Genomic DNA, 55,794 nt, shown 5'->3' with positions numbered 1-55,794 from the left:
TGGACATGACGCAGTTCTTCAAGCAGTACCACTCGATCAAGCCGTACCTGCAGAACGACAGCTTCGCGTCTCCCACCAAGGAACGCCTGCAGTCGCCTGAAGAGCGCGAAGAGCTCAACGGCCTGTACGAGTGCATTCTGTGCGCCAGCTGCTCCACCAGCTGCCCCAGCTTCTGGTGGAACCCCGACAAGTTCGTGGGCCCGGCCGGCCTGCTGCAGGCCTACCGCTTCATCGCGGACAGCCGCGACGAGGCCACGGGTGACCGCCTTGACAACCTGGAAGATCCGTACCGCCTCTTCCGTTGCCACACCATCATGAACTGCGTGGACGTGTGCCCCAAGCACCTGAACCCCACGCAGGCCATTGGCAAGATCAAGGAACTGATGGTCCGCCGGGCCATCTGATGACCATGACGAATACTCTGCTCGACGAACGCGAGCGAGACCTGCTGCGCTGGCGCTGCCGGCGTGGCCTGGTCGAGAACGACCTGTTCATCGCGCAGTTCTTCGCCACCTACGGAGACCAGCTCACGCGGAGACACGCGAGCGGTCTGTCTGCCTTGATGGACCTGGCAGACAACGACCTGATGGACCTCTTCTTGCGCCGCAAGGAGCCTGAAGGTGAACTCGATACCCAAGAAATCAGGGAAGTTCTGGAACTGGTGCGCAAGCGCAAGCCCGGTTCTCTCCCGCTAGTAGGCTAGGCAATCTAGAGAAGGAAGTTTGGAAATGAAACTCGCAGACAACAAAGCAACGCTGTCTTTCAGCAACGGCGCCCCCAGCGTCGAGCTGCCCGTCTACCAGGGCAACGTCGGTCCCGACGTGGTGGACATCCGCAAGCTGTACGCGCAGACCGGCATGTTCACCTATGACCCGGGCTTCCTCTCTACCGCCTCGTGCCAGTCCGCCATCACCTACATCGATGGCGACAAGGGCGAGCTGCTGTACCGCGGCTACCCCATCGAGCAGCTGGCCAAGAACTGCGACTACCTCGAGACCTGTTACCTGCTGCTGTACGGCGAGCTGCCCAACGAGTCCGAGAAGGCCGACTTCGTCGAGCGCGTGACCAAGCACACCATGGTCAACGAGCAGATGCAGTTCTTCCTGCGTGGTTTCCGCCGTGACGCCCACCCCATGGCCGTCCTGACGGGTCTGGTCGGCGGCATGTCGGCCTTCTACCACGACAACATGGACATCAACAACGCCGAGCACCGCGACATCGCCGCGATCCGCCTGATCGCCAAGATGCCCACGCTGGTCTCCATGGCCTACAAGTACGGCATCGGTGCTCCGTACATGTACCCCAAGAACGACCTGAGCTACGCCGGCAACTTCATGCGCATGATGTTCGGCAACCCCTGCGAGGAGTTCAAGGTGAACCCCGTGGTCGAGCGCGCGCTGGACCGCATCTTCATCCTGCACGCAGACCACGAGCAAAACGCCTCCACCTCCACCGTGCGCCTGTGCGGCTCGTCGGGCACCAACCCCTTCGCAGCCATCTCGGCAGGCGTGGCCTGCCTGTGGGGCCCTGCCCACGGCGGCGCCAACGAAGCCTGCCTGAACATGCTGGAATACCTGCAGGCCAACGGCGGCGTTGCCAAGGTCGGCGAGTTCATGGAACAGGTCAAGGACAAGAACAGCGGCGTCAAGCTGATGGGCTTCGGCCACCGCGTCTACAAGAACTACGACCCCCGCGCCAAGCTCATGCAGGAAACCTGCAATGAAGTGCTGGCCGAACTGGGCCTGGAAAAGGACCCCCTGTTCGCCCTGGCCAAGGAAGTCGAGAAGATCGCCCTGGAAGACGACTACTTCGTGCAGCGCAAGCTCTACCCGAACGTGGACTTCTACTCCGGCATCGTGCAGCGCGCCATCGGCGTGCCCGTGAACCTGTTCACCGGCATCTTCGCCCTGGCCCGCACCGTGGGCTGGATCGCCCAGCTCAACGAGCAGATGGCCGACCCCGAGTACAAGATCGGCCGTCCCCGCCAGCTGTTCACGGGCTCCGTGTCCCGCGACGTCAAGCCGATCGGCCAGCGCTGATCGCAGGTCCGGGCCTCAGCGGCCCGGCACCCAAAAGCCCCATGCCTTTGCATGGGGCTTTTTTCATGGGCGAGCCCACCGCTCCAGAAGGCCGCGCCAGTCCTAGGAACACCATTTCCCCTATCGTGGCATGCCCATTGATTGAGCCTATCCACCTTAAGGTGGCCGTTGACCCTCCCTCAAACGGGATGGAGCCGCAGCGCAATGCCCGCTGCCATTCAACGCAACCCCGGGACTCACATGCTTGTCGAAATCAACAAGGACGGAATGCTCATCCATGCGCGCGTCAGGAACGCGCGCAGCCCCGCCATCGAGAGAGGAAAGCGGACCGCCGCCATCACCGGCATCGTCGTGCACCAGACCGATGCCAACACGGCCCAGTCTTCGCTCAACAGCTACAGGAACCCGAAGGCCAATGGGGCGCACTTCCTGATCGACAAGGACGGCACCATCTATCAGACTGCAGCCATCTATCAGCGTGCCAACCATGTGGGCCCGCTGAAGGCGAGGTGCCTGCTTGTGGGGAAATGCAAGGCCAGGGACTATGAAGGACTGAAGGCAAAGGGGGTACACCGCATCGAGATGCTGAAGGCTCCTGGTGAACGCTATCCGAGCAATATGGAGGCCATAGGTATCGAGATGGTCGGCCGAGCAGAGCTGCCGAAGGGATTCACACCGCCACCCAGACCAAGGGGCTGGACTCCCGAAGAGTTACGCGGATGGTTTGGTATCTATCCCACGCCGACTGAGGCACAGAACCGAGCTCTGACATGGCTTGTTGGAGCGCTTCAAGATTCCATGCAGCTGTCGCCCAGCGAGATCTTCAAGCATCCGGACGTGAGCCGAAAAAACCTGACCGAAGCGGAAGGTGCGAACTGGAAAATGACACCATGAATCCCATTCGCATGCGTTCTCGGATTGCCATCTCCGCGATGGCCATGACCATGGTTTCCTCGCTGTATGCGGGCGATGCCAGATACCCCGTCAAGGCCATCCAGAAAATCGACATCATCTCGCCATCTGAAAGTTCCTCCTGGGCGAGCAAGAACTGGCTCGATTGCGACGATGTGGTCCTGACCGAGGAAGACGTGCGATATGCATTGCAGCACATACGCAGGATCTCGAGGAAGGCATTCTTCAGCGAGGACAGGGAAAGAACAGGCTGCGCAGGGAGTGCGTCGGTCAGGTTCCACAACGGCAAGCTCATCGTCATCGGAGTTGAACCGACCGGATTCATCAACATCTTCGAAGCCACCGAAACGCTCAAGCCCAAGAGCATTTCTGAGAGCTTCTACGACTGCCCACCCTGCAACAAACGCAAGATGGACCTGCTGCAGGACGCCCTGGACCGCGCAACCGAACGACGGCTCAAGGAACTGAAGAGGCAGGGACGACTTCCTCCATGAGCCACTTCCAATCGATCTTCTGGGCACTCATTTCGGCGGTGCCCGATCCCTGGACAGGCACGCGCTACCGACCCGGCTGCAACGGCAAGTGGCCTGGTGAATGGCCCGCTGGCCGGCTGCGCCGCCTGGCCTGAGCGCCGGGGCCAAGCCCCCTGCTTCACGCAGCGGCGCGGTTTCGCCGACAATGCCCCCCCGGCCCTCGTGGCCGGCCCTTTCTTGCGCCGGGGTTCCGGCCCCAGCCACTCCTGCACACCATGAACTTTGCCTCCCTCGGCCTGAGCCCGGCGCTGGTCTCCAGCCTCCAAGACCTGGGCCTGGTCGATCCCACGCCCATACAGACCCAGTCCATCGCCCCCGTGCTTGCGGGCCGCGACCTCTGGGCCTGTGCGCCCACGGGCTCGGGCAAGACGGCCGCCTACCTGCTGCCGCTGCTGCAGCGCTGGATGGATGGCGGCAAGGCCCAGGGTGCCCAGGGCGGCTTTGTGCGAACCCTGACCACGCTGATCGTGGTGCCCACGCGCGAGCTGGCCCAGCAGGTGGGCGAGACGCTGTCCGACCTGGGCCGCGCGCTCAAGCAGCCGCCACGCATCGGCGTGGTCTATGGCGGCGTGTCCATCAATCCGCAGATGATGATGCTGCGCGGCAGTGCCGACTTCCTGGTGGCCACGCCGGGCCGCCTGCTGGACCTGGTGGAGCACAACGCCGTGCGCCTGTCCGCCGTGCGCCACCTGGTGCTGGACGAGGCCGACCGCCTGCTGGACCTGGGCTTTCAGGAAGAGCTGCAGCGCGTGCTGGCCCTGCTGCCGAAGCAACGCCAGACCCTGCTGTTCTCAGCCACCTACCCCGACGCCGTGCAATCGCTGGCCACGGGCCTGCTGCACGATCCCGTTCAGGCCCGCGTCGATGCCGCCGAAGGCCACGATGCCGCCAGCCCGCAAAGCATCACCCAACGCGCCATTGCCGTGGACCGCGCGCGCCGCACGCAATTGCTGCGCCAGCTGGTGCAGGGCGACACCGCTGCGGGTACCGACCCTGTCACGCTCGAACGTGCCCTGGTCTTCGTGGCCACGCGGCACACGGCCGAACTGGTGGCTGAAAAGCTCTACAAGGCCGGCATCTTCGCCACGGCCTTCCATGGCGACCTGAGCCAGGGCGCACGCAAGGAAGCGCTGGCCGACTTCAAGGCCAAGCGCTGGCAGGTGATGATCACCACCGACCTGGCGGCGCGCGGCATCGACATCACCCAGCTGCCCCTGGTCGTCAACTACGACCTGCCGCGCTCGGCCACCGACTATGTGCACCGCATCGGCCGCACGGGCCGCGCGGGCGAGGACGGCACGGCCATCAGCTTCGTGACGCCGGCCGACCAGGCGCACTGGGCGCTGATCTGCAAGCGCAACCAGCTGGACCTTGAACTGGAGCAGCTGCCGGGCTTCGAGCCCACCGAGCCCGTGCCACCGCCCCCGGTGGCGCAGGACGGCAACGGCGGCATCAAGGGCCGCCGCCCCAGCAAGAAGGACAAGCTGCGCGCCGCGGCCGCCGAAGCAGCCGAGACCGCAAAAAAGAACTGAGCGTTTCCGGTTCAGCCCGCGCCGCCTCGCCCGCCAAAGCGATCCCGGTACGCCACCGGGGTAATGCCCAGGTGGCGCACGAACAGGTGGCGCAGCGCCTGCTCCGAGCCCAGGCCCACGCGCGCGGCCACGGTCTTGAGTGGCAGATGGGCCTGGCTTTCCAGCAGCTGCTTGGCCGCCTCCAGCCGCGCGCTCTCCACAAAGGCCGTGGGGCTTTGCCCGGTTTCCTGCTGGAACACGCGGCGCAGGTGCCGCTCGCTCATATGGGCCTGCTCGGCCATCTGCGCAAGGGTCAGGGGCTCGGCCAGATGGGCCATCACCCACTGCTGCACGGCCTGCACGCCGCCGTGCTGCGCGGCCTGGGCCGCCAGCGGCACGCTGAACTGCGACTGCCCGCCGGGGCGCTTGAGGTACATGACCAGGTCGCGCGCCACCTCCAGCGCCAGCGCGTGGCCGAAATCCTCCTCCACCACGGCCAGCGCCAGGTCGATGCCGGCCGTCACGCCGGCCGAGGTCCACAGCTGGCGGCTGCCTGCGCCATCGCGGATTTCCTCGCGCAGGTAGATGGCATCGGCATCGACCTGCACGCGCGGATGGCGCTGGGCCAGTTGCGCCGTCACGCTCCAGTGCGTGGCCGCGCGCCGGCCGTCCAGCAAGCCCGCCTCGGCCAGGAAGAAGCTGCCCGAGCACAGCGCAATCAGCCGCTGCACACGCGGCGCCACGCGGCCCAGCCAGGCGACCAGCTCGGCCGAGCCGCCCAGCACCTGCTCGATATGGCGCGAGCCCACGACGACCACGGTGCAGCCCATGCCTGCAGCCTCCAGCCCGGCCAGCGTATGCGTGGCCTCCAGCGACATCAGCGTGTCCGAGCGCACGGCCCCTTGCCGCTGCGAGACCACGCGCACCTCGTAGCCGTCGCTCTGGCCGCGCGCGCGCAGGTGCACGTTGGCATAGTCGAACACCGACATGGGTCCTATGGCCTCCAGCGCCTTGAAGCCGGGGTAGACGACAAGATCGATGCGGTGGGCGCTGGCGTGGCGGTGGTCCATGGGAAACGGCGGGCTCGGAGGCGGTCCGGGTGGAAAGAATGGGGCGGACTATACGAAAAGACGCAAGCACCCACGGCCAGCAGGCCCGGCCGACGCCGGCCACACCCCTCAGATTCGGACATATCACCTGGGGCTGCGGCCATGATGCGGCCGGGCCGCCCGGCCATGGCCTACATTCAAGGCTTCGCGGAGCGCGCGCACTGCCGTTCCTGAGCCACCCCGACAGAAAGACACGCCCATGAAATCCAAAGCCGCCGTCGCCTTCAAGGCTGGAGAACCCCTGCAGATCGTCGAGATCGACGTGGCCCCCCCGAAGAAGGGCGAGGTCCTGATCAAGATCACCCACACCGGCGTCTGCCACACCGACGCGTTCACGCTGTCGGGCGACGACCCGGAAGGCATCTTCCCCGCCGTGCTCGGCCATGAAGGCGCGGGCATCGTCGTCGAGGTCGGCGAAGGCGTGACCAGCGTCAAGCCCGGCGACCACGTCATCCCGCTGTACACCGCCGAATGCGGCGAATGCCTGTTCTGCAAGAGCGGCAAGACCAACCTGTGCGTTTCCGTGCGCGCCACCCAGGGCAAGGGCGTGATGCCCGACGGCACCACGCGCTTTTCGTACAACGGCGAGCCCATCTACCACTACATGGGCTGCTCCACCTTCAGCGAATACACCGTGGTCGCCGAAGTCTCGCTGGCCAAGATCCACCCCGATGCCAACCCCGAGCAGGTCTGCCTGCTGGGCTGCGGCGTGACCACGGGCCTGGGTGCCGTCAAGAACACCGCCAAGGTCCAGGAAGGCGACACCGTGGCCGTGTTCGGCCTGGGCGGCATCGGCTTGGCCGTGATCCAGGGCGCCAAGCTGGCCAAGGCCGGCCGCATCATCGCCGTGGACACCAACCCCTCCAAGTTCGACCTGGCCCGCACCTTTGGCGCCACCGACTGCGTGAATCCCAAGGATTTCGACAAGCCCATCCAGCAGGTCATCGTCGAGATGACGGGCTGGGGCGTGGACCACAGCTTCGAGTGCATCGGCAACGTCAACGTGATGCGTGCTGCCCTGGAATGCGCGCACCGCGGCTGGGGCCAGTCGGTCATCATCGGCGTGGCCGGCGCGGGCCAGGAAATCTCCACACGCCCCTTCCAGCTGGTGACGGGCCGCAAGTGGCTGGGCACGGCCTTCGGCGGCGTCAAGGGCCGCAGCGAACTGCCCGGCATGGTCGAGCAGGCCATGAGCGGCGAGATCCAGCTGGCCCCCTTCGTCACGCACACCATGGGCTTGCCGGAGATCAACGAAGCATTCGATCTGATGCACGAAGGCAAGTCCATCCGCTCCGTCGTCGTGTACTGAAGCTCCCCCTGAGGCGCTGCGCGCCTTCCCCCTCTCTACTCGCTTCGCGAGGCAGGGGGACGACGCCCTCGCCTGGGCAGCGCCAGTTTCATGGGCCGTTGACCGTGTATAGCGTATCAACTCCCATCTTTGAATGCTGCACGCACCGCTTGCCAAGGTGCCCGTAGCATTTTTCTTTTTGAGGAACACCATGTCCGCACTGCCGCCCCTGGAACTCAAGAACGCCCATGCCTGCTTCGGCGGCGCACAGCGTTTCTACGAGCATTTCTCCGCCGAGATCGGCCTGAACATGAAGTTCTCGGTCTTCCTGCCGCCCAAGGCCGTGGCCGGCGAGAAGGTGCCCGCCGTGCTCTACCTGGCTGGGCTGACCTGCACCGAAGAGACCTTCATGACCAAGGCCGGCGCCCAGCGCCTGGCCGCCGAGCTGGGCATTGCGCTGATCGCGCCCGACACCAGCCCGCGCGGCGCAGGCCTGCCCGGCGAGGCCGATGCCTGGGACTTCGGCGTGGGCGCGGGCTTCTACCTGGACGCCACCACCAAGCCCTGGGCACTGCACTGGCGCATGGAAAGCTATCTGCTGGGCGAGCTGCTGCCGCTGATCGCCGCACGCCTGCCCATTGACGCGCAGCGGCTGGGCATCTTCGGCCACTCCATGGGCGGCCACGGCGCGCTCACGCTGGCGCTGCGCCATCCGGGCCGCTTCAAGAGCCTGTCGGCGTTCGCGCCCATCGCCAACCCCGTCAACTGCCCCTGGGGCCAGAAGGCCTTCTCAGGCTATCTGGGCGATGACCGCAAGGCCTGGGAAGCGCATGACGCCAGCTGCCTGATGGCCGCCCAGACCCAGGTGCCCTACCCGGCCGGCATCCTCGTGGACCAGGGCCTGGCCGACAAGTTCCTGATCGAAAAGCAGCTGCTGCCCGAAGCCTTCGAGGCCGCCTGCGCCCAGGCCGGCCAGCCGCTGACGCTGCGCCGCCACGGCGGCTACGACCACGGCTACTACTTCATCCAGAGCTTCATTGATGACCATCTGCGCCATCATGCAGAGGTGTTGAACACCCCCTGAGGCGCTTCGCGCCTTCCCCCTCTCTCGCTTCGCGGGAGGGGGACGACACCCTCGGTGCGGGGCGGCCCTTCCTCGGTGCCCCTGAGTTGGGCCGCGCCAGTTTCAAAGGGTGATGAGCCCAACAGGTGCAGGGCAGATTGCCTCAACCTGGCCTATGGCCAGCGCGCATGTCCTGCGCAATACGCTCCAGCACCTGGGGCAGGTCCTTGACGCTGGCGATCACGTGGTGGGCGCCGGCTGCGCGCAGCTTGGCCTCGGCGCGGGCCACGCGCTCGCGCACTTCTTCGGTGGGGGCGGTGGCCAGTTCGGCGGGGGAGTAGCCGACTTCGTTGCCGGACAGGGTCAGGCCCACGGTCCACATGCCGGCGTTGCGGCCTTCCTCGATGCCGGGCACGGTGTCGTCCACCTTCACGCAGGCGCGCACGTCGCCGATGCCCAGCGCCAGCACATTGGCCAGCGCCATGAAGGGGCCGGGGCGGCCGCCTGCGGCCATTTCATCGCCGGCCACCACATGGTCGGGAGCCAGGCCGTTGGCCGCTGCCTGGGGCAGCAGCTGGTTCAGGACTTCACGCGGATAGCCCGAGCACGAGCCCACCTTCAGGCCCTGCGCGCGCAGCCAGCCCAGCAGCTCGGGCGCGCCTTCGATGGGTGCCGAGAACTCGCCGACCTTGGCGATCTGCATGGGCATGAAGCGGGCGTAGATGGCATCCACGTCGGCGTCGCCAGGCGGCTGGCCGAAGGCCTTGTGCCATTGCGCGCGGATGCCTTCGTCCTGCAGCAACTCGTGGATGTGCTGCCACTTGGACAGTCCCATGGGGCCGCGAGCCTGGGCCAGGGTGATGGTGATACCGAAGCTGGCAAAGGCCTCGACAAAGATCTGCGTGGGCGCCAGCGAGCCGAAATCGACCAGGGTGCCGGCCCAGTCGAAGATGACGGCCTGCAGCGGCGACAGATCGGCGGCAGCGGCGGTGGAGACGGTGGTGTGGTTCATGGTGCTTTTGACAAGGAAAGAGGTTCAAACAGAAGAGGGCCGTACGCGCCTGTTCATTCCAGCGTGCGGATGAAATTGCGCCCGCGCGGGCCGGATGCGGCCGACTGCAGCAGCTGCTGCCACTCATCCCCAGGCACGCCGTAGTGGGCGGGATCGGTGGCAACGCCCAGGCCTTCGAGGAAGTTGCGCAGGCGCTGCACGGCCAGCTCGCCCGTGGCGGCATCGAAGATGGACAGCAGGGCCGCGTCGGCCTGGTCGTCGGCGCCCAGGGCCATCTCCAGCACCAGCGGCAGGCTGAACGAGCAGGCAATGCCGTGGGCCACGCCATGGCGCAGCGTGATGTCGTAGGACAGCGAATGCGCCAGCGCCGTTCGGGTGTTGGAGAAGGCCAGGCCGGCCATCAGGGCGGCCTCGGCCATGCGGCTTCGCAGCGGCAGGCTGCCCAGGTCCTGCATCAGCGCGGGCAGCGTGGCCAGGGTGCGGCGCGCGGCGCCCACGGCCAAGGTGGTGGAGACGGGATTGCGGTGCCGGTTCCAGATGGACTCCAGCGCATGCGACAGCGCATCCAGCCCCGATGCCAGCGTGGCGCCGGCCGGCAGGCTTTGCATGAGCTGCGCGTCGATGATGGCGGCCTCGGGCCAGGTCCAGTGCTGGTGCAGCGAGTGCTTGCGGCCAGCGGCCTGGTCCCAGATCGTGGCCCAGGGCGTGACCTCGCTGCCCGTGCCGGCCGTGGTGGGGATGGCGATCAGCGCCTTGTGGCCTGCGGCCGGCAGGGCCAGCCCCTGCTCCAGGGCCTGCAGCAGCTCGCCGAAACGCCGCGTGGGCGTGGCGCACATCAGCGCCTTGGCCGAGTCGATGGCGCTGCCGCCGCCCAGGGCCACGATGCACGGGACCTCGGCGTATTCGCGGTGCACGCGGTCATACAGCGGGGCCAGCCACTGCACATCGGGGTTGGGCGCAATGCCGTCCACCACGCCGCGCAGCTGGCTGCCCAGCCGTTGGCGCAGCTGCTGCACCAGGCCCAGGGATTCGGCCTCGGGAAACGTCACCAGCAGGCAGTCGCGCCCGGCCAGCAGCTCGGGCAGGCGGTCCAGGCGGCCGGGGCCGGCATGGATGGCAACGGGGTTGTGATAGGTCCACACAAATCGGTCCTTTGAATGAAACGGGGGCGCCGGGAAAAGCGCAGCCCTCAATGGCGGGTGCCCTGCTGGATGCGGCGGCGCAGCCAGTGGGAAACGAGATCGGCGGCGATCACCATCACAGTGATGACCACGATGCAGGTGGCCGTCTCCTGGTAGCGGAACAGCTTGAGGCTGCCGACCAGCTCGAAACCCAGCCCGCCCGCGCCCACCATGCCCAGCACCGTGGCCGAGCGCAGGTTGACCTCGAAGCGGTAGAGCACGACCGCGATCCAGGCCGTGATGGCCTGCGGTATCACGCCGAAGACGATGAGCTGCAATTGCGTGGCGCCTGCGCTGCGCAGGGCCTGCAGCGGGCCGTCGTCGATCTCTTCGATGCTCTCGGCGAAGAACTTGCCCAGCATGCCCATGCCATGCAGGGCCAGGGCCAGCACGCCGGGAAACGGCCCCAGGCCCACGGCCGAGACAAAGACCAGCGCCAGGATCAGCTCGTTGATGCTGCGCACCACGTTCAGGAACTGCCGCGTGATGCGCCGCAGCCAGTGCCAGCCATGCAGGTTGCTGGCCGCGATGAAGGACAGCGGCAGCGCCAGCACCACGGACAGCAGCGTGCCCCAGATGGCGATCTGCACCGTCTCCAGCGCGGGCGCCATCAGGCGCGGCAGCATGCTCCAGTCCGGCGGCACGGAGCGCGCCACGAAGTCTGCGATCTGGGGCATGCCTGCCGCCAGTTCACCCCAGCTCATCTGCGCGCCGCCCGCGCTCCAGTGCAGCACCCAGGCGATGGCCAGGGCCGCAGCCGCATAGCCGGTCCAGCCCAGGGCGCCATGGGGGCGCGGCGCGGTCCATTGCCAGCGGTCGCGCGGCTCGGGGCTCCAGGAATTGGCGCTGGTCATCACAGTCCTCCTGCGGGCGCGCTGGCCCGCATCCACGAGGCAGGCACCGGCGCCTGCGCATGCAGGCCGGCAGGCCCTATGGCCGCCGTGCCCGGAGGTGTGTCCGGTTCTGCGCCCTGCCCTGCGCCTTGACCTGCTCCTTGCCCTGCAGTGGGCTGCGCATGGTAGATGGCCTGCAGCGCGGCCTCGTCCAGCGCCTGCGGCGATCCGTCAAAGACCATGCGGCCCTGGGCCAGGCCCAGCACACGGTCGCCGAACTCCCGCGCGTAGTCCACCTGGTGCAGGTTGCAGACCACGGCAATGCCCAGCTCGCGCGTGGCATCGCGCAGGTACTGCAGCACGCTGCGCGCGGTCTTGGGGTCCAGGCTGGCCACGGGCTCGTCGGCCAGGATGACCTGGGGCTGCTGGGCCAGCGCGCGGGCAATGCCCACGCGCTGCATCTGCCCGCCCGACAGCGCCTCGGTGCGCTCCAGCGCCTTGTGGGCCAGGCCCACGCGCTCCAGGCACTGGTCGGCCAGGCGGATATCGCTTTCGCGGAACAGCTGCAGCACCGAGGCCAGGGTGCCGGTCTGGCCCAGGCGCCCGGTCAGCACGTTCTTGCGCACCGACAGGCGCGGCACCAGGTTGTGGTGCTGGAAGACCATGGCCACGTGGCGAGCCAGCTCGCGCCGGCTGTGCCTGCCGCCGCCCAGCATCAGGTCCATGCCGCCCACCTCCAGCGTGCCGCTGTCGGCGCGGGCCAGGCCGTTCATGCAGCGCAGCAGCGTGGACTTGCCAGCCCCCGACAGGCCCAGCATGACGACGAACTCGCCGGGCTGCACATCCAGGTCGATGCCATGCAGCACGTGGTTGCTGCCATAGCTCTTGCGCAATTGGCGGATGCGGATCATTTCATGCTCCCGAGGTCGAGCTTGAGCGCCTTGGCCGTCTGGCGTACCACGTCGTAGGCCTTGTCATCCGTGGCTGCGAAGCCGTCGAGCACACCCTGGTCGCCCCAGGGCAGGTCCTTGACCTCGGCCAGGGCCGCAGCCACCTTCTGCTTGGTGCCTGCGTCCAGGTTCTTGCGCCAGGTCATGGGCGACTCGGGAATGGGCTGGGAGCGCCAGACGATCTGGAAGTCATCGCGCTTGACCAGGCCCTTGCTCACGGCTGAGTCGAAGATGCGGTCGGCCACGGCCGCCGCATCCACCTTGCCGTTGGCCACGGCCATGATGCTGGCGTCGTGCGAGCCCGAGAAGATCACGCGCGAAAAGCCCTTGTCCGCATCGAAGCCCTCGGCCATCAACCCGGCCTTGGGAAACAGGTGGCCCGACGCCGAGGTCGGGTCCACAAAGGCAAAGCTGCGGCCCTTGAGATCGGCCACGCTGGCCGGACCCTTGTCCTTGCGGGAGATCACCATGCTGTGGTACGCGCTCTTGCCCGTCTTCTTGGTCACGGCCACGGCAAAGGCCTCGGCGCCCGCCACCTGGCTGGCCAGCACGTACGAGAACGGGCCGAGGAAGGCGATGTCGATCTTGTTGGAGCGCAGCGCCTCGATCACGCCGTTGTAGTCATTGGCCACGAAGGGCCGCACCTTCATGCCGGTGCGGGTGGCCAGCTGGTCCATGACCTGCTGGCTGGCGCGGATCATGGCCTGCGCGTCCTCCGAGGGGATCAGGCCCACGCGCAGCTCGGCGCTCTGGGCAAAGGCGGCAGTGGTAGCGGTGGTGGCGGTGGCGGCCAGGGCCAGCACGGCTGCGGCATGGCGCAGCCAGGTCTTGCGGTTCATCTTCATGGGAGCGTTCCTTTGCATCAGGTCAGGCACATCGGCAGATCGGTGGATCCGTGAATCGCCGGCCAAATCGCCAGGCGGGTGGGGATGGCTGAATGCTAGGAGCGACATATTTCTGCCATGTGAAAGTTTCAGAATCGGTTTTGACAGCATCCATAGACAAAACCTTGAGATACCGACTTTCGTGAGCAACGCCCGTTACCGCGCCTTCATCGCCGTCGCCCACCACGGCAGCCTCAGCGCCGCCGCCCGCGCACTGGGCGTGAGCCAGCCCACCATCTCCACCCAGATCGCCACGCTGGAGCGCCAAAGCCAGATCGAGCTGTTCCACCGCCGCGGCTACCGCATGACGCTCACGGGCGCAGGCGCCAGACTGCTGCCCATGGCGCAGAAAATCATGGCGCTGGAGGCCGAGGCCGAGTTCTTCCTGCGCGACTCGGGGCAGTTGCACCAGGGCGAGCTCAAGATCGGCGCCGTGGGGCCCTTCCATGTGATCGAAATGGTGGCCGCCTACCGCGCACGGCACCCGGGCATGCAGCTGTCCATCCGCATGGGCAACTCGCAGCAGGTGCTGGCCGACCTGGAACGCTACGACACCGACGTGGCCGTGCTCGCCGGCCTCTACGACCGCCCGGAGCTGCTGGCACGCGAGTACGCGCGCCACGCCATCGTGCTGTTCGCCCATGTGGCCCATCCCTTCGCGCGGCGCAGCGAAATCGCGCTGTCCGAACTGCAGGGCCAGCCTTTGCTGCTGCGCGAGCACGGCTCGACCACGCGCACCGCGCTGGAATCGGTGCTGCAGGCAGCCGGGGTGCAGCCGCGCACCGAACTGGAGATCGGCAGCCGCGAAGCCATACGCGAAGCCGTGGCGCGCGGCCTGGGACTGGGCGCCGTGTCCGAAGCCGAATTCATCCCCGACCCGCGCTTTCGCCCGCTGCGCATCGCGGGCGACCCGGCCAGCACCACCACCTATGTCTATTGCATGCGCGAGCGCAGCGACAGCCTGCTGGTGAGGTCTTTTCTGGAGGCGATTTGAGGGCCGCGCCGGGCCACCTCGCCCCCCGCCTCAGCCCTCCACCCTGATTCCGCGCGCCTGGATCAGCCGGGCCCACTTCGCCCGTTCATCGCGCATGAAGGCGTCAAAGCGCTGCGGCGTCCCCCCTCCATCCTCTGCGCCGAACTCTTCGAGCTTGGCCACCACATCGGGCATGGCCAGGATACGGTTGACGTCCGCATTGATGCGGGCCACCAGATCGGCAGGCATTCTTGCGGGGCCCACCAGGCCGAACCAGATGCTCGCGTTGAACCCGGAATAGCCCTGCTCCGCCACGGTGGGAATCTCCGCGAAGGCCTTGGCGCGCTTCACGCCCGTCTGAGCCACGGCATGGACTTTTCCACCCTTGATGAAGGGCGCCGCCGTGGTCATCCCCTCAAACGCGTAGTCGATCTGGCCGCCCAGCAGATCCGTCATCACGTTCGACGCGCCCTTGTACGGGATATGGAGCGCGGACACCGCCGCAGTCTGCTCGAACAGCGCCAGCGCAAGGTGCTGGGCCGACCCCGTGCCCGAGGAGCCGAAGCTGACCTCCCCCGGCTTTTGCTTCAATGCGGCCAGCAGGCCCTGCATGGTGGCGGAAGCCTTGGGGCTGGCAACCAGGACCTGCGGGGTCTGGCCCACCAGGGCGATGGCGGAGAAGTCCCGCTCCGGCGAGAAGCCGAGCCTGGGGTTGAGCGCAGGGGCAATGCCCAGGGCGTTGATGTGGCCCATCATGAGCGTCTGCCCATCGGGCGCGGCCCTGGCGGCCTCGGCAGCGGCAATCAGCCCCGCCGCGCCTGGCCGGTTCTCGACGATGACGGGAATGGCCCACAGCTGGTTGAGCCGGTTGGCGATGATCCGCGCCAGGATGTCCGTGCCGCCGCCTGCCGAGAAGCCGACGAGGATTTTGACAGGGCCCGCTGGCGGCCTGGCCTGTGCAAAGCCCGGATGGGCATGCAGGGCGGTGGCTGCGGCGGCCGAGGTCAGGAACTGTCTGCGTTGCATGGCTTGTCTCCTTGGATGATGGGCTGGCGGCGGTCTTACGCCACCGAGATCCAGCGGCCGAACCGGGACACCTGCGCCTCTTCGAAATTGAAGCCGAGCCCCGGCGTCTGGTGCAGCACGACACGGCCCTTTTCCTGCGCCAGCTGGCGGTCCAGCAGGCGGCGGAAGTTCAGCACCTGGTCATCCCAGAAGAACTCGACATAGCGCGCATTGGGGGTCGCGGCCACCAGCGGCGCGTGCACATCGTGAAACCAGTGCGGACACATCTGCAGCCCATAGCCAGCGGCCATGGCGGCAATGCGCTTCCACTCGGTAATGCCCCCGCAGACTGCGGCGTCGGTCTGCAGGATGGATGCGGCGCCCATGTCGAGCAGATGCTTGTGGTACCAGCGGCCATAGCCGATTTCCGCGGTGGCCACGGGAATGCGGGTGAGCTTTGCCAGGCGGGCGTGGCTTTCGACATCGTCGGGGCTGAACGGCTCCTCGATGAAATAGGGGTCGTATGCCTCCATGCGGCGCAGGTACTGCATGGCCTGCACGGTGTCCACCCAGCCGTTGTTGCAGTCCAGCATGAGCTCCACGTCCGGGCCGATGGCCTCGCGCGCCGCCTTCACGCGCGACTCCTCGCCCTGGGGCGACCAGCGGCCGGTCTTCATCTTCACGGCCTGAAAGCCCAGCTCGACATAGCCGGCCATCTCCTCGCCGACATGGCCGGCGGTCTTGCCGTCCACGTAGTAGCCGCCGCTGGCATAGGCCGGCACCGTGTCCAGCTCCACCGCGCCCAGGTACTTGTGCAACGGCAGCTGGGCGGTGCGGGCATTGAGATCCCACAGCGCAATGTCGAGTGCGCTCAGTGCGCGCATCACGGTGCCCATGCGGCCTTGCAGCAGCGCCTCCTGGTACATCTCCTTCCACAGCCCTTCGACGGCCAGGGAATCGCGGCCCAGCAGCACAGGACCGAGCAGCTGCTCGACCGCGACGCGGAACAGCTCGCCCGCCGCATTGCCGACATAGCAAAAGCCGATGCCTTCGACGCCGTCGCTGCTGCGGACCTTGACCAGTCCGTAGTGGCGGTCGACCACGGTGCGGTTCGACAGATAGGTGACCTTGTCCAGCGGCACGCGGGCAACGCAGACTTCAATGGATTCGATGAGGGGCATGTGCTCTCCTGACATGGTTTGGAAGCGGGAACGAGCGAACTTTGCGCTTCAGGAGATCTGCAACAAAGATGGTGTCCCATGGTTCAGATGACGCAAAATGCGTCGCATGGATTCGCGCTTTCTCCAGAGCTTCATTGCCGTCGTGGACTGCGGCTCGATGGCCGACGCCGCGCGCAGGCTGGACCTGCCGCCCACCACCGTGGCCCAGCAGATGCGTGCGCTGGAGGCCGACGTGGGCTGCGCACTGCTCACGCGGGTGGGCCGGACGGTGCGGCCCACCGTCGTTGGCGCCCGGATCGTGGAGCATGCGCGGGAGGTGCTCAAATCCGTGGAGAACCTGAGGTCGGCCGCCTCGGCCACCGAGCTTCCCGCAGGCCCATTGAGGCTGGGGGCAACGCCCACGGCGCTGATGGGCCTGGTGCCCCCGCTGCTGCGCCGGTGGATGAGCGCCCATCCGGCCGTGCGCGTCTACATCGAACCCGGCACCTCCTCACTGCTGCTGGACCAGGTGCAGACCGGCCATCTGGATGCGGCCATCCTTGTGCACCCGGCCTTCGCCATGCCCAAGACCTGCGAATGGCGGCTGATGCGCAGCGAGGCACTGATTCTTCTCGCGCCCCGGGACATGAAGGTGCGCGATCCACTGCTCACGGCCGCACGCGAGCCCTTCATCCAGTACGACCGCAAGGTGGTGGCAGGAAAAATGGCGGATGAATACCTGCGGGGCCACGGCATCAAGCCGAAAGTGCGCTTCGAGCTGGACGGCATCGAGCAGATCGCACAGCTGGTTGCGGAAGGCTTCGGTGTCTCCATCCTGCCGGACTGGCCCGTGCTGGGACCGCCGGATGCCAGAACGCGCCGATGGCCGCTGCCCCCTCCGAGCCCGTCCCGCGAAGTGGGCATGGTGTGGCTGCGCTCTTCGGTGCGCTCCCCACTGGCAGCCGCCTTGTCCGAGCTGATCGATTCCCGCTAGCGGACCATGCCCTGACCTGTGCCTGGCACGCAGGCTCTCAGAACAGGCTGCGTTGCGGCAGCAAAAGCGACGGGTGGTAGAGGCTGCAATCGAGCCGCAGCGGCTCGCGGTTGAATCCGCACCGACGGCAGGCCAGGGCAAAGCGCTGGCGCAGCAGTTCGGCCCAGTGGCCCGTGCCCTTCATGCGCTGGCCGAACTCGGCGTTGTACACGCGGCCGGCCTCGCGCTGCTCGCCCTGGATGCCGTGCAGGTCGCGCACGCGCTCCATCACGCGGCGGGCGCGGTCGGGGTAGTGCACCTGCAGCCATTGCTCGAACAGCGGCGCCACTTCCCAGGGCAGGCGCAGCACGGCATAGAAGGCGTGGCGCGCGCCTGCGTCGGCGGCCGCCTCCAGCACCTTCTCCAGGTCTTCGTTGATGAAGGGAATCTGCGGTGCCAGGCTCACACCCACGGGCACGCCCGCCTCGGTCAGCGCGCGGATGCTGCGCAGCCGGCGGTGGGGCGCGGCGGCGCGCGGCTCCAGGTGGCGGGCCAGGTCGGCATCCAGCGTGGTCAGCGTGATGTGCACCGAGGCCAGGCCCTGGCGCGCCAGCGGGGCCAGCAGGTCCAGGTCACGCTCCACCCCGCTGCCCTTGGTGACGATGGAAAACGGGTGGCGCGCCTCGGCCAGCACTTCGATCAGGCGGCGCGTCAGCCCCAGTTCGCGCTCCACGGGCTGGTAGCAGTCGGTGACCGAGCCCAGCATCACGGGCGCGGCCACATGGCTGGCGCGCGACAGCTCGGCGCGCAGCAGCTCGGGCAGGTTCTGCTTGGCGATGAGCCGGGTCTCGAAGTCCAGCCCCGGCGACCAGCCCAGGTAGCTGTGCGTGGGCCGGGCATAGCAATAGATGCAGCCGTGCTCGCACCCCCGGTAGGGATTGAGCCCCATGTGAAACGGCAGGTCGGGCGACTGGTGGCGGCTCAGCGCCGAGCGGGCCTGCTCCCAGCGCAGTTCGGTGCGCAGGGGCGCGGCTTCCTCGCCTTCGGCAGGCGCCTCAAGGCTGCCCCAGCCGTCATCGAACGCCTCGCGCGGGTCGGTGGTGAAGCGGTGGGCCAGCTGGCTGGCTGCGCCCCGGCCCTTGATGGCGTGCAGGGGAATGAAGGCCGGCTCCGGAGAGAGGTCTGGGTTGGCGCGCATGGGGTTCGCTCCCGCAACGATGAATACTGTACAAACATACAGATCATAGCTGCGCAGCAGCCCGTTATCCAGAACGATGACAATGCCCCTGATCCATGCCATCCAGACCCATGCACCACATCCGCCCTGCCATCGACAGCGACTTCCCGTCCTTGCTGGCCTGCGATCCATATGCCCGCAGCCATGCTGAACGCCAGGCCTTTCTGCGGGAGAAAACGGCCGCTGGCGCGGTATTGCTGGCCGAGCGGGATGGCTCCGTGTCGGGTTTTGTCGTGCTGGAGCCCGGATTCTTCGGCCATGGGTTCATCTCCCTCATCGCCGTGGCAGATGCAGCGCGGCGCAGCGGCGTGGCGCTTGCACTGCTGGCGGCGGCCCGGCAGCGCTGCACCACGGACAAGCTCTTTACCTCGACCAATGCATCGAACCTGGCCGCGCAGGCGCTGTTCGCCCAGGCGGGCTTTGTGCCCAGCGGGCGCGTGGACAACCTGGACCCCGGCGACCCCGAGCTGATCTTTTTCAAGGCCCTGGGCAGCACGCGCGCGCAGTAGCGCTCGCAGCAGGCCGCGTCAAGCCCGCGCCAATCCGCACCGCACCGTGCGGGTTCGCTTGGCAGAACCCACACGGGCCTGCACAATGGGCCTATCGCACCAACTTGGTGCTTTTCTCTTTTCTGAAGATGCCTTGGCCCGGACAACCGCGTTGCCCGGGCTTTTGTCCGTTTGGGCGCCGCTGCCCTTCACTGCAGCCACGGCGCAAGCACACAAGGGAGCCAACACCATGGAGCGCAAGCCCCACATCATTCTTTCGTCCCTGGACCTGGAGCGCATCGAGGCCCTGCTGGACAAGCAACCCGCCTTCCCCGGCCGCGAGGCGCTCGAGGCCGAGCTGGACCGCGCCGACGTGCTCGAGCCCAAGGAAATGCCGCCCAACGTGGTGACCATGAACTCCACCGTGCGCTTCACGCTGCTGGAGTCGGGCAAGTCCAATACGCTGACCCTGGTCTATCCCAAGGAGATGGATGGCAGCTCCGACAAGGTGTCGGTCTTCGCGCCCGTGGGCATTGCCCTGCTGGGCCTGAGCGTGGGCGACCAGTCGCGCATGGCCGGCCCCTCGGGCCAGGTCACCGTGCGCGTGGATGCCATCGAGTTCCAGCCGGAAAGCGCGGGCGAGCTGCACCGTTGAACGCCGACCGGCGTGAAGCGAAAAAGGCAGCCAACCGGCTGCCTTTTTTGTTTGTGGACTGATGCACCGCGCCTCAGCGCAGGCCTGCCAGAAACGCCGCGATCAGGCCGGTGCCCACCAGGCCCGCCTGCCAGCGCAGCGCCATGTGCCAGCTGGGAACGTGGCGCTCCACGCGCTCGTACAGCAGATGGCCGGCCGCAATCGACAGCACAAAAGCCGTGCACATGCCCAGCAGGGCGGCGGGAATGGAATGTGGCCAGAAATGGCTTTCCACGGCATTGACCAGCAGGCAGACCGAGAAGTGCACGAGAAACACCGAGTACGAAATCTTGCCCAGCCGACGCAGCGGCGCCCAGCCTTGCGCCTGCGCAAACGCGGGGCTGCGCATGGCCACGACCAGGGCCAGCGCCGTGGCACCGGCCAGCGCGATGCGGTCGCGCCACTCCAGTGCCAGTGCCGCTACGACCAGGGCCACGATCAGCAGGGACCAGCTCCATGCCGTCGAGGACTTGTCCGCATGCGCGGCCCAGTAGGCCAGCATGCCCAGGCCGTAGGCGCCAAAGAAGTACGGCGCCCACACATCCCATTGCGCATCCAGATTGAAGCCCAGCAGCGAGGCCGCCACGCCGATCACCACCAGCGCCTGCGCCACGCTCAGCGCCCAGGGCCAGCAGCGTGACAGGGCGTCGCCGCCAAAGCGGCGGCGCAGCAAGGCACCACTCCAGCGCGTGCCGGCCAGCAGCAGCGCCGTCAGCGCGAACAGCTGGAAGTCTATGGACACATACCAGACGCCCGCAGACAGCGACTCCTCGCCCACGATGTTCTGCAGCAGCAGCGCATGCGCCACCAATTGCCAGAGATCGGGCTCGCCCGACACCGAGGCATGGTCGAACCAGGGCCGCACGACCGCCGAGACGACGACGGCCACGACCAGGGCCACCGCATAGGGCACGACCAGACGCACGAAGCGGCGCCCGATGCGCGACCACGGATCGCTGTGCTGGCCGTGGCCTTGCGGCGCCATGCTGGCTGCCGCCAGGTAGCCGCCCAGCACCAGGAAGATCTGCACGGCCATGCGCGCATATTCATAGAGCCAGTCGATGAGGTCCGGCGCGGCCGGATGGGCGATATCGGACATGGGGCCGTAGAAGGCCAGGTGGTGCCAGACGATGGCGGCACAGGCCAGGCCCTTGGTGCAGTCGATCAGCGCACTGCGGCTAGCGTGGGACATGGGGCAATCTGCAATCTGCGAACGGGTCGGTAAGCGGGAGGCGCTGGGCCCGGGCCGCCTGGCCGCAAGCCCGCAAAGGCGCCATTGTGCGCCTTTTGACCGCGTCTTGCAGAAAGCTGACGCACCGCTTTCCAAGCCGCCCAGGACATGCCGGCACGCGAAGGCACAATGCATGCCATGACGCAATCCAAACCTCTTCCGGCGTTGAACCGGCAGTTCGTCTCGCACTTCGGCGAGATGGGCAGCCGCTGGGGCATCAACCGCACGGTAGGCCAGATCTACGCTCTGCTGTTTCTTTCGCCCGAGCCGCTCAATGCCGACCAGATCGCCGAGACGCTGGAGTTCTCGCGCTCCAACGTGAGCATGGGGCTCAAGGAATTGCAGGCCTGGCGCCTGGTGCAATTGCGCCACCAGCCCGGCGACCGGCGCGAGTATTTCGAGGCGCCGCAGGATGTCTGGGAAATCTTCCGCCGCCTGGCCGAGGAACGCCGCCGCCGCGAGATCGAGCCCACCCAGTCCATGCTGCGCACCGCCATGCTGGAGGAAGTCACCACCGAAGAGGAACGCTACGCCCAGCAGCGCATGCGCGACATGTACGAGCTGATCGACCGGCTCATGAACTGGTTCGACGACGTGCAGCGCCTGTCGCCCGAGACCGCCATGCAGCTCATGGGCATGGGCACGGCCGTGACGCGGCTGCTTGATCTGAAGGACCGCATCACGGGCGGCAAGGGCCGCGCCAAGGCGGATGACACCGACGATTGAACACGGCAACGCTGCGTACAAAAATGAGCTCCCGAGGGAGCTCATTGTGTTTACAGCAATGCTTCATTGGCGGTAAGCGCGTGCAAAAACTGGCGTAGCCCAAAGCGAGGGACACCGAGCAAGGGCCGCCCCCGCAGCGAGGGTGTCGTCCCCCTCCCGAAGAGAGAGGGGGAAGGCGCGAAGCGCCTCAGGGGGAGCTTTATTTCTCCCGGGCCAGGAGTTCGCGGCGCGTGGCCTCGTCGTCCATCAGTTCGTACCACATCGCGTTGAGCACCGCGAAGGCGGCCGCCAGCGGCAGGCCGAGCAACCAGGCGAAGTACCACATGGTGTTGTGTCCTTTCTTGACGTTGACTGTCGTTTCTTGATTCGGTGGATCAGTACGAGTGGCCACGGCCCTCGATGATGGCCATCGGGTCGACCTTGCCGCGCAGCACGCTATAGACCCAGCTGGTGTAGGCCACGATGAGGGGCACGAAGATCAGCGCGCACACCAGCATGATGAACAGCGTCACATGGCTGGACGAAGAGTCCCAGACCGTGAGGCTGTGCTGCGGGTTCAGCGACGAGGGCAGGATGAACGGGAACATGGACGCCCCCACGCTGGCGATGATGCCGGCAATGCCCAGGCCGCTGGACAGCAGGGCCAGCCACTCGCGGCGCAGCCACAGGCCCAGCGCCGCCAGCAGCGGCATCAGCAGGCCGATGGCCGGCACGGCCCAGAGCACGGGCCGGGCCTGGTAGTTGGCAAACCAGGCGCCCGCCTGCAGCGCAGCCGTCTTGAACAGCGGATTGGACGGTCCGGTGGTGTTGATCTCGCTGGTGATGCGGTAGCCATTGAGCGCGGCCAGCCACACGCCGGCCGCCGCGAACAGCACCGTGGTGGCGACGGCCGCCACCATGCCGAAGCGGCGCGCGCGCGCGGCCACATCGCCCTCGGTCTTGAACACCAGCCAGGACGCACCATGCATGAGCAGCATGCACAGCGAGACCAGGCCGGCCAGCAGCGCAAACGGGTTGAGCAGGCCGAAGAACGTGCCCTCGTAGTAGATGCGCATGTCGGGCGCCAGGCGGAAGGGCACGCCCTGCAGCACATTGCCCAGTGCCACGCCGAAGATCAGCGCGGGCACCACGCCGGCCATGCACAGCACGGCATCCCAGCGCGCGCGCCAGGCCGGCTCCTCGCGCTTGCTGCGGAACTTGAAGGCCACGGGCCGCAGGATCAGCGCCACCAGGGCCGCGAACATGGCCAGGTAAAAGCCCGAGAACGAGACCGCGTACAGCTGCGGCCAGGCCGCAAAGATGGCACCGCCGCCCAGGATGAGCCAGACCTGGTTGCCTTCCCAGACCGGGCCCAGAGAGTTGATGACGACGCGGCGCTCCACATCGGTCCTGGCCGCCAGCGGCAGCAGCGCGGCAGCGCCCAGGTCAAAGCCATCGGTGACGGCAAAGGCGATGAGCAGCACGCCCAGCAGGCCCCACCACAGCAGGCGCAGGACGTCGTAGCTGATCAGTTCGTGAAGAATCATGGTGACAATCTCCCTTGGTCATTGCCCGCGGGCGAGTTTTTGCATCAGAGGGAAGTAGGTGGTCAGGTGCGGTGCGCTTTCCTCCTGCGGTCCCTTGCGGATGGCCTTCACCATGAGCTTCATCTCGATGACGAAGAGCACGGAGTAGATGGCGATGAAGCCTGCAATCGTCAGCAGCAGCGTGCCCGCGCCCAGGTTGGAGACGGCCAGCGCCGTGGGCAGCACGCCTTCGATGATCCAGGGCTGGCGGCCCACCTCGGCCACGATCCAGCCGCACTCGGCCGCGATCCAGGGCAGGGGAATGGCGATCACGGCCAGCTTGAGCATCCACGGATGGGCGTCCAGCCTGCGCCGCACCGACAGCCAGAAGAAGGCGGCCGTGAGCGCGATGAAGAACATGCCCAGCCCCACCATGATGCGGAAGGCCCAGAACAGCGGCCCCACGGCCGGCACGGTGTCCCAGGCGGCCTGGGCGATCTGCGCGTCCGTGGCCTGGCGCGGGTCGTCCACGTAGCGCTTGAGCAGCAGCGCGTAGCCCAGTTGCCCGCCCTTGTCCTCGAAGACGGCCTTGGCCTCGGCCGGCACCTGGCCCGTGGGGCCGGCGGCGCGGATGGCCTCCAGCGCGCCATAGGCCTCAATGCCGTTGCGGATGTACTGCTCGGTGCGCTGGACCAGGTCGTTGATGCCGGGGATCTCGGTGGTCAGCGAGCGCGTGCCGATCAGGCCCATGACCCAGGGAATGTGCACGGCGTAGTGCGTCTCGCGTGCGGCCTTGTCGGGGAAGCCGAAGGCCGTGAAGGCGGCCGGTGCGGGCTCGGTGTCCCACATGGCCTCGATGGCGGCCAGCTTCATCTTCTGGTGCTCCGACGACAGGTAGCCGCTTTCATCGCCCAGCACCACCACCGACAGCGCGGCGGCCAGGCCGAACGAGGTGGCCACCGTCATGGAGCGGCGTGCCAGCTGGATGTGCCGGCCCTTGAGCAGATACCAGGCCGAGACGCCCAGCACGAAGATGGCCGCCGTCACGTAGCCTGCCGAGACCGTGTGCACGAACTTGGCCTGGGCCACGGGGTTGGTCAGCACCGCGAAGAAGTCGGTGACCTCCATGCGCATGGTCTGCGGGTTGAACGCTGCGCCCACGGGGTTTTGCATCCAGCCGTTGGCGATCAGGATCCACAGCGCCGAGAAGTTCGAGCCCAGGGCCACGCACCAGGTGGTCACCAGATGGCCAACCTTGCTCAGGCGGTCCCAGCCGAAGAAGAACAGGCCCACGAAGGTGGCCTCCAGGAAGAAGGCCATCAGCCCCTCGATGGCCAGCGGCGCGCCGAAGATGTCGCCCACGTAGTGGCTGTAGTAGCTCCAGTTCATGCCGAACTGGAACTCCATCACGATGCCTGTGGCCACGCCCATGGCGAAGTTGATGCCGAACAACGTGCCCCAGAACTTCGTCATGTCGCGCCAGATGGTGCGGCCCGTCATCACGTAGACGGTCTCCATGATGGCGATGATCACGGCCAGGCCGATGGTCAGCGGCACGAACAGGAAGTGGTAGAGCGCCGTTACCGCGAACTGCAGCCGCGATAGATCGACGATGTCGAGGTCCATGGTGAGATCCTTTCTCTCGGGGGTACTTGGTGAAATCCTTGATCAGCCGTCCTGCCGCAGGCGCGCCAGGGCCGCCTCGAACGGCGGTGTGCCGCGCAGCGCCTCGGACACCACGCGGCCCTGCTCCACCCACAGCAGCCGGTCGGCCAGTTGCGCCTCCCGCAGCTTGTGGGTGGCCAGCACCAGGGTGCGGCCCCGGGCTGCACTGTCCAGCCGCACCAGCAGGTCGGCGGCCGTGCGTGCATCCAGGCCCTCGGTCACTTCGTCCAGCAGCCAGCAGCGCGCGGGGCTCAGCAGCAGCCGCGCCAGCGCCAGGCGCCGTGCCTGGCCGCCGGACAGGCCCAGCCCGCCCTCGCCCAGCCGCGTGTCCAGGCCCTGCGCCATGGCGCGCACATCGCCGGCCAGCCCGGCGACTTCCAGCGCCGCCCACAGCGTGTCCTCGGCGGCCTGGGGGCAAGCCAGCAAAAGGTTGTCGCGCAGGCTGTCCTCGAACAGTTCGGTGCGCTGCGTCATCCAGGTGCAGCGCCGGGCATGCACGGCGCCGGCCAGCGGCTGGAGCTCGCCGGCCATCAGGGACAGCAGCGTGGTCTTGCCCGCGCCGCTGGCACCCAGCAGGGCGACACGCTCGCCCTCGGCGATACGGATGTCCTGGGCCAGCACGGCGGCACGGGGTGCCACGACCTGCTCCAGCTCAACCGCCAAGCCCTGCCTGGGCGCAGCCGGTTCGCAGGCGCCTTGCGCAGCGCCATCGCGCAGGGCAGGCGCCAGCCGGCGCGCGGCCAGCCAGCTGCGGCCAGCCTCCAGCGCGCCACGGCGCAACGCGGCAAAGGGCTCCATGGCCGTCAGCGCCAGCAACAGGGCCAGCGCGGCCACGGGGGCGCCCAGCAGGCCGGCCTCGGCCAGCCAGCCCACGCCCAGCAGCACACCGGCCAGGGCCAGGGCGCCGCACAGGCCTTGCACGAAGGAGGTTCGGGCCTCCAGGCCGTGGAGCTCGGCGTCGGCCTCGGCCACGCGGGCGTCCAGGGCGGCAATGCGTTCGCAATGCGCGGCCAGGGTGCCGGCCATGGCCAGCTCCGCCTGCCCGGCCACCAGGTCGGCCGTGCGGGCGCGCAGGGACTCCAGCGCCAGCGCGCGGCGCACGGCGGGCCGGCGCGCACCGCGGGCCAGCCACAGGGCGCTGCCCAGGCCGGTGGCCAGCAGCCACGCAGCCAAGGCCAGGCCCAGCCACCAGCGCATCAGGCCCAGTGCCAGGGCGGCCACCAGCGTGGCACCCGTGGCGGCCAGCAAGGGCACGAACAGGCGCAGGTAAAGGCTGTCCAGCGCATCCACGTCGGCCGTCAGCCGCTGCAGCAGGCGTGCGGGCCGCAGGCGCAGGCTCAGGGCGGCGGCGGGCGTGGCCCAGCTGCGCAGCAGCCGCTCGCGCAGGGCGGCCAGCACGGCCAGGGTGGCGTCATGGGTGACCAGCCGTTCGGCATAGCGCGTGCCCGTGCGGCCCAGGGCCAGCAGGCGGATGCCGGCCGAGGGCATGAAGACATCGAAAACGATAGCCGTGGCCGGCAGCAGCCCGGCCAGCGCCGTGGCCGTGATGAACCAGCCCGACAGGCCCAGCAGCGCCATGCCCATGAGCACCGTGAGCAGGGCCAGCAGCGCGCCACCCAGCCACAGGCGGCGGGGCGCCATGCGCGCCAGGGCGGCCAGCACGGGCCAGAGGGTGGAGCGGGGCTTCATGCGGCCAGCTCCTGCGGGGCGGCATGGCCCGCCAGCTCCACCACACGGTGCATGGCGGCGGCCAGTTCGGCATCGTGGGTGGCGACGATCAGCGTGCGCCCGCGTGCCAGCTGCAGCAGGGCATCGGTGACCTGGGCGGCCGTGGCCGGGTCCAGGTGGGCAGTGGGTTCATCGACCAGCAGCAGGCCTGCATCGCGCGACAAGGCCAGGCGCGCCAGTGCCAGGCGCACGATTTCGCCGCCCGACAGGCCGGCTCCGCCCTCACCCAGCGTGGCGCCGGGTCGGGTCTCGGCCAGCTTGCCCAGCCCGGCCAGCCGCAGGGCCTGGCGCAGTTCGCCGAAGGTGAATCCCGGGCGGCCCAGCCGGAGGTTTTCGGCCACCGAGCCGGCGAACACATGGGGGCTCTGCCCCATCCAGGCCATGCGCGCGCGCAGCCGGCCGGCCGATTCGCCGTCGAGCAGTTGGCCGTCGATATGGATGCGCCCAGGCTCGGCCACCGGCAGCAGGCCGGCAATCTGCGCCAGCAGCAGCGACTTGCCGCTGCCGCTGGGGCTCCACAGCGCCACATGCTCGCCAGGCCGCACGTCCACCGTGAGCGCCGGCAGCGTGACCGCGCCGCCTGGCGCCTGGGGCCGCACCTGCTCCAGGTGCAGGGCGCAGGCCTGGCCGGCCGCCCTGCCGGGCGCAGCCAGTGCGCCGGGCAGCGGCTGCGCATCGCGGCCCAGCTCGCCCAGGGCCTGCAGGGCGGCCTCGCCGCTGGCACGGTCGTGCCAAACGGCAGACAGCTCACGCAGGGGATCGAAGAAGCTGGGCGCCAGCAGCAGCACGAACAGCGCCTGGCCCAGGCTCAGTGTCTGGCCCCAGCTGCCAAAGGGCAGATGGCCCAGCAGGTGAAAGCCCACGTAGACGGCCACCATGGCCACGCCCAGGGCCGAGAACAGCTCCAGCACCGCAGAGGACAGAAAGGCGATGCGCAGCACGCGCATGCTGCGTTCGCGCAGGGATTCGGCATTGGCGCGCAGCCGCTGCGCCGTGGCATCCACCGCGCCCAGGGCGCGCAGGGTGGACAGGCCGCGCAGGCGGTCGAGCAGGAAGGCGTTCATGCCGCCCAGCTCCACCATCTGCGCCTGGCTGGCCGCCTTGGCGCGCCAGCCGACGATGGCCATGAACAGCGGGATCAGCGGTGCGGCCACCACCAGGATCAGCGCCACCACCCAGCTCTGGCTGGCCACGGCCAGCGCAATCACCAGCGGCACGGTGCGCACGCGCCACATGGCGGTCTGGTAGCGCGACAGCCAGGGCACGATGGCCTCGGCCTGCTCGGCCATAGCGCTGGCCGCCTGGCCCGAGGCCGCGCGCTGGCGGTCCAGCGGCGAGGTGCCCGCCAGCGTGCGCAGCACCTGCATTCGCAGCGCGCTCACCAGGCTGCGCGCCTGCAGATTGGCGCGGCGTGTGCCGCTGGCATCGCACCAGGCGCGCAACCCGCCCAGCAGTGCCACGCCGGCCGCAAGCTGCCACAGTGGCCACAGCGGCTCCACGTCCGCGCCATCGGCCATGGACTGCACGGCCAGCGCCAGCAGCGCCGCCTGGGGCAGCCACAGCAGCGAGGCCAGCACCAGGCGCCCCGTACCCGCCATCGGACGACGCGCCAGCTGGTGGAACTCAGGCAATGACGGGGTACAAGGTTTGTTCATTTATTCTGTAATTTCAGTATTTACTGAAATTACGCAAAGAATTCTAAACAAACTTGCTCCAGGCAAGTCGCTCGTAGGGGGAAGCCGAGTGAAGCAGTCAAGCGTGCGCAAGGGGTTTTGCGCAAACAACTTCGAGAACCGGACCCGCACAGCGTGGGTAATACCCAAAGAAAACGGCGCCCGAAGGCGCCGTCTGGCGGGGTAGGAGAAGAGCCCGTCCTGGGCTCCCCCGACCTTAAGGGGTGGACAGCAGGCGGTCGCGCGCCTGGTTGTATTCACGCTTGAGACGCTCGACCAGTTCGCCCGCACCCGTGACTTCGCGGATGGCGCCAATGCCCTGGCCGCAGCCCCAGATGTCCTTCCAGGCCTTCTTGGCGTCGCCGCCGAAGTTCATCTTGCTGGGATCCGACTCGGGCAGGTTGTCGGGGTCCAGGCCTGCCGCACGGATGGACGGCGCCAGGTAGTTGCCGTGCACGCCCGTGAACAGGTTGCTGTAGACGATGTCGTCGGAGGTGCCGTCCACGATGGCCTGCTTGTAGGCGTCGTGCGCACGCGCCTCATGCGTGGCAATGAAGGCCGAGCCGATATAGGCGAAGTCCGCACCCATGGCCTGGGCCGCGAGGATGGCGCCGCCCGAGGCGATGGAGCCCGACAGCGCCACGGGGCCGTCGAACCATTCGCGGATTTCCTGGATCAGCGCGAACGGGCTCTTGACACCCGCATGGCCGCCCGCGCCCGCCGCCACGGCGATCAGGCCGTCGGCCCCCTTTTCGATGGCCTTGTGCGCGAACTTGTTGTTGATGATGTCGTGCAGCACCACGCCGCCCCAGCTGTGCACGGCCTGGTTCACGTCCTCGCGCGCACCCAGGCTGGTGATGACGATGGGCACCTTGTACTTGGCACACATCTGCATGTCGTGCTCGAGCCGGTCATTGCTCTTGTGCACGATCTGGTTGATGGCGAACGGCGCCGAGGGCCGGTCCGGATGGGCCTTGTCCCAGGCGGCCAGGGTCTCGGTGATCTCGGCCAGCCAGTCTTCGAGCTGCTCGGCCGGGCGCGCGTTGAGCGCGGGCATGGAACCCACGATGCCGGCCTGGCACTGGGCGATCACGAGCTTGGGATTGCTGATGATGAACAGCGGCGAGCCGATCACTGGCAGGGCCAGTTTCTTCAGCGCCGGGGGAAGCTTGGACATGCGTTGTCTCCGTTGGTTCTCGGTGTCTTTGTCTGCGTTGTGCCGTGCGCAAGCGCCGGGTCAGAAGGCGTCCATGGGCAGCGCCATCACGCTGTCGCCGCCGTGCACGATGGCATCGCGCAGGCCCGCCGCCTTGACGAGGATGTGCTCGGCATAAAAGCGCGCCGTCGCAATCTTCGCGCGCATGAAGGCCGCGTCCTGTCCCTTGTGCAACAGCTGCTCGGCCGCCAGCAGGGCGCGGCCCATCTGCCAGCCTGCGACGAGGTTGCCCGCCAGCATCAGGTAGGGAACGCTGCCGGCGTACACGGCATTGGGCTCGGCCTTGGCCTGGCCCGAGACGAAGTGCACCGCCTCGACGAAGGCCTGGCGCGCGGCGGCCAGCTGGCGGGCCACGGCCAGTGCCTCGGGCGTGCCGCTGGCGGCCAGCTCGGCCTCGGTCTTCTCGATCTGGCCCGCAATGGCCAGCGCGGTCTGGCCGCCATCGCGCGCCGTCTTGCGGCCCACCAGGTCATTGGCCTGGATGGCGGTCGTGCCTTCGTAGATGGTCAGGATCTTGGCGTCGCGGTAGTACTGGGCGGCGCCCGTCTCCTCGATGAAGCCCATGCCGCCGTGCACCTGCACGCCCAGGCTGGTGACTTCCAGGCTCATCTCGGTGCTGTAGCCCTTGACCAGGGGCACCATGAATTCATAGAAGGCCGCATTGGCCTCGCGCACCTGGGCATCGGCATGGTGATGGGATGCGTCGTAGGCCGCGGCGGCCGTGGCCGCCATGGCACGGCAGCCCTCGGTGTAGGCACGCATGGTCATGAGCATGCGGCGCACATCAGGGTGGTGGATGATGGTGGCGCTGGCCTTCACACTGCCGTCCACGGGGCGGCTTTGCACGCGCTCGCGGGCATAGGCCACGGCGTGCTGGTAGGCGCGCTCGGCCACGGCAATGCCCTGCACGCCCACGGCGTAGCGGGCCGCGTTCATCATGATGAACATGTATTCGAGGCCGCGGTTTTCCTCGCCCACCAGGTAACCGATGGCCCCGCCGTTGTCGCCGTACTGCAGCACGGCCGTGGGCGAGGCCTTGATCCCCATCTTGTGCTCGATGCTCACGCAGTGCACATCGTTGCGCGCGCCCAGCGAGCCATCCTTGTTGACCAGGAACTTGGGCACCACGAACAGGCTGATGCCCTTGACGCCCTCGGGCGCCCCGGCCACGCGGGCCAGCACCAGATGGACGATGTTCTCGGCCATGTCGTGCTCGCCATAGGTGATGAAGATCTTGGTGCCGAAGACCTTGTAGCTGCCATCGGGCTGCGGATCGGCCTTGGTGCGCACCAGGGCCAGGTCGGAGCCGGCCTGGGGCTCGGTCAGGTTCATGGTGCCGGTCCACTCGCCGGTCACCAGCTTCTCGAGATAGGTGGCCTTGAGCTCATCGCTGCCCGCCGTCAGCAGCGCCTCGATGGCGCCGTCGGTCAGCAGCGGGCACAGCGCAAAGCTCAGGTTGGCGCTGTTGAGCATTTCCACGCAGGCCGCGCCAATCGTCTTGGGCAGGCCCTGGCCGCCAAAATCCTGCGGATGCTGCAAGCCCTGCCAGCCGCCTTCGGCGTACTGGCGAAAGGCCTGTTTGAAGCCCGCCGTGGTGGTGACCACGCCGTCCTTGAGGCTGGAAGGCGCCACGTCGCCCGGCAGGTTCAGCGGCGCCACCACGCCTTCGCACAGCTTGGCGCATTCCTCCAGCACGGCCTGGGCCGTCTCCAGGCCAGCCTCCTCGAAACCGGGCAACTGCGCCACCTGGTCGATCTGCGCCAGATGCTCCATGGCGAACAGCATGTCTTTGAGGGGAGCCGAGTAAGTCATTGTTGAACCTTCCTGAACAGAGCCTGGACCGCCGGCGCGCAGCGCGCGGCGACCTGGGACAGCGGGCGCGCCGCCACAGCACTACTGCATTGCTGCGTTATTGCGTGACGCGGCCCGATGCGTTGACGATGGACAAATCCACGAATTTCGAGCCCGCCTGCGAGCCCGGACGATAGGTAACCCAGTAGCCGCCCAGATCGAAGGCGTCCAGGCCGCGCAGCGAAGCGGCCAGCTTGTCGCGCGTCAGCGGCTGGGTGCGGCGCATGGCCTCCACGATGACGCGGGCGTTCACATAGCCTTCCATCATGGCGTAGCTGACCGGCACGGTCAGCGACTTGCCGGCAGCGGTGGCCGCGTCCCTGAACTCCTTGTTCAGGCGCATGGTCACCTTGTAGGGACTGGGCACGACCTGGGCAATGGACAGGCCGCTCATGAACTCCACGGGCAGGCGCTTGGCCAGTTGCTCGATATCGGCTTCGGACGTCGCGTAGATCTGGGCCGTGCCACCCGCCATGCGGTACGCCTCGACAAAGGCCGAGGTCACTGGGCTGGAGGCCACCACCATCACGGCCTGCGCCGAAGGCTGGGCCTTTTGCAACTGGGACACGGCCTTGTCCATGGCACCCTTGCCCGTGCTCAGCGAGGCGCTGACCACCAGCTTGGCCTTGGAAGGCGCAATCGCCTTGTCCACGAGTTCCGCCACGGCCTTGGCATCCGGGCGCTCGTCATGCAGCAGGGCCAGGCGCGTGATGCCCACGGTGGCCAGGTGCGATGCGATCTTGGCCATTTCCTCGGGCAGATTGGCGCGCGTGCTGAAGATCTGGGGATTGCTCAGCACCCGCGTGTCCGTGCTCTGGTAGCCCACGAGGGAGATCTGCGACTGGTCGAGCAGCTTGCTGTCCAGCAGCGCCGCCATGTTGCGGTTGCCGAAGTAGCCGGCCAGCACCACGGGCTTGGACTCGTCCAGCAGCTTGCGGGTCTTGTCCACGGTTTCCTCGGGGTGGCCCACATCGTCCACCGTGACCAGTTGCACGGGCTGCCCCTGCACGCCGCCGGCCTTGTTGATCTGGTCGAAGTACAGGCGCATGCCCTGGGCATAGGCACGGCCCTGCGTCGCACCGGCTCCCGACATGGGTGCCACCTGCCCCACCACCCAGGCATTGGCCTCGGCGGCCAGCGCCATGGCGCCACAGACAAAGGCCACGGCCGTGCGGGCCAGGCGCAAGCGCATCATCTTCATTTCAATCTCCCTCTCGGTTCATGCCATCGCCAGCACCGGCTGGCGGCCAAGTCCGTTGTTGTAGTCGGTGGTGCGCGCCGTGACCAGCGGACCATCCCGGAATCCATGACGGAAAAAGAGGGGCCTGTGCCCCTCATTTTTCAGCTTCAGCCGCTTACAGCGCCTGCACCAGTTCCGGCACGGCCTGGAACAGGTCGGCCTCCAGGCCGTAGTCGGCCACCGAGAAGATCGGTGCCTCGGGGTCCTTGTTGATCGCCACGATCACCTTGGAGTCCTTCATGCCGGCCAAATGCTGGATGGCGCCCGAGATGCCCAGGGCGATGTACAGCTGGGGCGCGACGATCTTGCCGGTCTGGCCGACCTGCAGGTCATTGGGCGCATAGCCTGCGTCCACCGCAGCGCGCGAAGCACCGATGGCGGCACCCAGCTTGTCGGCCAGGGGTGTGATGACTTCCTGGAACTTCTCGCTGCTGCCCAGCGCGCGACCACCGGAGACGATGATCTTGGCGGCCGTCAGTTCCGGGCGGTCGTTCTTGGTGACCTCGCGGCCCACGAAGCTGCTCTTGCCGTTGTCGCCAGCGGCGGCCAACTGCTCCACCTGGGCGCTGCCGCCCGTGGTGGCCGCTGCGTCAAAGCCCGTGCCGCGCACGGTGATGACCTTGATCTTGTCGCTGCTTTGCACCGTGGCAATGGCGTTGCCTGCGTAGATGGGGCGCTCGAAGGTATCGGCGCTGTCCACCTTGGTGATGTCGCTGATCTGGGCCACGTCCAGCTTGGCGGCCACGCGCGGCGCGGCGTTCTTGCCGCTGGCGGTGGCGGGGAACAGGATGTGGCTGTAGTTCGAAGCGATTGCCAGCACTTGCGCTGCAATGTTCTCGGCCAAGCCGTCCTTCAGGCTGGCGCCGTCGGCGTGGATGACCTTGGACACGCCAGCGATCTGGGCAGCGGCCTGCGCAGCGGCGCCGGCATTCTCGCCCGCCACCAGCACATGCACGTCGCCGCCGCAGGCCAGGGCCGCAGTGACGGTGTTGAGCGTGGCGCTCTTGATGGAAGCGTTGTCGTGTTCTGCAATAACGAGGGATGTCATGTCTGCGAATTCCTTTAGATGACCTTGGCTTCGTTCTTGAGCTTGCTGACCAGGGTCGCCACATCGGGCACCTTCACGCCAGCGCCGCGCTTGGCGGGCTCGGCCACCTTGAGCGTCTTCAGGCGCGGGGCCACATCGACGCCCAGCTCTTCAGGCTTGACCGTGTCCAGCTGCTTTTTCTTGGCCTTCATGATGTTGGGCAGCGTGACGTAGCGCGGCTCGTTCAGGCGCAGGTCGGTGGTGATGACGGCCGGCAGGCTCAGGGCCAGGGTTTCCAGGCCGCCGTCCACTTCGCGCGTGACATTCACCTTGTCGCCAGCGACTTCGACCTTGGAGGCGAAGGTGGCTTGCGGCAGGTCGGCCAGGGCTGCCAGCATCTGGCCGGTCTGGTTGGCATCGTCGTCGATGGCCTGCTTGCCCAGGATGATGAGGCCGGGCTGCTCCTTGTCGACCAGCGCCTTGAGCAGCTTGGCGACGGCCAGGGGCTGCAGCTCCTCGGTGGTCTCCACCAGGATGCCGCGGTCGGCACCGATGGCCATGGCCGTGCGCAGGGTTTCCTGGCACTGGGCCACGCCGCAGGAGACGGCGATGACTTCGGTGGCCACGCCCTTTTCCTTGAGGCGAACGGCTTCTTCGACGGCGATTTCGTCAAAGGGGTTCATGCTCATCTTGACGTTGGCGATGTCCACGCCCGTGCCGTCCGACTTCACGCGGACCTTCACGTTGTAGTCCACCACGCGCTTGACCGGGACCAAAACCTTCATTGCAGCGGCTCCTGATTGATTGATAGATTGACGTTTACGTAAACCGAAATCATTGTATGCGGCGCTGCAGCAGCTGCGGCAGGTTTCCCTGACGGCCGAGGGCCGCATGCGCGCTCACAAAAAAGAACGATCGTGCCATTTTAAGCACGACCATTGAGATTTCCTGCGGGGGAACAGCCTGAACTCAGGGTATGCACCTAGGAATAATCCTAGCTGCTTTTCTCTGCTGCCTGAGCCACCACGCCCCCGCGTTCGGTGATCTGCACCACCTGCTTGGGGACTGGCAGGCTCACGCCTGCGGCACGCAGGCCGCGCAGCACGGCGAGGTTCACCTCGGAGCGCACATTGCCCTGGCCATTTTGCGGGTCGTTGATGTAGTAGCTGAGACTGAACTGCAGACCCTGCTCGACGAAGTCGACCAGTGCCACCGAAGGCGCGGGCGTCTTGAGCACGCGCGGCTGGGCGGCTGCGGCATCGAGCAGGATGCCGCGCACCTGCTCCACATCGCTGTCCATGCCCACGACGATGTTGGTGGAAAGGCCGAACTTGACGTCGAATCCGGTGAGGTTCTCCACACGCTGGGTGATCAGCGTCTCGTTGGGCACGATGGATTCGCGGCCGTTGAGCGCGCGGATGATGGTGTAGCGCGTGCGGATGTCGGTGATGCGGCCCTCGAAGCCATCCACGCGCACGTTGTCGCCGATGCGCAGCGCGCGTTCGATCAGCACCAGAAAGCCGCTGACGTAGTTGGAGGCGATCTTCTGCATACCGAAACCCAGGCCCACGCCGATGGCGCCGCCCATGACGGACAGCGCCGTCAGGTCCACGCCCACCATGGACAGCGACACCAGCAGCCCCACCAGGATCAGCACGCTGCGCGTGATGTTCATGGCCACCTTGCGCATGGACAGGTCGCTGACCCACTGGTTGATGACCTTCTGCTCGAACAGCGTTGCCACCCACAGCACGGCCACCATCATCAGGCCCGCCGACAGCGTGCCCTCGATCAGGTTGAGCAGGCTGACCGGCGTCTTGCCGATGTTGAACTGCAGGGCCTCCAGCTCCTCCATGACCTGCGGCAGCAGGCCGATGCTGTGCAGCACGGCCGCGCCCCAGGCCAGCCAGGAGAAGATGCGCTCGATCAGACGCACCACGGTGGAGTGGGGGAAGGTCCGGCTGAGCACCCGCGCCACGAAGCGGATCACCGACAGGGACACCAGCAGCGACACGGCCACGCGCAGCCAGAACACCGTGGAAAACCGCGCCAGGATCTCCTGGCTGGTGAAGACCAGCACCAGCGCCAGCAGCGGGAACAGGGCGCCATCGAGCGCATGGCGGCCTATCCATACGGAGGGCTTTCCATCGTTCAGATGGCCGTAGCGCGCATGCAGGCCGCGCATGGCGCCGTAGGCCAGCAGCAGGCAGGCGATGAGCACGGAGAACTCCAGCCAGGCGCTGGAGCTTTGGAAGTCGTTGATGAGCTTGTCGAAGATATCCATGGGTCAGGGCCGTTCCGCCGCAAGGGCGCAGGCCGCCATCATCGCCCAGATCCAGGACAGGCCGACCGGACCGGGACCTACATGCAGGTCGGTCAGCGGCCCGTCTTCCAGGCCGGTTCGCGCTTGGCGGCGAAGGCCTGGGCGCCCTCCTGGGCGTCGGCATCCATCATGTTGGCGGCCATGGTCTGGCCGGCCAGCTGGTAGGCCGCCTCGATGCCCATCTCGCGCTGGCGGTAGACCAGCGCCTTGCCCATGGCCACGGCCGCACGGGGCTTGCTGACGATGGACTGCACGAAGTGCTCGACGGCATCGTCCAGCGCCTCATCGGCCACCACGCGGTTGACCAGGCCCTGCTCCAGCGCCTGCTGGGCGTCGATGAAGTCGCCCGTGAGCAGCATCTCCATGGCCTGCTTGGCCGGCACATTGCGCACCAGCGGCACGCTGGGGGTGGCGCAGAACAGGCCATAGTGGATGCCGCTGGTGGCAAAGCGTGCCGCCTGCGCAGCAACGGCCAGATCGCACTGGGCGACGAGCTGGCAGCCTGCCGCCGTGGCAATGCCGTGCACGCGCGCGATCACGGGAACGGGCAGCCGGTGGATGGACAGCATCATGCGGCTGCACTGGGCGAACAGCTTCTGGTAGTAGTCCAGCTGCGGATGTGCCGCCATGTCCTTGAGGTTGTGCCCCGCGCAAAAGGCCTTGCCGGCCGCAGACAGCACGACCACGCGCACGGACTCGTCGCGCGCCACGTCGTCCAGCGCCTGCTGCAGCTGCGTGAGCATCTGCTCGCCCAGGGCATTGAAGCGCTGCGGGTCGTTGAGCGTGAGGCGCACGACGCCGCGCGCGTCGCGCTGCACGTCGAGCAGGGGGCTGGCTTCAGAAGGATGGGTGCTCGCGTTCATGGTGCTCCAGATCCGGTTCAGAGGTCGGCCAGCACGCGCACGTGCGCTTCCACGCTGCGCGCAAGCGGCCCCATCACATAGCCGCCTTCCAGGCAGGAGACGATGCGCCCCTTGGAAAAGCGCCGCGCGATGTCCTTGATGCGCGAGGTGATCCAGGTGAAGTCCTGCTCGGTCATGCCCAGCTGGCCCATGTCGTCCTCGCGGTGGGCGTCGAAGCCGGCGCTGATGAAGATCAGCTCGGGCTTGAAGGCCTCCAGGCGCGGAATCCACATCATCTCGACGATCTCGCGGATGTCCATGCCCTTGGTATAGGCGGCCACCGGCACGTTGACCATGTTGGCGGCCGGGTGCTGGTCGCCGCTGAAGGGATAGAACGGGTGCTGGAAGATGCCGCACATGAGCACGCGGTCGTCGCCGGAGAGGATGTCCTCCGTGCCGTTGCCGTGGTGCACGTCGAAATCGATCACGGCCACGCGCTTGAGGTGGTGACGGCTGAGCGCGTACTTCACGCCCACGGCCACGTTGTTGAAGAAGCAAAAGCCCATGGCCTGGTGGCGCGTGGCATGGTGGCCCGGAGGGCGCACGGCGCAAAAGGCGTTCTCCAGCTCGCCGGCCATCACCGCATCGGTGGCCGCCAGCGCGGCGCCGGCCGCATGCAGGGCGGCCGAGAAGGTGTGGCTGTTGATGGAGGTGTCGGTGTCGATCTGGGAGTACTCGGGGCCACCGGCCTGCTGCTCCTCGACCAGGCGCTGGGTCAGGCCCTGCAGCGCAGCCACATGCATGCGGTCATGGGCCAGTTCGATGTCGGCCAGCGAGGCCTGGGGGGCCTCGTGCCGCTCCAGCGCATCGGCCACGCCGGTCACCAGCAGCCGGTCCTCGATGGCGTCGAGCCGGGCCGGGCATTCCGGGTGCCCCGGCCCCATCTCATGCCGCCAGCACTCCCTATGGGTGAAATAACCCGTCTTGCCCACAGTGATGTCTCCGCGATGTTTTTTTTAGGATAACGTCGCGCCATGCAAGCAACACACAAGATCAAGGCGCTTCTGGATCAGCTTAACACGGTGGTTGTAGGGAAACCGGCTCAGGTCCGCGACAGTGTGGCCTGCCTGCTGGCTGGGGGACACCTGCTGCTGGAAGACGTTCCCGGCGTGGGCAAAACCACGCTGGCGCATGCGCTGGCACACAGCTTCGGGCTGCAGTTCTCGCGCGTGCAGTTCACGGCCGACCTCATGCCCAGCGACCTCACCGGCGTGTCCATCTACGAGCGCGCCAGCGAGACCTTTGTCTTCCACCCGGGCCCCGTTTTCGCCCAGGTGCTGCTGGCCGACGAGATCAACCGCGCCAGCCCCAAGACGCAGAGCGCCCTGCTCGAAGCCATGGAGGAGCGACAGGTCTCGGCCGAGGGCCGCACGCACCGCCTGCCCGAGCCCTTCTTCGTGATCGCCACCCAGAACCCGCAGGAACAGCTGGGCACCTTCCCGCTGCCCGAAAGCCAGCTGGACCGCTTCCTGATGCGCATCAGCCTGGGCTATCCCGACCGCGCGGCCGAGCGATCCCTGCTGTCCGGCAATGGCCGGCGCGCCCAGGCCGACGCGCTGGCACCGCTGCTGACCACGCAGGAGCTGCAGGACCTGCAGGCTGCCGTGCTGCAGGTGCATGCCAGCGATGCCCTGCTCGACTATGTGCAGGACCTGCTGGAAGCCACGCGCTCGGGCCAGTGGTTCATACAGGGCCTGTCGCCTCGCGCGGGCATTGCGCTGCTGCGCGCGGCCCGGGCCGTGGCCCTGATGGAAGGGCGCGACTATGTGGCGCCCGACGATGTGCAGGCCATCCTGCCGCAGACGGCGGCCCACCGCCTGGTGCCGATAGGCTCCAGCGGCCGGGGCGCCGTGGAGCAGGTGCGCGCCATGCTGGACGCCGTGGCGCTGCGCTGATGCCGGCCGCCCCCGCGTCTTCGCCCGGCGCCCCCCGGCCGGGGGCATCGCTGCGCCAGCGCTGGTCTCCGGCGCGGCGCGTGCGCCAGTGGTGGCATGCCCGCCTGCCCCGCACGGACAGCCTGAAGCTGACCCAGCGCAATGTCTACATCATGCCGTCGCGTGCAGGCTGGGCCCTGGCGCTGACGCTGTGCGTGCTGCTGGTGGCCGCCATCAACTACCAGCTCAACCTGGGCTATCTGCTGACGTTCCTGCTGGCCGGCAGCGCGGCAGCGGGCATGGTGGTCGGCCACGGCAATCTGCGCGGCTTGGCGCTGCATCTGCTGCCGCCGGCCGGCAGCTTTGCCGGCCAGCCCTGCCGCTTCGACGTGGTGCTGCACAACACGCGCCGCAGCACGCGTTGGGGCATAGGCCTTGCCGTGCAAGCCGATACGGCGGCCACCGACTGGACCTGGATCGATGTCCCGGCACAGGGCAGCACCACGGCGCAACTGGCTTTCACGCCACTGCGCCGGGGCCTGCAATCGCTGCCCACGATCACGGCGGCCACACGCTACCCGCTGGGCACCTTCCGCGTCTGGGCGCTGTGGCGCGCGCAGACCCAGGCCTGGATCTACCCGGCGCCCGAACACAATCCCCCGCCCCTGCCTGCGGCCAGTGCCGATGCCGGCGGCCGCAGCGCGGCCTCCACGCGCCACGGCGACGAGTTCGATGGCGTGCGTGCCTACCGGCGCGGTGATGCGCTCAAGCTGGTGGTCTGGAAAAAGGCCGCCCAGGCCTTTGCCACGGGCAGTGACCAGCTGGTGAGCCGCGACCGCCCGCTGTCCCAGCAGCACCGCCTGTGGCTGGACGCCAAGGCCACCGGCCTGGCCGACCCCGAGGCCCGCCTCAGCCGCCTGACCGCCTGGGTGCTGGTCGCACGCCAGCAGGACCTGACCTGGGGCCTGCGCCTGCCCGACGGCCGCGAGATCGCCCCCGACCAGGGCGCGGCCCACGCCACGCTCTGCCTGGAAGCCCTGGCGGCCTGCCCATGAATCGCACGTCCATGCCCTCCTCCTTCCAAGCCATTGCGCAGCCTGCGGCCACCTGGCGCCAGCGCCTGGCCGCCCTGCCGCGCGATGCGCGCGACACCCTGTTCCTGCTGGCCGTGGTCGCCTGGGTGCTGATGCCCCAGGCCGCCCACACGCCCTGGTGGACCATGGTCTTCGTGGCCGGCCTGCTGCTGTGGCGCGGCCTGCTGGCCTGGCGCGGCCAGCCCCTGCCCGGCCGCTGGGTGCTGGGTGGATTGCTGCTGCTGGCCGTGGGCGCCACCTGGGTCTCGCACGGCACCTTTATCGGGCGCGATGCGGGCGTGACCCTGATCGTGCTGCTGCTGGCGCTCAAGACGCTGGAGCTGCGCGCCCGGCGCGATGCCATGGTGGTGTTCTTCCTGGGCTTCTTCGCGCTGCTGGCCAACTTCTTCTACTCGCAATCCCTGCTGCTGGCCCTGGCCATGGTGCTGGGCCTGCTGGGCCTGCTCACGGCCCTGGTCAATGCCCACATGACCGCCGGCCGCCCGCCGCTGACGCAGGCGCTGCGCACGGCAGCCCTGCTGGCGCTGTGGGGTACGCCGGTCATGGTGGCGCTGTTCCTGTTCTTCCCGCGCATGGCGCCGCTGTGGGGTGTGCCTAGCAACGACCTGGCCGGCCGCAGCGGCCTGTCGGAAAACATGCGCGTGGGCTCCATGGCCTCGCTGGTGCTGGACGAGAACGTGGCCCTGCGCCTGCGCTTCGATACGCCCGATGGTGCTCCTCCGCCGGCCAACACCCTGTATTTCCGGGGACCCGTTCTGTCGCGCTTTGACGGACAGGAATGGCAGATGGACACAGAGGCTGGGCTGGACAGCGCCCAGTTGCGCGTATCGGGCGAAGGCGTGCGCTACCAGATGACCATCGAGCCCAGCCGCCGCCCCTGGCTGCCCCTGCTCGACGCCACGTCCCAGCCACCTGAACTGCCGCAGGGCATGGGCAACGCCCGCATGACGCCGCAGCTGCAATGGCTGACCTGGCGCCCCATCACCGACGTGGTGCGCATCAGCGCCCAAAGCCATGTGCAGTTCAGCTACGGGCCGCTGCAGCCCACCCGCGCCCTGCGCCGCTACACCCAGCTGCCCGAAGGCAGCAACCCGCGCACGCTGGCGCTGGCCCGGCAGATGCGCGCCGACCCGCAACTGGCCGGCGCCCCGCCCCGCGCCTGGGTACAGGCCGCGCTGGCGCGCCTGCGCACGGGCGGCTACACCTACACGCTGGAGCCCGGCGTGGTGGACAGCGTGCACACGGCCGATGACTTCTGGTTCGACAGCAAAGAGGGATTCTGCGAGCACATCGCCTCGGCCTTCGCCGTGCTGATGCGCGGCATGGGCGTGCCTGCCCGCATCGTCACCGGCTACCAGGGCGGCGAGCGCAACCCTGTCGATGGCTACTGGACCGTGCGCAACGCCGACGCCCACGCCTGGACCGAGGTCTGGCTGGAGGACGAGGGCTGGGTGCGCATCGACCCCACCGGCGCCGTGGCTCCGTCGCGCGTGGGCGAGTTCCAGCGCCTGCGCGCGCCCCAGGGTGCCATTGCGGGCGCCGTGGGCAACTTCGTAGGCGTGGGCATGCTGCAGCAGATGCGCGCCGTGTGGGAGGCCGTCAACAACGGCTGGAACCAGTGGGTGCTGAACTACACGCAAAGCCGCCAGCTGGACCTGCTCAAGAACCTGGGCGTGCAGTCGCCATCGTGGGTGGACATGCTGCGCCTGCTGGGCGCACTGGCCGGCGTGGCCGCACTGGCCTGGCTGGCCTGGATGGCCCGCGCCCAGCGCAACAGCCGCGATGAATGGCTGCGCCTGATGGACAGGACCCGCGCCCGGCTGCGGCGCATCGGCCTGCAGGCCGATGCCAGCCTGCCCCCGCGCGCGCTGGCAGCCCAGGTCATGGACCGCTGGGGCCAGGACGACGCCACGGCCGCCAAGACCCTGCACGACTGGCTTTTGGACATGGAGCGCCAGCGCTACGCACGCGCCCCCCAATCCGTCCCCCGATACGCACCCCAGTCCGCACCCAAATCCGCACCCGATACCCCCGGCCTGCCCGCCCTGCGACGCCAATGGCGGGCGCTGGACTGGCCACGCACTCCGCAGCCACGGCCACAAGCCGCCGCTGCCGGCCCCACGACAAGCACACCATGACCAAGCAACGACTGATCCCCTCCGCCCTGCTGCTGCTTGCGGCCGCCGCCCTGCCCTGCGGCGCGCTGGCCAGCAAGCCGGCGCCCGCCCAGACCGGCGCAGCCAAGACTGCCGCCAAGTCCACGGCCAAACCTTCCACGAAAAAGCGCACGGCCGCTGCTGCCGCCGCCACGGCGGCAGGCGGCGCCGCCGTGGTCAGAACCGTGCAGGGCAGCACGCCCTACGGAGAACGGCCTGATGCCATGCAGATGGCTGCCGACATTGCGATGCGCCACGACCTGCCGGTGGACTGGGTGCGCGACACCATCTCCCAGGCGCGCTTTCTGCCCCAGGTTCCCCGCCTGATGACGCCGGCTGCCCAGGGCACGGCCAAGAACTGGGGCGTCTACCGCAGCCGCTTTGTCGAGCCCGTGCGCATACGCGCCGGAACACGCTTTTGGCAGGCCAATGCCGCCGCGCTGGCGCGTGCCGAAAAGCAGTACGGCGTGCCGGCCGAAATCATCGTCGGCATCATCGGCGTGGAGACCATCTACGGCCAGCAGATGGGCAACTTCCGCGTGATCGACGCCCTGGCCACGCTGAGCTTCGACTTCCCCGCAGCCCACCCCCGCGCGCAGGCACGCACCGAGTACTTCCGCGGCGAGCTGGAGCAGTTCCTGCGCTTCACGCACCGCGCCGCAACGGACCCGTTCTCGCTGCGCGGCAGCTACGCGGGCGCCATGGGCATGGGCCAGTTCATGCCCAGCAGCTGGGTGAAGTGGGCGGTGGACTTCGACGGCGACGACCGCATCGACCTGTTCGGCAGCGCGGCCGACGCCATCGGCTCGGTGGCCAACTACTTTGTCGCGCATGGCTGGAAAAGCGGCATGCCCACCCACTACCCTGTGATCATGCAGGCCCAGGGCGCCGACCTGGCCGCCCTGCTGGCGCCCGACATCCTGCCCCAGTTCACGGCCGACGAGATGGCTGCGCGCGGCGTGCAACTGCCGGGCAGCGGCGCGGCCCATCAAGGGCCGCTGGCCCTGGTCAAGCTGGAAAACGGCGCGCAGGGCCAGCCGCTGTACATCGCGGGCACGGAGAACTTCTATGCCATCACGCGCTACAACTGGTCCAGCTACTACGCGCTGTCCGTGATCGAACTGGGCCAGGAAGTCGCGGCGGCCATGGGCCGCTGATCCGGGCCATACAAACCGTCGAGGCCGTCAGGGCCGGCGCATGCGGCACATCGCAGGCTGCTCGGCACGCGCCGCCTCGATCTCTCGCACCACGCGGAAGCCGTAGCCCGAGCCCTCCACATCGAAGGGCACGCCGGGCGCGCCCTGCCTGTCCATGACGCCGACCACCAGCGCCTGCTGGAACTGGTGGTCGGCCGCGCGCATGCGGCCCTTGCGCCCGGCCAGCGCCACCTCGGCGCCTTCCAGCGCCTGCGCCACGGCCACCGTGTCGGTGCTGCCCGCACGCGCCATGGACTGGGCCAGGGCCTCGATCATCAGCTGCATGCGCATGTGCACATAGTCATCGGCAGGCCTGGGAAAGCGCTCGCGGAATGACTTGTAGAAGGCCTGGCTGTCGGGGCCCGGCACGTTGGGCAGCCAGTCGGCCACGGCCAGCACCTTGCCCACGCCGGCCTCGCCCAGGGCGGCTGGCGCGCCCAGCGCATTGCCGTAGAAGGTGTAGAAGCGGCCATCGAAGCCCGCCTCCCGCGCGGCCTTGACCAGCAGCATCAGATCGTTGCCCCAGTTGCCTGTGATCACGGCCTGGGCGCCGCTGGCCTTGATCTTGGCGGCATAGGGCGCAAAGTCCTTGACGCGCCCCACGGGGTGCAGCTCGTCGCCCACGATGGCCACATCGGGCCGCTGCGCGGCCAGCTGGCGCCGTGCCTCGCGCAGCACGGCCTGGCCAAAGCTGTAGTCCTGCCCGATCAGGTAGGCGCTGCGCACGGCCGCGTCCTCGCGCAGCACCTGCATCAGCGCGGCCATGCGCATGTCGGCATGGGCGTCGAAGCGAAAGTGCCAGAAGCTGCAGCGCTCGTTGGTGAGCGCAGGATCGACGGCCGAGTAGTTCAGGTACAGCACGCGCCGGGCCGGATCGCGCTCGTTGTGCTTGGCAATGGCATCGACCAGCACGGCCGCCACGGCCGAAGAATTGCCCTGCATGACCACGCGCGCACCGCCGTCGATGGCTGCGCGCAGCGCGGACAGCGCCTCCTCGTTCTGGCCCTTGCTGTCATGGCGTTCGATGGCCAGGGGCCGGGCGCCGCCCTGCGCGGCCGGCAGTGGCACACCGCCGCGCGCATTCACGCGCTCGGTGGCCCACAACAGGTTGCGGAACACGGCCTCGCCCGTATTGGCAAAGGGGCCGGACAGGCTTTCGATCAGCGCCAGCCGTATGGGCTCGCCGCGCGGCGGGGGCACGGGCTGTCCGCGTTCGTTTGCGGCCAGGGCCGCCAGCGCGGGCGCCGCAAATAGCGCCATGGCACCGCTTTTCAAGACCTTGCGGCGCAATTTATTCATGGCTTTTTCCTCTTGAAATGCGTTCAACGCCGCTCAACTACGCTCCATGCGGCGACAACTTCGATGAAGCCGCGCAGTTTATAGGAGCCACTTCACCATGATCTTCTCGCCTGTTCTCCGCCGCAACGCCTTCAACCCCCAAGCCGCCGATCTGGCCCTGCAGCGCTTCCTGCAAGGCACCCTGGGCAACGCCGCCCCCTCTGCCTCGTCGGTGCAGGTGCAGCGCGATGAAAAGGCCACGACGCTGCAGCTGGATGTGCCCGGCCTGTCCCGCGAGCAGCTGCAGCTGAGCATCGAAGGCGCCGTGGTCCGTCTGTCCAGCGTCGAGGGTGCGCCCCGCCAGGTGCAGCGCGCCTGGGAGCTGGACCATGAGATCGACACTGCCGCCAGCAGCGCGAAGCTGGAAAACGGCGTGCTCACGCTGTCCCTGGCCCGCCTGGAGCCGCAGAGCAAGGCCACCACGCTGAGCATCCAGTAAATCCGGTCAGCGAGTTTGTGCACCCGGGCTGTCAACCATCCTTTCTTCCCTCCTCTTAGCAAGGTGACAGCCCGTTTTCAAAGCCCGGCACATGCCGGGCTTTTTTTGTGCTGCACAGGCTGCGCATCGAGGTGGCCCGCCGCACGGCGCGGCGATGGGGAAGGCAGAGGCGGCCGAAGAATCAGGCCAGCGAATCGAGCGGCCAGCGCGGCTTGACGTCGAAGGCGTAGTGCCTGTTGGCCACTTCCCGGCCCGCCTGCAGGCGCATGGCGGCGGCCATGGCGATCATGGCGCCGTTGTCGGTGCACAGGTGCAGCTCGGGGTAGTGCACGCGCAGCTTGCGCTTGGCGCAGGCCGCATCCAGCTGGGAGCGCAGCAGCCTGTTGGCACCCACGCCGCCGGCCACGACCACGCGCTTCATGCCGGTCTGCTGCAGCGCGGCCAGGGTCTTCTTGACCAGCACCTCGACGATGGCGGCCTGCGTGCTGGCGGCCAGGTCGGCCTTGCGCGCCTCAAGGTCATCGCCCAGCTTCTTCGCCTGGGTCAGCACGGCCGTCTTCAGGCCGGCGAAGGAGAAGTCCAGGTCGCCCGAATGCAGCAGCGGCCGGGGCAGCTTGAAGGCCTGGGCATCGCCGCCTTCGGCCAGGCGCGAGAGCACGGGACCGCCCGGATAGGGCAGGCCCATGAGCTTGGCCGATTTGTCGAAGGCCTCGCCGGCCGCGTCATCGATGGTCTCGCCCAGGATGGCGTAGCTGCCCACGCCGTCCACGCGCATCAGCTGCGTGTGGCCGCCCGAGACCAGCAGGGCCACGAAGGGGAATTCGGGGGGATCGGCGCTCAGGAAGGGCGACAGCAGATGGCCTTCCAGGTGGTGCACGCCCAGCACGGGCTTGTTCAATGCCGCAGCCATGGCACAGGCCACGCCCGCACCCACCAGCAGCGCGCCGGCCAGGCCGGGGCCGCGCGTGAAGGCGATCACATCGACCTGGTCCAGCGTGCGGCCGGACTCGCCCAGCACGTTTTCGGTCAGCGGCAGCACGCGGCGGATGTGGTCGCGGCTGGCCAGCTCGGGCACCACGCCGCCGTAGGCGCGGTGCATGTCGATCTGGCTGTGCAGCGCATGGGACAGCAGCGTGGGCACGCCCGTGCCATCGGGGGCCTCGACCAGGGCCACGCCGGTTTCATCGCAGGAGGATTCGATCCCCAGAATCAGCAAACTCATGGGGCTGAAGTGTAGAACCTGCGGGCGCGGCGCACGGCCACAGGCATCAATGGCCCCTGGCAGGCGGGCAGTTGCACGGCCGGCGCTCCGCTATAGGTTGTCTATGTAGGAAGAGCGCGAGAACCGCACGGGCTCGAAGCCGTCGGAGGTCCAGATTTCGCTGGCGATCAGTGCCTGGGCATCCATGGGGCGGGCAAAGTAAAAGCCCTGCAGCTCGTCGCAGCCCAGGGCCTGCAGCACTTCGCGCTGCTGCTGGTTGGTCACGCCTTCGGCCACCACACGCAGCTCCAGCGCATGGGCCAGGCGCACGATGGCGTCGACCACCGCCCGCGCATCGCTCTTGAGGGCCACGTCGCGCACAAAGCTGCGGTCGATCTTCACCTCGTCGGCGCACAGCTGGCGCAGCAGGGCCAGGCTGGAGTAGCCGGTGCCGAAGTCGTCGATGGAGATCTGCACGCCCATGCCCGTGAGTTCGGCAATCACGGCCATGGTGGTCTTGTCGTCCTCCATGGCCACGGACTCGGTGATCTCGAAAACCAGTTGCTCGGGCCGGATGCGGTGCCTTGCGATCGCCTCGGCGATGAACTGCGCCAGCCGCGTCTGAAAGAGCTGGTAGCCCGAGATATTGATGGACACCCGCATGAAGCGCCGCTCGCGCGCCCATTGCGCGGTCTGGCGGCAGGCCTCGTCGATGACCCAGTCGCCGATCTCGCTGATCAGGCCGAAGCGCTCGGCCAGCGGGATGAACACGCGGGGACTGATCAGGCCGAACTGCGGGTGGTTCCAGCGCGCCAGCGCCTCCACGCTGCGGATGCGGCCCGTGCGGGTATCGATCTTGGGCTGATAGAACAGCACCAGCTGCTGGCTGGCCACGGCGCGGCGCAGGGCCTGCTGCAGGTCGAACTGCGCGACCACGCCCTGGCGCATGCTTTCCTTGAAGATGGCGTAGGTGTTCCCGCCGGCACGCTTGGCCGTGTACATGGCGGCATCGGCCGCCGCCATGAGCTTTTCCTTCTTGCCATGGTCGGGATAGATGGCCACGCCGATGGAACTGCTGATGGAGACCGCCTTTCCTGGCAGGTCGAACGGCTGGCTCAAGGCCTTCTGCACGCGGCCTGCCATGGCCACGGCGTCGTCCACCGAAGCCAGGCAGCCCAGCAGCAGCACGAACTCGTCGCCACCCACGCGCGCCAGCGTGTCCGATTTGCGCGTCATATGGCCCAGGCGCACGGCCACCTGGCACAGCAGCGCATCGCCTGCGGCATGGCCTTCCACATCGTTGATGGGCTTGAATCCATCCAGGTCGATGTACAGCAGGCCCACGCGCACCGGCCCGCAGGGCCCCGGCTGCTCCACCGAGCTGTCGGCGCGCGCAATCGTGCGGCCCAGCCGGTATTCGAACAGCGCCCGGTTGGCCGTACCGGTCAACGGGTCCCTGAAGGCGATGCGCTTGAGCTTCACATTGGCGCGCAGCAATTTCTCATTGCTCTGCTTGAGCGACTGCGTCAGGCGCTGCGCCTTGCAGCGCATGCGGATGTAGAGCACCGAGCACACCAGCAGGAACGCCACGAACACACCAGCACCCCACGGGCCGAGGGCATGCCATCCAGCGAACCAGACGCCCTCATCGGCCAATTGCGCCGACGCGACGCCATCCTGGGCAGCCGCAGGCACCTGACCCTGCGCCATGCAGGGCAGCAGCGAAGCCAGCCAGCACGCAAATGCCGGGCCGCGCCAGCGCGCAGGTATCCACCGGGACACCCCCTCGGTCAGGAACAGCCAATGCATGGGGAAAAACCGATCTTCTCGTGATATTTCAAACTCATGCCGATTCAGCCTCACTGCCGCATTGCGCAGCCCAATGCCGTGGTGTGCGTTGCCATGTGCGCCGGATGAACGGGGGCTTTTCTTGAAAAACCGCCCCATTCGCTTTGCAAACATTCGACACGCTTACACGTCAGTTTGTGTATCGAAAATTTCAAATCATTAAAAAAATTCTATCAAATCATCGATCCCGTGCCCATGCAAGCACCGCGCGACGCCCCGGCATGGGAATTGCATCCAGGTCCCTTGCACCAAGGCAAACTGCATCAAGGCAGGCAGACAGGACCAAGCCCCCATGAAAACCGCTCTCAACTTTCTTGTGGCCGCGCGGCAATGCGAAATCGGCGAGCTGGAGCAACTGCAGCGCACCAGCGCCCTGGTGGATCTGCTCAGCCGCCTCATCCATGCGCTGCAAAAGGAGCGCGGCCTGTCCAACGTGTTTCTGGCCAGTGCAGGCGCGCGCGGCGGCCAGGCACGGCTGGCCCAGATGGCCGAGTGCGACCGCATGGCCGCTGCGGCGCGCGACGGCTTCGAGCTGGTGGACATGCAGCCCGGTGGTGCGGGACTCACCGGCCACCCCGGCCATGGCGCGCGGCTGTTCAGCCGAATCGCCCATGTGCTGCAGTGCCTGGACGCCCTGCCCGCGCTGCGCGAGCGCGTCGCCTGCCGCGCGCTGTCGCCGGAGGCGGCCACGGCTCTCTATATCGATCTGGTGGCCGGCCTGCTGGCCGTGGTCTTCGAGGCGGCGGACAGCGCACCCGAGCCCGGCATCTCGCGCCTGCTGGTGGCCTTGTTCAACTTCATGCAGGGCAAGGAGTTCGCGGGCCAGGAGCGCGCCACGGGCGTGGCGGCGTTCGGCGCGGGCGTGAGCGATGCGCCACGTCAGCAGCACTGGCTGCACCTGATCGCCTCGCAGGAGCGCTGCTTTCAGGTCTTTGCGGAGTTCGCGCCCCCCCATTCCCTGGCCCTGTGGCAAGAAAGCAGCGCGGCCGACGCCACGCTGGCCGTGATCGAGCGGCTGCGCCGCGTGGGCTGCACGGCCACGGCGGGCGCGCCTTTGTCCGTGGAGATGGCCGAGCCCTGGTTCGACAGCTGCTCGCAGCGCATGGACGCGCTGCAGACCGTCGAGGCCCGCCTGACGGCCGAGCTGCAACAGCAATGCCAGCACCGCATTGCCGATGCCCGCGCCGCCCTGCAGACGCTGCTGCAGGCGCCGCAGGCATTGGCAACCACGCCGGTCTCGGCCACGCTGGCGCCGGGCGAGCTGCAGCCGACGGCCGCACGGCTGGGGCCGCAATTGGACCGTTCCGTGATGGACCTGGTGCAGGACCAGTCGCAGCGCCTGCAGGCCATGCAGGCCGAGCTGGAGACCGTGCGCGCCACGCTCACGGAGCGCAAGCTGCTGGAACGCGCCAAGGGCCTGCTGATGGCGCGGCGCCAGCTCAGCGAAGGCGAGGCCCACAAGCTGCTGCGCCAGACCGCCATGAACCAGAACCGCCGCTTGGCCGATGTGGCGCAGGCCGTGCTTTCCATGGCCGATCTCCTGCCGCCTGCGCCTTGAACGCCGGGCCGGTGCGAGCCATGCTGCAGTGCAGCACCGACTTGGTGCCATGGCACGCACCAGAAGGTGGCCCGGCGAGGACTGCAAGGCCGATGGACGGCATGGCCCCCTGTGAACACGGCCTGGCACGCTTTCTGCATTGACTCTGGCAACTCCCGGCCAAAGGCGGCCGGGACCCCGGTCTTGAATCAAGGCCCCAGGACAACGGCGTCACTCTCCCCGCGCAGCGCGGCTGGAGAGGACGCCGTTTTGCTTGGAACAGGGCCCGTTTGCAAGTGTTCTATTCCCGACGATCGAAGGAGTTCCGCCATGGCGTCAAGCCCCAAGCCCACCACAGGCCCTCTCACCGCCGGCCCGGCCCTGCCCCGGCGCGACTTTCTGCGCCAGGCCGGCACGCTGGCAGGCGGTGCGGCGCTCTACACCCAGCTGGGCCACCATGGCGCCTGGGCGGCCGGCTCGGATGCGCCAGAGAAGAAAGAGGTGCGCATCGGCTTCATCCCGCTGACCGACTGCGCCAGCGTGGTCATGGCCTCGGTGCTGGGGATCGATCAGAAGTACGGCGTCAAGATCATTCCCTCCAAGGAAGCGAGCTGGGCCAGCGTGCGCGACAAGCTGGTCAACGGCGAGCTGGACTTTGCCCACGTGCTCTACGGCCTGGTCTACGGCGTGCACCTGGGCGTGGGCGGCGCCAAGAAGGACATGGCCGTGCTGATGACGCTCAACCACAACGGCCAGGCCATATCGCTGTCGAAGAAACTGGCCGACAAGGGTGCCGTCAATGGCGCGGGCCTGGCCAAGCTGATGGCCAGCGAAAAGCGCGAATACACCTTTGCCCAGACCTTTCCCACGGGCACGCACGCCATGTGGCTGTACTACTGGCTGGCGGCCAACGGCATCCACCCGCTCAAGGATGCCAAGGTCATCACCGTGCCGCCGCCGCAGATGGTGGCCAATATGCGCGTGGGCAACATGGACGGCTTTTGCGTGGGCGAGCCCTGGAACCACCGCGCCATCATGGACGGCATCGGCGTCACGGTCGCCACCACCCAGTCCATCTGGCAGGACCACCCCGAAAAGGTGCTGGGCACCACGGCCGAGTTCGCACGCCAGAACCCCAACACGGCACGCGCCGTGACGGCGGCCATCATCGAGGCCAGCCGCTGGATCGACGAGAGCCTGGCCAACAAGACCCGCATGGCCGAGACCATCGCCGGCAAGGCCTATGTGAACACGGGCGTGGATGCCATCAACCAGCGCATCCTGGGCCGCTACCAGGACGGCATGGGCAAGACCTGGGACGACCCCAACCACATGAAGTTCTACGGCGACGGCAGCGTGGGCTACCCCTACCTGTCCGACGGCATGTGGTTCCTGACCCAGCACAAGCGCTGGGGCCTGCTCAAGGACCACCCCGACTACCTGGGCGTGGCCCGCTCCATCAACCGCCTGGACATCTACCAGCAGGCCGCCACCGCCGCCAAGGCCCCGCTGCCCAAGGCGGAGATGCGCAGCAGCAAGCTCATGGATGGCACGGTCTGGGACGGCAAGGACCCGCGCAAGTACGCGGACAGCTTTGCCATCAAGGCCTGAGAGATCCCCTTTGAAGCCCCACCCCACAGAGGAACACACCATGGTCAGCGCCGTCTTCCACTTCCCGGCCGAATCCGCTGCCGCACCGGCAGCCGCTTCCACACCGATCTCCGCGCAGGTCTCAGGGCCCGCCGCTCCAGCCGCGCCGGCCCCCCAGGCCCGGGCACCCGCCGCCCCGCGCGACTGGGCAGCGCTGTCGCGTGCCTTCTGGCTGGCTGTGCTGCCGCCGCTGTGCGGCCTCGGTTTGCTGGTGGGCGTGTGGTCCTTGGTGGCTGCAGGCTCGGGCCAGAGCATTCCCGGGCCACTGGCGACCTGGCACCAAGCGGTGGAGATTTTCAGCGACCCGTTCTACCGCAACGGCCCCAATGACCAGGGCGTGGGCTGGAATGTGCTCGCTTCGCTGCAGCGCGTGGCCGTGGGCTTTGGCCTGGCGGCGCTGGTCGGCATTCCGGCCGGCTTCGTGATCGGGCGCTTCAACTTCCTGTCGCGCATGTTCAACCCGCTGATCAGCCTGCTGCGCCCGGTGTCGCCGCTGGCCTGGCTGCCCATCGGCCTGCTGGTCTTCAAGGGCGCCAACCCGGCGGCCATCTGGACCATCTTCATCTGCTCGATCTGGCCCATGCTCATCAACACCGCCGTGGGCGTGCAGCGCGTGCCCCAGGACTACATGAACGTGGCGCGCGTGCTCAACCTCAGCGAATGGAAGATCGCCACCACCATCCTGTTCCCCGCCGTGCTGCCCTACATGCTGACCGGCGTGCGCCTGGCCGTGGGCACGGCCTGGCTGGTCATCGTCGCGGCCGAGATGCTCACCGGCGGCGTGGGCATCGGCTTCTGGGTCTGGGACGAGTGGAACAACCTCAACGTCAAGAACATCATCATCGCGATCTTCGTGATCGGCATCGTGGGCCTGCTGCTGGAGATGGCCCTGGTCAAGCTGGCAACGGCATTTACGTTCGAAGAGGTGAAGGCATGAATGCATCGTCCAAGTTCATCGAGGTCCAGGGAGTGGAGCAGAGCTTCAAGACCGCCAAGGGCCTGTTTCCGGCACTGCGCAATATCGACCTGACCATTGCGCGGGGCGAGTTCGTCTCGCTGATCGGCCACTCGGGCTGCGGCAAGTCCACTCTGCTGAACCTGATCGCGGGCCTGACCACGCCCACCACGGGCGTGCTGCTGTGCGCCAACAAGGAGATCAAGGGCCCCGGGCCCGAGCGCGCCGTGGTCTTCCAGAACCACTCTCTGCTGCCCTGGCTGACCTGCGAGGGCAACATCCACCTGGCCGTGGAGCGCGTCTATGGCCGCACGGAAAGCCGCGTCCAGCTCAAGGCACGCACCCTGGCCGCGCTGGAGCTGGTGGGCCTGGCCCATGCCGCGCACAAGCGGCCCGGCGAAATCTCGGGCGGCATGAAGCAGCGCGTGGGCATTGCGCGCGCGCTGTCGATGGAGCCGCAGGTGCTGCTGATGGACGAGCCCTTCGGCGCGCTCGATGCGCTCACGCGCGCCAAGCTGCAGGACGAGCTGCTGGAGATCGTGGCGCGCACGCAAAGCACCGTGGTCATGGTCACCCACGATGTGGACGAGGCCGTGCTGCTGTCCGACAAGATCGTGATGATGACAAACGGCCCGGCAGCCACCATCGGCGAGGTGCTGGAAGTCGGCATCGCCCGGCCGCGCAACCGCGTGGCGCTGGCCGAGGACGACCGCTACCGCGAGTGCCGCAAGGCGGTGATCGACTTCCTCTATACGCGCCAGGGGCATGTGGAAAAGGCGGCCTGAACCTTCGCCGGTCCTGCCGCCTTCCAGGCCCTGCACATTGCGGGCCGGCTGAGCCCCGGTTCAGTGCCGGCCCGAGATGTAGTGCTCCAGCTGCTCGATGATGAACTTCTGCTCGGAGATGATGTCCTTGACCAGGTCTCCGATGGAGATCAGGCCCAGCAGCTTGCCGCCCTCGTCCACCACGGGCAGGTGGCGCAGCCGGTTCTCGGTCATCACCGCCATGCATTCCTGCGTGGTCTGGGTGGGGCCGACGAAGAGCACGTCGCGCGTCATCACGTCGCGCACCAGGGTGGCGCCCGAGGTGCGCCCCAGCAGCGCGATCTTGCGCGCGTAGTCGCGCTCGGTGACGATGCCTGCGATCTCGCTGCCCTCCATCACGAGCAGGGCGCCAATGCCCTTGTCGGCCATGAGCCGCAGCGCGTCGAGCACGGAATCGGTAGGCGCGATGCTGTACACCGCGCCGCTGGCCTTGGCCTTGAGAATGTCTGCAACTGCTGTCATGGGTGCCTTTCAGTCGTTCGCCAATTCGGTTCTAGTGTCATCCGAACTGCGCCCAAAAAGCAACAGGGCCAGCGCGTGTATGCACACGCACCGGCCCTGCCCGATTCAGTGAATGCGGCCCTTCAGCGGCGGCCGCCAAAGAGGCTGCCGCCGATCTTCAGCAGATCGCCCAGGCCCACCTGCCCATCGCCATCCTGGTCCAGCAAGCTCCCCAGAAGACCGCCCTGCTGCTGGGCCTGCGCATGCTCGCGGCCCAGCACCTGGCCCAGGCCGCCGGCATCCATGCCGCCTGCGCTCACGCGCTGTGCAAGAAAGGACATGACGATGGGGGCCAGCAGCTGCAGCAGCTGGGCCGCGCCGCCGCTGCCCAGGCCCGTGGCCTGGCCCAGTCCGTCCTGCGCGCGCTGCTGGTTGCCACCCAGGATGTGGCCGAGGATGGCCGCGCCATCGAGCCCGCCACCTGCATTGCCGCCCGCACCTGCGCCGCCGCCCAGCAGCGAGCCCAGCAGGCCGCCGAGGTCCAGGCCACCGGCGCCGCCGCTGGCCGCGCCATGGTCACGCTGCAGCGCGCCGAAGAGATTGGCCGCGCCCTGCGGATCGGCCGCATTGCGGCCCAGCGAGGCCAGCAGCACGGGCAGGGCCGCGCCCACGGCGCTTTCGGTCTGGGCGGGGCTGGCGCCGATCTGGTCCGCCATCTGCTGCATGGGCGCGCCCTGCAGTTGGGCCATCAGTTCGGCGGCCAGGGAAGAGCTGGAGTTCATGGTCGTTCCTTCATCCGGTCGCCCGGTCAACACAAAACCACATGGTATGCGCAAGCCTGCGCAGCGCACATGACGGCGCCACGTCCAAGTGTCAACGATGTTTTCCAGCGGCCGCAGGGCCCCGCAGGGGTCAGGTCGTGGTCAGCACCCTCTGCGGCTGCGCGCGCGCCTGCCGCATCTGTGGCGGGTTCTGCACCTGGCTGCGTGCCTGGCTGCGTGCCTGGCTGCGTGCCTGGCCGCCTGCCGGGCTCTGTGCCTGGGCCTTCATGGACCGGCGCAGGGCCACGGCATCGCCCGCTGCGGCAGGCGAGCGGCCCGTGGCGTCCAGCCGGAACACCTGCACGGTTTCCGACACGGTCTGCGCCTGGGCCTGCAAGGCCATGGCCGATGCCGCGTTCTGCTCGACCAGGGCCGCATTCTGCTGCGTGATGCTGTCCAGATGCGCCACGGCCGCATTGACCTGCGAGATGCCGCTGAGCTGCTCGCTGGAGGCGCTGTGGATCTCGCCGATCAGCAGGCTCACGCGCCGCACCAGATCCAGCGATTCGATCATGGTCTTCTGCGCCACCTCGGTCCTCTGGTTGCCGTCCAGCACCTTGGCGGCGGAGTCGTCGATGAGCTCGCGGATCTCCTTGGCCGCCGCCAGCGTGCGCTGCGAGAGGCTGCGCACCTCGGCCGCCACGACCGCAAAGCCCCGGCCCTGGTCGCCTGCGCGCGCGGCCTCCACCGCAGCGTTCAGCGCCAGGATATTGGTCTGGAAGGCGATGGAGTCGATGAGCTGCGTGATCTCGCCGATGCGCCCCGACGCGGCCTGGATCTGCTTCATGGTGGCGGCCACGCCATCGACGGCGCCGCTGCTGCGTTCGGCCACCTCGCTGGCCTGGGCGGCCAGGTCCGTGGCCTGGCGGGCCGAGTCCGCCGTGTGCTTGACGGTGCCCGTGATCTCCTCCATGGAGGCCGCCGTCTGCTGCAGGTTGCCCGCCTGGGTTTCGGTGCGCGCGGACAGGTCATGGTTGCCCTGCGCGATTTCCCGGCTGGAGATCTGCATCTTGTCGCTTTCCTCGCGCGCATCGCGCACGATGGACAGCAGGTTCACGTTGAGCTGGCTCAACGCCTTCTGCAGATCGCCCACCACGTCCTTGCGCGTGATGCGTATGGTCTGCGTCAGGTCGCCGGCCGCCAGGCGGTTGGCCAGCAGCACCATCTGCGCCAGCGGCGCCACGGTCAGCCGGTAGGCCCAGGCCCCGGCCAGGCCCGTGAAGATGCAGACCGCCAGCCAGGCCAGCGCAGACCACAGGTCCAGCGTATGCCCACCGGCCAGCGCCGCGCCAAAGGCCGCCGCCACCACCATGAAGAAGATCAGCACCAGCTTGCCGGCCAGGCCCAGGCTCAATGCGTTGGCCAGGCGGCCGCGCAGGTTGTTGCGCAGCAGGTGGCCGGCACGCAGCACGTGCACCCGGCGCCCGGCGTCCTTTTCGGCGCGCATGGTGGCGTAGAGGCGCTCGGCCGCATCCGTCTGCTCGCGCG

Annotated in this window: 52 protein-coding genes (2 of these 52 running past the window's edge); 23 read left to right on the top strand and 29 right to left on the bottom strand. The window is 67.8% G+C overall.

Going from position 1 to position 55,794, the window contains the following annotated elements; translation table 11 throughout:
- From LGR64_RS20565 to LGR64_RS20535, 7 genes are all read left to right on the top strand, one after another.
- Positions 1–404 carry the 3' portion of a succinate dehydrogenase iron-sulfur subunit gene (locus tag LGR64_RS20565; protein ID WP_012204344.1) on the top strand. The gene continues 301 nt to the left of window position 1, outside the view, so the window shows 404 of its 705 coding nt (coding positions 302–705); the start codon falls outside the window, past its left edge; its stop codon occupies positions 402–404.
- On the top strand, positions 404–703 hold the full coding sequence (locus LGR64_RS20560; RefSeq protein WP_012204343.1) for an FAD assembly factor SdhE: 300 nt from the start codon (positions 404–406) through the stop codon (positions 701–703). The genes LGR64_RS20565 and LGR64_RS20560 overlap by 1 nt, the downstream gene beginning before the upstream one ends.
- Positions 704–728: 25 nt before the next feature.
- Complete coding sequence (locus tag LGR64_RS20555; RefSeq protein ID WP_012204342.1) at positions 729–2,039, top strand: citrate synthase; 1,311 nt, start codon at positions 729–731, stop codon at positions 2,037–2,039.
- Positions 2,040–2,279: 240 nt separating this feature from the next.
- A complete protein-coding gene (locus tag LGR64_RS20550) occupies positions 2,280–2,933 on the top strand; it encodes a peptidoglycan recognition protein family protein (protein ID WP_230356791.1) in 654 nt (217 codons plus the stop codon).
- Positions 2,930–3,445, top strand: a complete 516-nt coding sequence (locus LGR64_RS20545) for a hypothetical protein (RefSeq protein WP_141829270.1) — start codon at positions 2,930–2,932, stop codon at positions 3,443–3,445. The genes LGR64_RS20550 and LGR64_RS20545 overlap by 4 nt, the downstream gene beginning before the upstream one ends.
- Positions 3,442–3,579, top strand: a complete 138-nt coding sequence (locus LGR64_RS20540) for a hypothetical protein (RefSeq protein WP_185750872.1) — start codon at positions 3,442–3,444, stop codon at positions 3,577–3,579. The genes LGR64_RS20545 and LGR64_RS20540 overlap by 4 nt, the downstream gene beginning before the upstream one ends.
- A gap of 120 nt (positions 3,580–3,699) precedes the next feature.
- The gene (locus tag LGR64_RS20535) at positions 3,700–5,016 is read left to right on the top strand and encodes a DEAD/DEAH box helicase (protein ID WP_230356790.1); all 1,317 of its coding nucleotides are present in this window, start codon (positions 3,700–3,702) and stop codon (positions 5,014–5,016) included.
- An 11-nt stretch (positions 5,017–5,027) separates the two neighbouring features.
- Here LGR64_RS20535 and LGR64_RS20530 read toward each other — a convergent pair whose 3' ends face one another.
- Positions 5,028–6,065, bottom strand: coding sequence for a GlxA family transcriptional regulator (locus LGR64_RS20530; RefSeq protein ID WP_230356789.1), 1,038 nt, complete (start codon positions 6,063–6,065; stop codon positions 5,028–5,030).
- Between the two features lie 238 nt (positions 6,066–6,303).
- Here LGR64_RS20530 and LGR64_RS20525 point away from each other — a divergent pair, with 238 nt between their 5' ends.
- Together LGR64_RS20525 and fghA are read left to right on the top strand one after the other, a co-directional pair.
- Positions 6,304–7,413 (top strand): S-(hydroxymethyl)glutathione dehydrogenase/class III alcohol dehydrogenase, encoded by a 1,110-nt coding sequence (locus LGR64_RS20525; protein ID WP_012204334.1) that lies wholly within the window; start codon positions 6,304–6,306, stop codon positions 7,411–7,413.
- Positions 7,414–7,603: 190 nt separating this feature from the next.
- Positions 7,604–8,476, top strand: coding sequence for an S-formylglutathione hydrolase (fghA, locus tag LGR64_RS20520; RefSeq protein WP_328511983.1), 873 nt, complete (start codon positions 7,604–7,606; stop codon positions 8,474–8,476).
- 142 nt (positions 8,477–8,618) lie between these two features.
- On the opposite strand, the gene phnX is transcribed toward fghA, so the two are convergent.
- The 5 genes from phnX to phnD are packed head-to-tail and all read right to left on the bottom strand — an operon-like array spanning position 8,619 to position 13,276.
- Complete coding sequence (phnX, locus tag LGR64_RS20515) at positions 8,619–9,467, bottom strand: phosphonoacetaldehyde hydrolase (RefSeq protein ID WP_230356788.1); 849 nt, start codon at positions 9,465–9,467, stop codon at positions 8,619–8,621.
- Positions 9,468–9,520: 53 nt separating this feature from the next.
- On the bottom strand, positions 9,521–10,609 hold the full coding sequence (psrA, locus tag LGR64_RS20510) for an iron-containing alcohol dehydrogenase PsrA (RefSeq protein WP_012204331.1): 1,089 nt from the start codon (positions 10,607–10,609) through the stop codon (positions 9,521–9,523).
- 47 nt (positions 10,610–10,656) lie between these two features.
- The gene (gene phnE, locus LGR64_RS20505; protein ID WP_013803443.1) at positions 10,657–11,502 is read right to left on the bottom strand and encodes a phosphonate ABC transporter, permease protein PhnE; all 846 of its coding nucleotides are present in this window, start codon (positions 11,500–11,502) and stop codon (positions 10,657–10,659) included.
- Positions 11,502–12,392: a phosphonate ABC transporter ATP-binding protein gene (phnC, locus tag LGR64_RS20500; RefSeq protein WP_043823862.1), complete on the bottom strand. Its 891-nt coding sequence runs from the start codon at positions 12,390–12,392 to the stop codon at positions 11,502–11,504. Before phnC ends, phnE begins: the two co-directional genes overlap by 1 nt.
- Positions 12,389–13,276, bottom strand: a complete 888-nt coding sequence (phnD, locus tag LGR64_RS20495) for a phosphonate ABC transporter substrate-binding protein (RefSeq protein ID WP_230356787.1) — start codon at positions 13,274–13,276, stop codon at positions 12,389–12,391. Before phnD ends, phnC begins: the two co-directional genes overlap by 4 nt.
- A gap of 181 nt (positions 13,277–13,457) precedes the next feature.
- Between phnD and LGR64_RS20490 the strand changes: the two genes are divergently transcribed.
- Complete coding sequence (locus LGR64_RS20490; protein ID WP_043823861.1) at positions 13,458–14,309, top strand: LysR substrate-binding domain-containing protein; 852 nt, start codon at positions 13,458–13,460, stop codon at positions 14,307–14,309.
- Positions 14,310–14,339: 30 nt separating this feature from the next.
- Here the strand turns inward: LGR64_RS20490 and LGR64_RS20485 are convergent, their stop codons facing one another.
- Both LGR64_RS20485 and LGR64_RS20480 read right to left on the bottom strand, forming a co-directional pair.
- A complete protein-coding gene (locus LGR64_RS20485; RefSeq protein ID WP_141829289.1) occupies positions 14,340–15,314 on the bottom strand; it encodes a Bug family tripartite tricarboxylate transporter substrate binding protein in 975 nt (324 codons plus the stop codon).
- A 35-nt stretch (positions 15,315–15,349) separates the two neighbouring features.
- A complete protein-coding gene (locus tag LGR64_RS20480) occupies positions 15,350–16,474 on the bottom strand; it encodes a mandelate racemase/muconate lactonizing enzyme family protein (protein ID WP_230356786.1) in 1,125 nt (374 codons plus the stop codon).
- A 106-nt stretch (positions 16,475–16,580) separates the two neighbouring features.
- Between LGR64_RS20480 and LGR64_RS20475 the strand changes: the two genes are divergently transcribed.
- Positions 16,581–17,447 (top strand): LysR family transcriptional regulator, encoded by an 867-nt coding sequence (locus LGR64_RS20475; RefSeq protein WP_180317672.1) that lies wholly within the window; start codon positions 16,581–16,583, stop codon positions 17,445–17,447.
- 37 nt (positions 17,448–17,484) lie between these two features.
- Here the strand turns inward: LGR64_RS20475 and LGR64_RS20470 are convergent, their stop codons facing one another.
- Entirely contained in the window at positions 17,485–18,624 is a 1,140-nt protein-coding gene (locus LGR64_RS20470) for a PA0069 family radical SAM protein (protein WP_230356785.1), read from the bottom strand.
- Between the two features lie 95 nt (positions 18,625–18,719).
- Here LGR64_RS20470 and LGR64_RS20465 point away from each other — a divergent pair, with 95 nt between their 5' ends.
- A complete protein-coding gene (locus LGR64_RS20465) occupies positions 18,720–19,172 on the top strand; it encodes a GNAT family N-acetyltransferase (protein WP_141829292.1) in 453 nt (150 codons plus the stop codon).
- A 229-nt stretch (positions 19,173–19,401) separates the two neighbouring features.
- Complete coding sequence (gene rnk, locus LGR64_RS20460) at positions 19,402–19,806, top strand: nucleoside diphosphate kinase regulator (protein WP_012204322.1); 405 nt, start codon at positions 19,402–19,404, stop codon at positions 19,804–19,806.
- Positions 19,807–19,879: 73 nt separating this feature from the next.
- On the opposite strand, the gene LGR64_RS20455 is transcribed toward rnk, so the two are convergent.
- Entirely contained in the window at positions 19,880–21,037 is a 1,158-nt protein-coding gene (locus tag LGR64_RS20455) for an acyltransferase family protein (RefSeq protein WP_230356784.1), read from the bottom strand.
- Positions 21,038–21,205: 168 nt separating this feature from the next.
- Here LGR64_RS20455 and LGR64_RS20450 point away from each other — a divergent pair, with 168 nt between their 5' ends.
- A complete protein-coding gene (locus LGR64_RS20450) occupies positions 21,206–21,802 on the top strand; it encodes a GbsR/MarR family transcriptional regulator (RefSeq protein ID WP_230356783.1) in 597 nt (198 codons plus the stop codon).
- Positions 21,803–22,001: 199 nt separating this feature from the next.
- Here the strand turns inward: LGR64_RS20450 and cydX are convergent, their stop codons facing one another.
- The 13 genes from cydX to LGR64_RS20385 all read right to left on the bottom strand — a co-directional run bounded on the left by cydX (position 22,002) and on the right by LGR64_RS20385 (position 37,864).
- Positions 22,002–22,127, bottom strand: a complete 126-nt coding sequence (cydX, locus tag LGR64_RS20445) for a cytochrome bd-I oxidase subunit CydX (RefSeq protein ID WP_012204319.1) — start codon at positions 22,125–22,127, stop codon at positions 22,002–22,004.
- Positions 22,128–22,176: 49 nt separating this feature from the next.
- Positions 22,177–23,328 (bottom strand): cytochrome d ubiquinol oxidase subunit II, encoded by a 1,152-nt coding sequence (cydB, locus tag LGR64_RS20440; protein ID WP_141829297.1) that lies wholly within the window; start codon positions 23,326–23,328, stop codon positions 22,177–22,179.
- Between the two features lie 18 nt (positions 23,329–23,346).
- Positions 23,347–24,933, bottom strand: a complete 1,587-nt coding sequence (locus LGR64_RS20435; protein ID WP_034391473.1) for a cytochrome ubiquinol oxidase subunit I — start codon at positions 24,931–24,933, stop codon at positions 23,347–23,349.
- A gap of 42 nt (positions 24,934–24,975) precedes the next feature.
- Positions 24,976–26,661 (bottom strand): amino acid ABC transporter ATP-binding/permease protein, encoded by a 1,686-nt coding sequence (locus LGR64_RS20430; RefSeq protein WP_141829299.1) that lies wholly within the window; start codon positions 26,659–26,661, stop codon positions 24,976–24,978.
- Positions 26,658–28,298 (bottom strand): thiol reductant ABC exporter subunit CydD, encoded by a 1,641-nt coding sequence (cydD, locus tag LGR64_RS20425; RefSeq protein WP_141831080.1) that lies wholly within the window; start codon positions 28,296–28,298, stop codon positions 26,658–26,660. Before cydD ends, LGR64_RS20430 begins: the two co-directional genes overlap by 4 nt.
- 292 nt (positions 28,299–28,590) lie before the next feature.
- Positions 28,591–29,550 (bottom strand): NAD(P)H-dependent flavin oxidoreductase, encoded by a 960-nt coding sequence (locus LGR64_RS20420; protein WP_012204314.1) that lies wholly within the window; start codon positions 29,548–29,550, stop codon positions 28,591–28,593.
- A 60-nt stretch (positions 29,551–29,610) separates the two neighbouring features.
- Entirely contained in the window at positions 29,611–31,401 is a 1,791-nt protein-coding gene (locus LGR64_RS20415) for an acyl-CoA dehydrogenase (RefSeq protein ID WP_141829301.1), read from the bottom strand.
- Between the two features lie 97 nt (positions 31,402–31,498).
- Positions 31,499–32,641 (bottom strand): ABC transporter substrate-binding protein, encoded by a 1,143-nt coding sequence (locus LGR64_RS20410; protein WP_013803458.1) that lies wholly within the window; start codon positions 32,639–32,641, stop codon positions 31,499–31,501.
- 154 nt (positions 32,642–32,795) lie between these two features.
- Positions 32,796–33,728, bottom strand: coding sequence for an electron transfer flavoprotein subunit alpha/FixB family protein (locus tag LGR64_RS20405; protein WP_013803459.1), 933 nt, complete (start codon positions 33,726–33,728; stop codon positions 32,796–32,798).
- Between the two features lie 14 nt (positions 33,729–33,742).
- Positions 33,743–34,492 carry an electron transfer flavoprotein subunit beta/FixA family protein gene (locus LGR64_RS20400; protein WP_012204310.1) on the bottom strand — a complete coding sequence of 250 codons (750 nt, stop codon included), beginning with the start codon at positions 34,490–34,492 and terminating at the stop codon, positions 33,743–33,745.
- A 209-nt stretch (positions 34,493–34,701) separates the two neighbouring features.
- Entirely contained in the window at positions 34,702–35,991 is a 1,290-nt protein-coding gene (locus tag LGR64_RS20395) for a mechanosensitive ion channel family protein (RefSeq protein WP_013803461.1), read from the bottom strand.
- 92 nt (positions 35,992–36,083) lie between these two features.
- Positions 36,084–36,893, bottom strand: coding sequence for an enoyl-CoA hydratase (locus LGR64_RS20390; protein WP_141829302.1), 810 nt, complete (start codon positions 36,891–36,893; stop codon positions 36,084–36,086).
- A gap of 17 nt (positions 36,894–36,910) precedes the next feature.
- Positions 36,911–37,864: a histone deacetylase family protein gene (locus tag LGR64_RS20385; RefSeq protein ID WP_012204307.1), complete on the bottom strand. Its 954-nt coding sequence runs from the start codon at positions 37,862–37,864 to the stop codon at positions 36,911–36,913.
- A gap of 42 nt (positions 37,865–37,906) precedes the next feature.
- On the opposite strand from LGR64_RS20385, the gene LGR64_RS20380 reads away from it, so the two are divergent.
- From LGR64_RS20380 to mltB, 4 genes are read left to right on the top strand one after another with little or no spacing between them, the layout of a single operon-like run.
- Complete coding sequence (locus LGR64_RS20380; protein ID WP_141829304.1) at positions 37,907–38,827, top strand: AAA family ATPase; 921 nt, start codon at positions 37,907–37,909, stop codon at positions 38,825–38,827.
- Positions 38,827–39,861, top strand: coding sequence for a DUF58 domain-containing protein (locus LGR64_RS20375; RefSeq protein ID WP_141829306.1), 1,035 nt, complete (start codon positions 38,827–38,829; stop codon positions 39,859–39,861). Before LGR64_RS20380 ends, LGR64_RS20375 begins: the two co-directional genes overlap by 1 nt.
- Positions 39,858–42,038 carry a transglutaminase family protein gene (locus tag LGR64_RS20370; RefSeq protein WP_230356782.1) on the top strand — a complete coding sequence of 727 codons (2,181 nt, stop codon included), beginning with the start codon at positions 39,858–39,860 and terminating at the stop codon, positions 42,036–42,038. Before LGR64_RS20375 ends, LGR64_RS20370 begins: the two co-directional genes overlap by 4 nt.
- The gene (gene mltB / locus LGR64_RS20365) at positions 42,035–43,213 is read left to right on the top strand and encodes a lytic murein transglycosylase B (protein WP_230356781.1); all 1,179 of its coding nucleotides are present in this window, start codon (positions 42,035–42,037) and stop codon (positions 43,211–43,213) included. Before LGR64_RS20370 ends, mltB begins: the two co-directional genes overlap by 4 nt.
- A gap of 27 nt (positions 43,214–43,240) precedes the next feature.
- Here mltB and LGR64_RS20360 read toward each other — a convergent pair whose 3' ends face one another.
- Positions 43,241–44,551, bottom strand: coding sequence for a branched-chain amino acid ABC transporter substrate-binding protein (locus tag LGR64_RS20360; protein ID WP_180317680.1), 1,311 nt, complete (start codon positions 44,549–44,551; stop codon positions 43,241–43,243).
- A 97-nt stretch (positions 44,552–44,648) separates the two neighbouring features.
- On the opposite strand from LGR64_RS20360, the gene LGR64_RS20355 reads away from it, so the two are divergent.
- A complete protein-coding gene (locus LGR64_RS20355) occupies positions 44,649–45,029 on the top strand; it encodes an Hsp20/alpha crystallin family protein (RefSeq protein ID WP_230356780.1) in 381 nt (126 codons plus the stop codon).
- A 181-nt stretch (positions 45,030–45,210) separates the two neighbouring features.
- Here LGR64_RS20355 and tsaD read toward each other — a convergent pair whose 3' ends face one another.
- Both tsaD and LGR64_RS20345 read right to left on the bottom strand, forming a co-directional pair.
- Entirely contained in the window at positions 45,211–46,251 is a 1,041-nt protein-coding gene (gene tsaD, locus LGR64_RS20350) for a tRNA (adenosine(37)-N6)-threonylcarbamoyltransferase complex transferase subunit TsaD (protein WP_063326779.1), read from the bottom strand.
- Between the two features lie 90 nt (positions 46,252–46,341).
- The gene (locus LGR64_RS20345) at positions 46,342–48,039 is read right to left on the bottom strand and encodes a putative bifunctional diguanylate cyclase/phosphodiesterase (RefSeq protein ID WP_230356779.1); all 1,698 of its coding nucleotides are present in this window, start codon (positions 48,037–48,039) and stop codon (positions 46,342–46,344) included.
- 331 nt (positions 48,040–48,370) lie between these two features.
- Here LGR64_RS20345 and LGR64_RS20340 point away from each other — a divergent pair, with 331 nt between their 5' ends.
- From LGR64_RS20340 to LGR64_RS20325, 4 genes are all read left to right on the top strand, one after another.
- Positions 48,371–49,636, top strand: coding sequence for a nitrate regulatory protein (locus tag LGR64_RS20340; protein ID WP_230356777.1), 1,266 nt, complete (start codon positions 48,371–48,373; stop codon positions 49,634–49,636).
- Between the two features lie 309 nt (positions 49,637–49,945).
- Positions 49,946–51,226 (top strand): CmpA/NrtA family ABC transporter substrate-binding protein, encoded by a 1,281-nt coding sequence (locus tag LGR64_RS20335; protein WP_230356776.1) that lies wholly within the window; start codon positions 49,946–49,948, stop codon positions 51,224–51,226.
- 40 nt (positions 51,227–51,266) lie between these two features.
- Positions 51,267–52,202 (top strand): nitrate ABC transporter permease, encoded by a 936-nt coding sequence (gene ntrB, locus LGR64_RS20330; RefSeq protein WP_230356773.1) that lies wholly within the window; start codon positions 51,267–51,269, stop codon positions 52,200–52,202.
- Positions 52,199–53,005: an ABC transporter ATP-binding protein gene (locus tag LGR64_RS20325; protein WP_088166843.1), complete on the top strand. Its 807-nt coding sequence runs from the start codon at positions 52,199–52,201 to the stop codon at positions 53,003–53,005. Before ntrB ends, LGR64_RS20325 begins: the two co-directional genes overlap by 4 nt.
- Positions 53,006–53,065: 60 nt before the next feature.
- Here LGR64_RS20325 and LGR64_RS20320 read toward each other — a convergent pair whose 3' ends face one another.
- From LGR64_RS20320 to LGR64_RS20310, 3 genes are all read right to left on the bottom strand, one after another.
- Complete coding sequence (locus LGR64_RS20320; protein WP_034391444.1) at positions 53,066–53,506, bottom strand: CBS domain-containing protein; 441 nt, start codon at positions 53,504–53,506, stop codon at positions 53,066–53,068.
- 122 nt (positions 53,507–53,628) lie between these two features.
- A complete protein-coding gene (locus LGR64_RS20315) occupies positions 53,629–54,267 on the bottom strand; it encodes a DUF937 domain-containing protein (RefSeq protein ID WP_096915685.1) in 639 nt (212 codons plus the stop codon).
- Positions 54,268–54,397: 130 nt separating this feature from the next.
- On the bottom strand, positions 54,398–55,794 hold the 3' portion of the coding sequence (locus LGR64_RS20310; protein ID WP_230356771.1) for a methyl-accepting chemotaxis protein. It continues 355 nt past the right edge of the window; only the last 1,397 of its 1,752 coding nucleotides appear in the window; its start codon lies beyond the right edge, outside the window — the gene reads right to left on this strand; its stop codon occupies positions 54,398–54,400.

This window comes from Delftia sp. Lp-1 (genome assembly GCF_020523835.1).
In the GTDB taxonomy this organism is placed as follows: domain Bacteria; phylum Pseudomonadota; class Gammaproteobacteria; order Burkholderiales; family Burkholderiaceae_C; genus Comamonas; species Comamonas acidovorans.
This window is presented reverse-complemented; position numbering and strand designations above follow the sequence as displayed.

Coding starts and splice junctions, on each gene's coding strand:
- LGR64_RS20550 (WP_230356791.1), top strand. CDS start 2,280: ATGCTTGTCGAAATCAACAAGGACGGAATGCTCATCCATGCGCGCGTC.
- LGR64_RS20480 (WP_230356786.1), bottom strand. CDS start 16,474: ATGCCCCTCATCGAATCCATTGAAGTCTGCGTTGCCCGCGTGCCGCTG.
- LGR64_RS20390 (WP_141829302.1), bottom strand. CDS start 36,893: ATGAACGCGAGCACCCATCCTTCTGAAGCCAGCCCCCTGCTCGACGTG.
- LGR64_RS20375 (WP_141829306.1), top strand. CDS start 38,827: ATGCCGGCCGCCCCCGCGTCTTCGCCCGGCGCCCCCCGGCCGGGGGCA.
- LGR64_RS20395 (WP_013803461.1), bottom strand. CDS start 35,991: ATGGATATCTTCGACAAGCTCATCAACGACTTCCAAAGCTCCAGCGCC.
- LGR64_RS20555 (WP_012204342.1), top strand. CDS start 729: ATGAAACTCGCAGACAACAAAGCAACGCTGTCTTTCAGCAACGGCGCC.
- LGR64_RS20530 (WP_230356789.1), bottom strand. CDS start 6,065: ATGGACCACCGCCACGCCAGCGCCCACCGCATCGATCTTGTCGTCTAC.
- LGR64_RS20525 (WP_012204334.1), top strand. CDS start 6,304: ATGAAATCCAAAGCCGCCGTCGCCTTCAAGGCTGGAGAACCCCTGCAG.
- LGR64_RS20315 (WP_096915685.1), bottom strand. CDS start 54,267: ATGAACTCCAGCTCTTCCCTGGCCGCCGAACTGATGGCCCAACTGCAG.
- LGR64_RS20540 (WP_185750872.1), top strand. CDS start 3,442: ATGAGCCACTTCCAATCGATCTTCTGGGCACTCATTTCGGCGGTGCCC.
- ntrB (WP_230356773.1), top strand. CDS start 51,267: ATGGTCAGCGCCGTCTTCCACTTCCCGGCCGAATCCGCTGCCGCACCG.
- LGR64_RS20545 (WP_141829270.1), top strand. CDS start 2,930: ATGAATCCCATTCGCATGCGTTCTCGGATTGCCATCTCCGCGATGGCC.
- LGR64_RS20420 (WP_012204314.1), bottom strand. CDS start 29,550: ATGTCCAAGCTTCCCCCGGCGCTGAAGAAACTGGCCCTGCCAGTGATC.
- LGR64_RS20475 (WP_180317672.1), top strand. CDS start 16,581: ATGGATTCGCGCTTTCTCCAGAGCTTCATTGCCGTCGTGGACTGCGGC.
- LGR64_RS20400 (WP_012204310.1), bottom strand. CDS start 34,492: ATGAAGGTTTTGGTCCCGGTCAAGCGCGTGGTGGACTACAACGTGAAG.
- LGR64_RS20340 (WP_230356777.1), top strand. CDS start 48,371: ATGAAAACCGCTCTCAACTTTCTTGTGGCCGCGCGGCAATGCGAAATC.
- cydD (WP_141831080.1), bottom strand. CDS start 28,298: ATGGCGGGTACGGGGCGCCTGGTGCTGGCCTCGCTGCTGTGGCTGCCC.
- cydX (WP_012204319.1), bottom strand. CDS start 22,127: ATGTGGTACTTCGCCTGGTTGCTCGGCCTGCCGCTGGCGGCCGCCTTC.
- LGR64_RS20335 (WP_230356776.1), top strand. CDS start 49,946: ATGGCGTCAAGCCCCAAGCCCACCACAGGCCCTCTCACCGCCGGCCCG.
- LGR64_RS20535 (WP_230356790.1), top strand. CDS start 3,700: ATGAACTTTGCCTCCCTCGGCCTGAGCCCGGCGCTGGTCTCCAGCCTC.
- LGR64_RS20430 (WP_141829299.1), bottom strand. CDS start 26,661: ATGAAGCCCCGCTCCACCCTCTGGCCCGTGCTGGCCGCCCTGGCGCGC.
- phnX (WP_230356788.1), bottom strand. CDS start 9,467: ATGAACCACACCACCGTCTCCACCGCCGCTGCCGCCGATCTGTCGCCG.
- LGR64_RS20370 (WP_230356782.1), top strand. CDS start 39,858: ATGAATCGCACGTCCATGCCCTCCTCCTTCCAAGCCATTGCGCAGCCT.
- LGR64_RS20345 (WP_230356779.1), bottom strand. CDS start 48,039: ATGCATTGGCTGTTCCTGACCGAGGGGGTGTCCCGGTGGATACCTGCG.
- LGR64_RS20405 (WP_013803459.1), bottom strand. CDS start 33,728: ATGACATCCCTCGTTATTGCAGAACACGACAACGCTTCCATCAAGAGC.
- tsaD (WP_063326779.1), bottom strand. CDS start 46,251: ATGAGTTTGCTGATTCTGGGGATCGAATCCTCCTGCGATGAAACCGGC.
- LGR64_RS20450 (WP_230356783.1), top strand. CDS start 21,206: ATGCATGCCATGACGCAATCCAAACCTCTTCCGGCGTTGAACCGGCAG.
- LGR64_RS20325 (WP_088166843.1), top strand. CDS start 52,199: ATGAATGCATCGTCCAAGTTCATCGAGGTCCAGGGAGTGGAGCAGAGC.
- LGR64_RS20455 (WP_230356784.1), bottom strand. CDS start 21,037: ATGTCCCACGCTAGCCGCAGTGCGCTGATCGACTGCACCAAGGGCCTG.
- LGR64_RS20465 (WP_141829292.1), top strand. CDS start 18,720: ATGCCATCCAGACCCATGCACCACATCCGCCCTGCCATCGACAGCGAC.
- LGR64_RS20320 (WP_034391444.1), bottom strand. CDS start 53,506: ATGACAGCAGTTGCAGACATTCTCAAGGCCAAGGCCAGCGGCGCGGTG.
- fghA (WP_328511983.1), top strand. CDS start 7,604: ATGTCCGCACTGCCGCCCCTGGAACTCAAGAACGCCCATGCCTGCTTC.
- LGR64_RS20355 (WP_230356780.1), top strand. CDS start 44,649: ATGATCTTCTCGCCTGTTCTCCGCCGCAACGCCTTCAACCCCCAAGCC.
- phnE (WP_013803443.1), bottom strand. CDS start 11,502: ATGACCAGCGCCAATTCCTGGAGCCCCGAGCCGCGCGACCGCTGGCAA.
- LGR64_RS20360 (WP_180317680.1), bottom strand. CDS start 44,551: ATGAATAAATTGCGCCGCAAGGTCTTGAAAAGCGGTGCCATGGCGCTA.
- LGR64_RS20410 (WP_013803458.1), bottom strand. CDS start 32,641: ATGAAGATGATGCGCTTGCGCCTGGCCCGCACGGCCGTGGCCTTTGTC.
- LGR64_RS20470 (WP_230356785.1), bottom strand. CDS start 18,624: ATGCGCGCCAACCCAGACCTCTCTCCGGAGCCGGCCTTCATTCCCCTG.
- mltB (WP_230356781.1), top strand. CDS start 42,035: ATGACCAAGCAACGACTGATCCCCTCCGCCCTGCTGCTGCTTGCGGCC.
- LGR64_RS20435 (WP_034391473.1), bottom strand. CDS start 24,933: ATGGACCTCGACATCGTCGATCTATCGCGGCTGCAGTTCGCGGTAACG.
- LGR64_RS20485 (WP_141829289.1), bottom strand. CDS start 15,314: ATGCAACGCAGACAGTTCCTGACCTCGGCCGCCGCAGCCACCGCCCTG.
- LGR64_RS20560 (WP_012204343.1), top strand. CDS start 404: ATGACCATGACGAATACTCTGCTCGACGAACGCGAGCGAGACCTGCTG.
- rnk (WP_012204322.1), top strand. CDS start 19,402: ATGGAGCGCAAGCCCCACATCATTCTTTCGTCCCTGGACCTGGAGCGC.
- phnD (WP_230356787.1), bottom strand. CDS start 13,276: ATGAAGATGAACCGCAAGACCTGGCTGCGCCATGCCGCAGCCGTGCTG.
- cydB (WP_141829297.1), bottom strand. CDS start 23,328: ATGATTCTTCACGAACTGATCAGCTACGACGTCCTGCGCCTGCTGTGG.
- LGR64_RS20415 (WP_141829301.1), bottom strand. CDS start 31,401: ATGACTTACTCGGCTCCCCTCAAAGACATGCTGTTCGCCATGGAGCAT.
- LGR64_RS20380 (WP_141829304.1), top strand. CDS start 37,907: ATGCAAGCAACACACAAGATCAAGGCGCTTCTGGATCAGCTTAACACG.
- phnC (WP_043823862.1), bottom strand. CDS start 12,392: ATGATCCGCATCCGCCAATTGCGCAAGAGCTATGGCAGCAACCACGTG.